This is a genomic window from Bacillus sp. M13(2017), assembly GCF_002218325.1.
Classification (GTDB): domain Bacteria; phylum Bacillota; class Bacilli; order Bacillales; family Bacillaceae_G; genus Bacillus_A; species Bacillus_A thuringiensis_K.
In genome coordinates this window covers 115,343-173,013 of sequence record NZ_KZ268509.1, presented here as the reverse complement: position 1 = coordinate 173,013, position 57,671 = coordinate 115,343, and the positions used below count along the sequence as shown (strand labels likewise).

Here is a 57,671-nt window from a genome sequence, read left to right as displayed (position 1 = left end):
GAGTCAAATTATATAAGTTGTACGCAAATTTGTAAACTAAATTTTACTAATTTATAAATATATAATGAAAATAATTATCAATGTGGAACAAAATATATTATCTATTTTATGATTTTTTGAAAAAGATATTACTGTGAAAAATAAGCAATATAGTATATAAATGAAAGAACCTACTCGTATGAGTTGACTCTTTCTCTTTTACAATATTTGATACGCTCTGCAGCAAAAAATATAATTAAATTACTTCCAAACAACACCTCGCCGCTCATATTCCATTCTATATTCAACAGCGGCTGCAATTTTAGGACTTGCGAACTTTTCGATAACCCAAAGAGCTAAATCAATTCCTGAAGTAACTCCTCTTACAGTAATAATATCGCCTTGATCTACAATTCTGTAAGGAAGAAACTCCGCTCCATATTCACTCATTTCACTCTGCGCCAAATGATGCATTGTCGCCTTTTTATCATTTAATATACCGGATGCAGCTAGTAACATACCTCCAGTACAAACTCCCACAACAATCGTTCCTTCGTTGTGCATCTCTCTAATCATTTTAGTCAAAGTACCAAACTCAGCTTCCTTTCGTGCTCCGTGCCCAGCTTTATGATTCCAGCCTCCACCAGGTACAATTAATAAATCTGGGCGATTATCCATTCGTAAAAAATCATGTAGTTTCACCGTAATTCCAAATGAAGTAGTAACTTCTTGTTTCTGTACACTTGATACGAGTTCAACCGTAAATGGAGCCCCTTCTTCTATCGCTCTTTTCAATACTTCAAAAGGTGCAAAGGAGACAAGTTCTCCAAAACCATCAAACAATACAATTTGTATTTTCATTTTTTGAACACCCCATATGCTTTCTTTTTCGCATCCAAAATTAGAATAATAAATGTTATCTACCAATTAACAATGACGACAGTCTTTCTCCTCTTCCTTTATAAACTCTCAAATGTTCTACTAATGCACTCTCGTCACCCATTAGGTTCATCGTCTTTTTAACAAAGTTCCAATTTAAACTACCTGATAACCATAGCAACGAAGAAAGTCTTTCATACTCATTTAAAGTTAAAATGTTATTAGCTCCATACCCTTCTAAAAATGCTCTAGCAACTTTCGGACATACTACATGTGACTCCATTCCTTCTGTCCGGGAATACCACTTTATTAAAAAGGCTAACCCTTCAACGCGGTCAACATAACTAATAGATTCAAAATCCACAATTCCTTTTACCTTTTGACTTGATCCCCATAAAACATTCAAAGGATTTAAATCGGTTTGTACAATAAACTCCAAATTATTCGTATATGCACATTCTATATGACACTTAGCGAGCTCTATATACCCCCGCAATTCCTTACATGTACCACCTTTATTTTCTAATAGCTTTATAAACTCACCATATCCATCTAAATGCGATTTCTTTTGAAAAGTCGAGTTTTGAAATGTACTAGAAATATCATGTATATTTCTTGCTTCCTTTCCAAAAATCTCTGCCATTGTTTCTGTACAATGAGTAATATGCTCCCCTTCAATCCAAGTAGACAATACAAACCGGTACTGTTCATCATTCCAAGTAACAAATGTAAATGACCCTCCCGCCCGATTCTCCTTAATCTGCATAAATGGGATTCCATGCTCTCGTAAATAATACGTAAATCGTACTTGCTCTTTCAATTGTTCATTTGATAATGTCCCAAAAGCTGGATTAGTTGTTCGATCGCCATTCATAAACCGTGCGGAATACCGGTCTCCATTTACGATGATTTTATAATGTAAATCTGTATGCCAACTGTTCTTATGTAATTCTGCTTCCACTATTAGTGGATGAATTTCTTTAAAATAATTTATTACTACATTTCTTATTATGCGTTTCACCCTATTCCCCTTTCATGCAAAAATTCATTCTTGTACTTCCGAATAAAAACCTTTTAAAGTGAGGATTTTTAAGATACACCTAATGTATTCAAATAAAGAATTCTATCCTACTGTGGAGTAATAATAAAGTTATGTAATTTTGCCGCCAAAATTACAATAGCCTTCTATATATGTAGATGAAAGAAGGCTACTAAATCTTTTTAAAAATCTAGTTATTTCATAGTGAATGTATTATTGATTAAATAATACATTTGTTTAATACAAGTACTAAATAAGAAAAATGAAGCGTCATAATGCAATTAACAAATTGAGGATTTTCATTTAAACTTTATAAAACTCAAATGTATTTTTTTCTAAACATATTGTTTCATCAGAGGTTTTGATAATGATATCAAAACGCTGACTATACGAATGCATAAATACTTCATATTGAATCCGGCGTTCTTCATGAGACTGCCTTAAATAATTTATATCGGCTCCCCTTTCAGCTATATCCCGGCTTGATCTTCTCATTAGTTCCGTTTCGCCATCTGTATAAAAATAAATTTTCAAATCAAATAAATCAGGATTAATAAATGCGGCGCTCATTCCTTCCACAATCGTTACTTTATTTTCCGAAGAAATCAACTTACTTTTCATATAATGCGTATCTATCGTATAAAAATCTAGCCCCGCTCTAACCATATGAATATCTCTTTCTAAAGCTGCCAAATGGTGCGCCGCTGGATGACAAGCTGTCATTTTATAACGATGATTTTCATTTTGATATGTATAGTGAATCACTGCATGCTTGCGGATATCTGAACTAACAATGTAAGGATCTGTATTAATATAATTTACTTCATTTTGATTTAGTAGCTTTACGAGTCTATTAGTAAACGTTGTTTTTCCAGCTGCACCATGTCCTGAAATACCGATAACAATTTGTTCATCTCTCATCTTTAACCAATTTATAATTTCTTGTAACAACTTATCCATCATTCTCCCCCTTGCGCTAATATACTACCCTTTATTTATATATCCAAAAATCCTTTCATTTAATTATACTTAACAAAGGAAAGTTAGTGTGATTATTCATCATACCACCTCTAATTCTAAACAACTTTATTATCTTTTATATGACTTTATTATTTATGAACACCTACATGATTAAATATATTTCTAACTTTATAAACCCAACAGAATATCCTCTGCTTTTCGGTAATTTATGCGAACCAATGCAGTCATAACTATGTACAATAAAAAAAGAGCCAATCCCTATAAAATAGAAGATTGGCTCTTTCCTTTATTTACTCCCCTGTATCAGAAAATCTCTTTATACGTTCTCCAATTTCATCGCGAACACGTTGAAATTCAGACCATTCTTTTCCTGCTGGGTCATCAAATCCCCAGTGAACACGATTCACATGTTTTGGTGTAGACGGACAAACAGAATCTGCATGACTACAAAGGGTAACGACTAAATCAGCATTATTTAAAATATTTATATCAATCATATCCGAAGTTTGATTTGTTATATCAATATTTACTTCATTCATTGCTTTAATTGCGTTTGGATTTACTCCATGTGCTTCAATTCCTGCAGAATATACATTCCACTTATCACCTAAATATTGTTTGCCCCACGCTTCTGCCATTTGGCTTCGGCATGAATTTCCTGTGCATAAGAAATAGATTGTCTTTTTGTTTTCCATGTTGTTTTCCACCTTTGTTTTTAAATTATACTGGTTGATCATTAAAATATTTACGCTTAAACCAAAAAGCGACGTTTACAAGTGCAATCATTACAGGTACTTCCACTAACGGCCCGATAACAGCTGCAAATGCTGCGCCCGAATGAATACCAAACACACCAACTGCTACAGCAATCGCTAACTCAAAGTTATTACTACCTGCTGTAAATGCTAACGTTGTCGTCACCGGATAGTTTGCACCAATTTTTCTTCCCATAAAGAAAGAAACAAAAAACATTACAATAAAATAGATTAATAACGGAATCGCTATTCTTACTACATCTAATGGTACGCTAACAATCATTTCCCCTTTTAAAGAGAACATAACGATGATTGTAAATAGTAATGCAAGTAATGTAAGTGGACTAATCTTCGGTATAAATACCTTTTCATACCACTGTCTACCTTTTAACTTAACGAGTACAAATCGCGTCAACATACCTGCTATAAAAGGAATTCCCAAATAGATAAACACGGATTTCGCTACTTCTACCATTGTAATATCGACAATAGCCCCTTCAATTCCTAACCATTCTGGAATGACTGTTACAAACACGTATGCATAAACGGAGAAGAATAGCATTTGGAGTACTGAGTTAAAAGCCACTAAACCTGCTGCATACTCTTTATCCCCATCTGCAAGATCGTTCCAAACAATGACCATCGCAATACAACGTGCTAACCCAATCATAATGAGACCAACCATATATTCTGGCTTATCAGGAAGAAAAATAATTGCTAAAACAAACATAAGTACAGGTCCGATAATCCAGTTTTGTACTAAAGATAAAACCAATACTTTTACATCTTTAAATACTCGGCCCATTTCCTCGTAACGAACCTTTGCTAATGGTGGATACATCATGACAATTAAACCAACAGCAAGCGGGATAGACGTCGTTCCAACTTGTAATGTATTTAGTCCGTCTACTACACTAGGAAATACATACCCTAAACCAATCCCAACAGCCATAGCTAGAAAAATCCATAGTGTTAAATATCGATCTAGAAAAGATAAACGTTTCATTTTATTTTCCATCTCCTATTAACAACAAGAATTTTGTTCTACTACGTTAGAAGTCGTGCAACAAGATGACTCTTCTATTTTGTGAACATCACTCTGTGCTTTTGTATAAAAGAATTCCCACTCGTTCCCATCAGGATCCGTTACCCAAAACTTATCTTGAACCGCATAGCAACAAGTTGTATCCATCTCATCACGTGCAAAGAAACCTTCTTTTTCTAATCTTTCTTTATGCAATGTAATCTCTTCAGCTGTATCCACTTGGAAACCGAAATGATTTACTTGGTTTCCCTTCACTTCATCTCTTACGTTCAGCGTGAAGTTAAGTCCTGGCGTCTCTAATAAAAATTTTGCATAATCTATTTTCACCTTAACTGGTGACTCACCAAATACTTTTTCGTAAAATTCAATAGACTTCTCTAAATCCGTAACATTTATACCAACATGAACATATCTCATAACTTATTCCTCCTCTTTATATGTTATTAATCAATTTTTTTTGATTAATACTACAAAATTTTAACAGCAACTACCTTTGCCTGTTTTTCTAAAAATGCAGCACAATTCTTCTGATAATAAATTATTTACTTCCGCATCATTTAAATCATAATAACTCCACGTACCTTTTGTTTCTTTTACAATTAAACCTGCATCTAATAAAATCTTTAAATGATAGGACAACTTAGATTGCGTCATTTCAAAAATCTCTGCTAAATCACATACACAAGTCTGGCCTCGCTGGCAAAGTTCATACATAATCTCTAAACGCTTTTGATCCGCTAATGCTTTAAATTTTTTCTCATAGAGCTGAAAATCTTGTGCCATTTTAGTCCCCTCTCCCTTCATCAAATTTTTTTGATGTTTATAGTATATATGTAGTTTAGCTCTTTATGCAACTAATTAATCAATTTTTTTTGATTAATATATTCTTCTCTTCTTTCCCTTAACAGAACTTTTAAGTTATCAAATTACAAAATGCCCTGCATAACAGGGCTATTTTGTAGAATTATGTATGTTTGTATTTGAAATCATACGAAATACTTTCACATAGAAAACTGCACTAACAAGGGTACAAAGTAATATAATTCCGAACACAACAATTGGAGATAGCCATGTAGAAAATACAATCATTATTGGTGCAATAAAACGCCCAATGGTAAATTGTAAATTAGATGCTGCCATATACTGTCCTCTAGAATTTTCAGGTGCATATTTACTGACGAAACTATGTACAACTGGCGAACGAATCAATTCCCCAATAGTTAATATTGCCATAAAGCCAAATAGTAGCCATATATTCGTTGTTAACCCTATTAAAAACATACCCATTCCAAATAATATATTAGAGACAATTAAAACGTTTCGGTCGCTCCAATTCTCAAAATATTTTGCAACTGGTAAAGAACATAAAACAAACAAAATGCCATTTAACCCCATCATCCATCCGAAAATTTCAGTATTACTCAAAGAGAATGAACCAGTACTCCATGAGAAAAGAGATTGAGTTGGTACAAATTCCTTTACATATAATGCAAGATAAAGATCTAGCTGCATGAAAGCTATCATAATCAAAACTCCCGCAAATATGTAAAGAGAGAAAATTTTATCACTAAAAATTTTCATATAATTATTCCATTGTTCTTTAAAGATTTTTGATATTGGATTGTTATCTCCATCATTTTTAGAAGCTTCGGGAAGCGTTTCTCTAATTATGAAATAGATTGCTATAAAATAAATAAATGTAACAATTGTACAAGTCCATAACAATTCACTTCGATAATGAAAGAAGAAAAATGAACCTAACACTGGTCCAAATACAGCACCAATATTATTTGCTGTAACAAAAGTGGCAAAGACCACCCTTCTATCCTTTTCTGGCACTATATCAGCTATCATTGCAGAACTTGCTGGACTGTATATTGCCCCGCTAATTCCAATACCGATATAGGCTAAATAATTAATCCAATGTGAATGAGATAAAGCAAAAACTGCAAACATTGCTACTTGTATGATTGTGCCTAATAGCATGACAGGTCGACGCCCTAATCGATCAGCTAAATATCCACCTAACAAATTACCTATTATGCCTACAAGAGGTATAATTGCCATTAAAATTCCGCCAATTGCTTTACCAAAAGCATCGCTATAGTATATTGCCATAAACGGAAAATACATCCAAAACAATGTATTGAACATAGTTTCGCCAATCAATCTAGTTTTTAAATTTCTGTCCCAAGATAACCATTTCAACGTAATACATCCCCTATTTTAACTTTTCAAATATTCACTATACATTCTATAAACTGTCAGTCCAAGGGAAATATAATAACATAAATTGAATTTATTTTACAAATTAATATAGAAATATAAATTTTAATTACAACACATTCTCTAGTTATTATCCTTTAATGCAATTCGAACTCACAGATCACCGTTACTATTAAACTAGACTAGACCAGATTCAAGATATCACTAAAGAAATAAATGATTCATAAATAGAAAAGAACATTGATTTTTCAATGTTCTTTTCTATTATTTCTGCATATGAATTAGATTTATATTCGAAAAAGCGCCTTACCCTTGATTCCTCTGCACCTCTTTAAACTCCTCCTTCACCTTATCTAACAATCCTTCTTCCGTAATTAATCGATACGCCGTATTTGCTAGTGCTTTTGCTGATGTAATTAACGCTTTGTCTCCAAGTTCTGAACGTGCTGCTTCTCTAAATTCATTCGTATGTGCAATTAAATCGTCTGGACCAATTTTAATGTACGGATGAATGGTCGGTACGACTTGACTTACGTTTCCTGCGTCTGTTGAGCCGATGCCAAATCTTTCTTTCCGATTTACGTCTTCACCTTGTAATTCTAGCTCTTCGGCTACGACTTCATTAAATGTTTTTGTTACGAGTAGTTCATCGATTTCATTTTGGAATTGATGAATTTTCACTTTCGTACCTGTTGCTAATGCTGCTCCCTCTGCGATATTTCTTACTTTCTCTGTTATTTCCGCACATCTTTTTCTCGTTGCTGCGCGGATGAAGAATCTTGCTGCAGCGTAGTCAGGAATAATGTTAGGTGCTTTTCCGCCCTCAGTAATAACGCCATGAATTTTCACATCTGACGGAAGTTGTTGGCGAAGTGCGTTAATGCTGTTATACAGCTGAATGACCGCATCTAATGCGTTAATTCCTTCTTCTGGTGAAGCTGCGGCGTGAGCTGTTTTTCCGTAAAAATGAAAATCAAGTGGATCGACTGCTAGTGATGGACTCGTTGTCGCTGTTTTTCCGCTCGGATGAATCATAAGTGCCGCATCAATATCTTTAAATAAACCAGCCTTTACATAACTCGCTTTTGCACTACCGTTTGGTCCTCCTTCTTCAGCTGGTGTTCCAAACACGACAACTTCTCCCCCAATTTCTTCAAGCGTTTCTGATAATGCGATTGCTGCCGCAACGCTAATTGTGCCAATTAAATTGTGACCACACGCATGACCAAGTCCTGGTAAAGCATCATACTCAGCTAAAAATGCGATAACTGGTCCTTGTTTTCCTGAGCTTTTTCGCGCAATAAAACCTGTTTCATGTCCAGCTATATTGTGCTGCAACTGAAACCCTGCGCTCCCTAGCAATAAACTTAACGTTCTTGATGCGTAAAACTCTTGGTTACCTATCTCCGGATTCGCATGAATATCATGACTTGTTTCTATGTACTTTTCCTTATTTCTTTCAATACTCTCTTCGATTGTTTTTCTTTGTGACGTTACTCCAGTAGCTCCCATTTTTCTTCCCCCTTATATTTTCACATAAAAAAGCCTCTTTCTAAAAGATAGAAAGAGGCTTCTGCATATACAGTCAAAATGAGCTTCTTTCTTATCTTTCAAGTTACCTTGCTGGAATTGGCACAGTATTCATAATGAATCCGCTGCCGAGGTGTCATAGGGCCAGTCCCTCAACCTCTCGTGATAAGAATTTTCATAAAATTATATTAAATTACATTCATTCTAAGTTCATTCCGATTAAAAGTCAAGGAATTCCTATCCGAATTTACCGAATATCTAAAAATCCTTTTAATACACCAATTGTTTCTGGTGCTTGCAGTCTTGCACATACGTACGGAAATTCCGTACTACCTTCAAACATCATTTGAGATGTAAGCGGTGCACCTGCCCAGAAGATTTCATCATCAATTACTAAGAATGGGAATGCTTTATTTTGTCTTTGTAACTTTACATTTTTCAGTGGAACTGGTCCATCACTATAAACTGTTATTTGCGCATTTGTACGCATTAACGCTTGCCATACTCGCTTATCCACTTGTTTTGTACTTGGAAGTGAAATAATAATTTTTCGTTTTGCGGCTAAAATATCTTTTAATAACCCTTTCGTTTCCTCAAGATTCATTTCCATAAACCAGCGTAAACGTTTCGAAATTTTCCGTTCCCACAATTGTCTTGATGTCGTGCGATCATACACATCTCCGTGACGTTCTATATGAGCTGTTAATTGTGATAATGCTTGTTTTCTCGAAAGGTTTTTACGCATATAATGGCAATCTGATAATTGAATGAACTTCCCTCTCGCCCTTGTCACTGCTACATTGACGAGGCGATGGTTTTTGTGATCAAAGAATAATACGCCAGGTCGTTCTTGCGGATAACTGTCAACCGTATCAAAGATCATCATATCTCTTTCAGAACCTTGGAACTTATGAACTGTTGCCGCTAATACTGGTATGTTTTGATATTTCGTTCTCTGCAACATTTCTCTAATACACGTCGATAAAAAGCGTGACTGCGCCCTGTAAGGTGTCACAACACCAATCGATTGAACACCATCTAACAATCCGATTAACATCATTTGCATTGCTACTAAACCAGACATAATGTTAAAACGTGAACCAGATGCAGCGTCTTTTAACGAAAAGGCTCCCATTTGGCTCGTATCGAATAAAACACTCGCCTCATTTGCGAACGGCTGCAATTGCGCAAGTTCTTTACGCTCTGAAACAGACGGATGATCGTATACTCTATTTTTATAAATAAACGAATTCGTAAACTTCGATATATCCGCATGCATACGTCTTTGTTCCTGCAACATAAATAGGTTCGGATGTGCTTCTGATTTATTAACAGACTCAACAATCCCAGCATGGTAAAACATATCTTCCCCGAGCCATTTGCGAACAAGTTCATGGTTCGCCATCGCAATTGGAGGTAATTGTAAAAAGTCGCCACAAACGACGATACGTTTTCCAAGTGAAGCAGCTAATGCGATTTGCGGAACATATGCCATACTCACTTCATCTACGACAACTAAATCAAATGTACGCTCATAAATCAGTGAATCAATGGCACATTTCGATAAAGTCGCGCCGATTACTTTCGCATTTTCAATGTATTCTTTTTCTACTTCTTTAATTTTTGCTTTTTGCTTTCGAAGATCACTTTCAATCTCTTGTATACGCTTCTTATCAGCAGAAGTCGCTTTATATGATAAAATCTTTTCTCGAAGATCTTGTCGTGTTTCCTCTAAATAGAGTCTTTCTTCTCCCCAAGATCCGTTCGTCGTTTCAACTAACTTCGACGCAAGTAACGTTTCATGATTTCGTATATGTTCATGTTGGCTATAACCGTAACGAACAATTTCGCCAGGTGTCCATTTCTTTTTCTTCTCAATTTGCTTCGTGACTTCACTCATTAATACGTCTACTGCCGCATTACTATGAGCTAATACAAGTACCGATTTTCCTTTTTGATAATGTGCCGAAATAATACGTGATAAATTGTAAGACTTCCCTGTTCCAGGCGGTCCCCACACGTACGTCGTCGGATTGTAAAATGAACGATACGCCAATTCATTTTTCGGATTTTTCATCTTCTCAATATGCTTCGGACTACTCGTCCCGTCAACAAGACGCTTTATACGATTACGTTTTAACTTATCTTTACGCGCTTCTTTCAATCGCTCTTGCAGTTGCTCTAACAATTGCCACGGTTCACTGTATAAAACAGCTTCTCGTATTTCACCTTGTATATAATCATTTAATTTCAATTCTATTTCTAATCCATGTACAGATAATACTTCTCCTGTCGCTTCCTCACCATCGAACTCAATTCGAATTGGTGAACCTTCCGGTAAACTTACTTCCGAAATAAGCTGAAATACATATACTGTACTTTCATAATCTGTATATAAAAAACGACCGTTCATGATAGAAATTTTACTACCACCTATCGTTTTCCAATGCTTAATTTCATACGCTAATGCATAATGCCACTCTTTCATCGTTTCCGATAATGAAGGAGTTTGAGTAGGTGTATTCATCGTATAATCTCCTTCCTTCTCCCCAAACATACTTTCTCACTATACCATATAACACGCTAAAATTTGTAAGGTTTTTATCTTGCTTATTTTCTTAATTTTCAATAATATATTGTATATAATTTTCAGAAAGAAGGAATCTACATGTCAGTTAGAAGAATTGAACACGTCGGACTTATGGTCGCAAACTTAGAAACATCTATTTCATTTTATGAAGAAGTAGTTGGCTTACAGCTCATTAAACGTATGGGACACCCGAATCCAGACTTAAAACTCGCTTTTTTAGGTGTGGAAGAATCAAAGGAAACGATACTAGAACTCATTGAAGGTTATAACTCTTCTCTTCCGGCAGAAGGAAAAGTACATCACATTTGCTTTAAAGTAGATTCATTAGAGAATGAAATCGAAAGAATACAGAAACATAAAGTAACCTTTTTACTAGGAGAAGAAATCGAAACATTACCAGATGGAACACGTTACATATTCTTCGCTGGTCCTGATGGAGAATGGATTGAGTTTTTTGAAACTGAGAGATAAAGCAAACCTTTATTTTGCGGAATAGAAAAAGAACCGGAATTACGGTCCTTGTTTTTAACCAGTAACAATGAAACATACCTCCAACCTAAGAATTTACCAAGATTAAAAATACAATCATTTTGTTAGGAGGAGAGAATGGGAAATACAGTCTTTATTCTTGTTTTTTGGATACTGATACTATTTCCAATCCTTTATGTCATCAAGATAAAGGATTGGAATATAAAAACAGCTGCCTTATTTGTTGGAAGGATTCTATTAAGTATTGTCTATTTTATAAATGGAATGGTATTAGGTCTGCAACGAAATTGGGTAGAACCTCCCTATGAAACAGAATGGGATTTCTTTGTAAAGTCTTTACTAAACGGAAAAACTGATGCACTTATACACTTGTTACTTCTAATTATTATCATTACTTTGGATCTATTCATTACATTTTATTATATTAATAAAAAGAAATAGGATATTCTCTCCTATTTCTTTTTTATGAGTAGCGCCATATCGCTATCAAACTAATGTTTTACGCTGCCCCTAAACAATAATTTTTAACATTTTTACTCTGGGGATGTCAATTTTACTATTTTTGGGGTATTTTTTTTTACTAGCTTGATGGACATGGGGTTAATTTATTTTCTTAGGCTGATAGGCATGTGGTGCTATCCCATTGCTATTAAGGTAAGAATTTAAGTGTAATATCATTTAAGGTAATACTTAAGATACAAATAAAATATCTTTTCCATGTCGCACTGTTTTATTGAAGTCTATCCCGAGTTGTAGCTAGTTCAATGCGACTGTAAATTCGGAGTTCGGTGCGCCAGCAAATACAACGGTTCCGTTCTCTGGTAGTTTCACTTTGTTATTATCACTAACGACGGTAAAATTGACGCATACTCCATTCTCATCATACACCGCGAATGAACTTCCTGATGACAACTCCACATTCATCGTTTTCCCTGCTGCCTCTTGCGGGACCGTAAACCATTTCGCATGCCCATTTTTTTGCAATGTAACTTTCGATAATTGACCTGTATCAAGGGGTTTTACGTTAGATTCACTGACGTATAAAAAGCTGGACATCTCCATATATTCAGTACCATCCTCTGTATAGAAATGGGCTTCCTTTGTATCCCGCCCATTCATCACAGGAATTTGAATTTGATGCGTCGCCGTATTCGGACCTGTAATTTTTTTGCCGTCCCAATATCCATCCTTGATCGTAATTTGTGTGTTAAGAGGCATTAGTTGTCCTAGATAGTTCATAGAATTAAATTTTTCGTTAACGAGATAGAACTTGCCACCCTCGCGCTTCGCCCATGCAGCAGCTGTTTTCTTCGGTAACACATTGTTTTCTAATTTCTGGGCTAAATAGTGAGTCAGCACATTTTGCCCCAATCCCGGTGATAATTCATATGTGCTCTCTCTCAAATAAACTTTTCCATTCTTCTCTGTGACGAAGTTAAGCTTGGAAGTACCCTTCTCATTTATAAAGCTCCCATCCGCCGTATATACATATTTTTCTTCCGGTTTAGTTGGTAAAAACAGTTCTCCCTTCTTCGTAATTTCTATTTTGAAATGGCTATAGCTATTTCCATAAAATCCTGCTTTTTTTACCACGTCTTGAGGCACTTTAGCCTTGTCAGGCTTGCCGAAGGATTTATCTGGCTTTATATCCTTAATTGTCCCTTTCTCTTTAAGCCTAGCTAGCAGTAATTTATTTGCCAACAGTTGATTTGTCATGCTGCCGCCGCCGGAGGACAATACAGCTGCTGCCATCTTCTGTTCTGGAAGCACGACCAATGTAGCATGTTGCAGTATCGTATCCCCACCCTTAGTCAACGCTTTTATCCCATATTCACTGAATGGGTATAGTTTCACACTATCCCAGCCAAGTCCATAGTTGAACACATTTCCGCTATCTTCCGACCACATTCCTTTTTTATATTCTTCTTGTTCCATCGCCTTGACTGCTTTATTAGAGAGAATTTCTTTCCCCTGTCCCATAAATATTTGTGAGAATCGCACCACATCTTCTGCAGTAGAAGAGATTCCTCCCGTACCAATTAGATTCACCATTTCACTTGGTAGCTGTCCCTGGTATGTCGGAGAATACAGTCCAGCCCGCTTTTCGTCTTCCCATTTGTCTTGCGATGTTATCGTATGATTCAGTTTTAATGGCTCTGTAAACTTTTGATGTAGAAATTCAGTAAAACTCATACCGCTGACTCTTTCTACCAAGATCTCAGCCAGTGTAAAACCGTCATTACAGTATACTGAGAACGCACCAGGGTCTGCCTTCAAGTTTTGGTTGGACAATTGTTGCAATAATATATCATGGGCATAAGCATCATTATCTTTAAATAAAAATGCATTATTGAACGTCGAACCTTGCAAACCCGAGGAGTGATTCAACAGCATACGCGGTGTAATACGCTTATATCGTTTATCTTTCATTTTGAAATCAGGAATATAGCGGGCAACAGGAGCATCCAAATCAACTTTTCCTTCGTCTACCAGTTTCATAACAGCCGCAGCTGTATATACTTTACTGGTTGAACCAATTCCATATAGAGTATCTTTAGTTAGTGGCTCTTTCCCTTCTATGTCGTTCTTACCTGTCTGACCCGACAAAATAAGTTTACCATTATCAATCAGCGCATACTGTACACTAGTCGTCTCATAGGACTTCGTGAGCAGTGCAGCGTTCTCTGCAGCAATCTTCTCCAAATCTTTGCTAGCAACTTCTTGGCTAGATACAACCGGAGTCTTACTGCTAGAAGACGCTATCGCTCCTGTTGGTAGACTCATCGTTAGAGCTAAGGTAGCGGCTAACACTCCAGATAATTTATTTTCCATAAGAAAAATTCCTCCTTAGATAAATGATCGATTTCATCTTTTATTTGTTCAATTACAAACATCACATAAACTACTATTCTGGCTTTATCCCTACTGTCTATATTCAACAAGTAAAATACTTTTAAAAAGCCCAGTATTCTCGGCTCTACCCATACTGTTCAAATTGCCGTCAACATATGCCCCTCCAGCAAAAGTATCAAATCCTAGAATAACATCTGTATGTTCCCATATCGGGACACCGTTAGGAAATATAATTTCATAGATTCCTAGACCATATCCATTGATTCTTCCCTTTCCTGTAGGAACTGTAGTGAGTATTCTGTTCTTTCAGTAATTGCCACCAATAGAATGCTCTTATTACTAGTTTGTTTTTCGTATAAATGTATCCTATTTACCCTCCCTCTTTTACGCTTCTCTATATTTGTATCCTACACAATAAAAATTTCTTTTTTCTTATCCATTTCTTACAATTTCCTTACGTTCAAATCACTTCTATAATTAGATAGGTTTTATTTTAAAATCTCCAGGATAATAAGTGCATATATAATCCCACGATTTTATAGAAGATGGATTAATAACCTTTCATGCACATCTCTGATATTCCCTTAGATTCCACCCTCAACCTTTACCACAGTTCCAACTGGCATCAACACTTCTTCACATTCTTATAAGTGGAAGTCATTATTTCATATTCATCATTGTAAAAAGATAAAACGAGAACTGAAACAGCCCCTAATATAATTGACGTTGTATGAGCTTAGATTGATAGCGACGGGGTACCGCCAGTATTTCGGAAAAAACCACACTAAGGGTATACAAGGTTTTATACAGTTTTTCAGTTAATCCAATAACAGACAAGAACCCTAAAACCGCACCAGGATAGGAAAGTATAAAAAATGCATAGATCCATAGAACAAAAAAAAGACGATTCCCTTGTAAAATTAGGGAACCGTCTTTTTCTTCGCTATCGATAACAAAAATCAAGTACGTAATATTTTATTTGTCGATATTTTTTCAATCTTCATTATCGATTTCTATTGTACCCGTTCTAGCACTAACCTTTAAAATATTTAACAGATTATTAGGTGTCTTAATTTCCACTTCATATTCAAATTTTGATTGTGCTAAGTTGTCATCTTCTAATTCAAATTCTTTTTTCACATTAATAATTTCTCCATTTGTATGAGCTAAAGAAATTTCACGAACTTGTTTCTCTGTGTAGTTTTCATTCTTTTTTGCATAATTGTAACCCATACCATAATATCCACCAATAATAGCAATACCACTTACTAAAATAGCAATTACACTTATAATTATTTTCTTTTTATGTTTTAACATTTTCATCCACTCCTTATTGATTAATCCTCTATTCCAAATCTTGCTTCAAGTGCCTTTTCTGCTTGTTCTAATTGATCTTCCAGTATATCGTATTCTTTTTCTTGCGCTTTATATTGTTCAATCGTTATCGTTCCAGCGTGATAATCTGCTTCTAGCCGATTATCAGATAGATCTATCTTGTCATCCAATTGGTCAATTTCTTTTTTTACTGCTAAGTACGTATTTAATTTTTCTTCTTTTGCTCCAACTGGTTTCGTGTTATTGGCCTTTTCTACAATAGATGTGACTTCGTTTTTGAAATCTTGTGTTTGCTTCGTATCATTCGTAGCGGGCCCTATTTTGTTTGGTTCTTGTTGTAGTTGAGCAACTTCTTTTTGTAATTTATCATTTTCCACTTTCAGTTGTTGCACTTCTGTATTGTTATCAGCTTGAGTAGAACAAGCTGTTAACAATACACAAGATATCGCTCCAATCAGCATCCATTTTCGCATTCTGTTTTCCTCCCTTTACATGTGCACCTTATCCTTGCCTTTATATTACTGAACAAACATTAAAGGAAGATTAATGTACAAAAAATAAAGTGAAGACTTTTACGGGTAGCCCGACTTCCCCTAACTCCCTCGCATTCGCCGAATTTTGAAGGAGGAGTCTTACTGTCCGTTAATGCTGGATAAAATGATATAATTAAATCGTTTCTAATCTTTCTTTAATGTTTTTGAATTATAGTGATACATATTAATAAGAAGAAAAGGAGAATGTTAATGCGAGTTCTTATTGTCGAAGATGAACAAGACTTACAAAATATATTGGTGAAACGATTAAATGCAGAACATTATAGTGTCGATGCATGTGGGAATGGAGAAGATGCCTTGGATTATATAAACATGGCTACCTACGATTTGATTGTCCTTGACATTATGATTCCCGGAATAGATGGTTTACGCGTATTACAAAGATTACGCGCGGACAATAATGCAACTCCTGTCTTGCTTCTTACAGCTAAAGATACAATTGATGATCGCGTAACAGGACTCGACTTAGGTGCGGATGATTATTTAGTAAAGCCGTTTGCTTTTGATGAACTGTTAGCAAGAATTCGAGTGTTAATGCGAAGAAAAACAGGAAATACATCTAATGTGTTTGAAATCGCTGACCTAGTGGTAGATTGCAATATGCATAAAGTAACAAGAGGAGACCAAGTTATCACTCTTTCCAGTAAAGAATTTGCTATTTTAGAATATATGATTCGTAATAAAGAAGTTGTGCTGACACGAGATAAAATTGAGCAACATGTGTGGAATTACGATTATGAAGGTGGCTCGAATATTATTGATGTTTACGTCCGCTATCTTCGTAAAAAAATTGATAGCCAGTTTGAAACGAAGTTAATTCATACAGTGCGAGGAACTGGTTACGTATTGCGAGTAGAATCATGAAAAGACTATCAATAAAAATGAGAGTAACCCTGTGGTATACGGGGCTAATTGTAATTATTATGGCACTCGTGTTAGCTTTTATTTTAACTTCTTCAGATAAAGTTTTGCTTTTTAATATGAAAGATAAATTGAAGAGCACAGTAAAAGAAAGCATGGAAGATATCGAATATAAGCATGGACACTTAAAGATGGACGATGATTTTGAAGCCTTAGAAGATGGCGTAAATATAAGTATTTATAATAAACAAGGTGAGCTGCTAGCAGGAAATAGTCCTACAAACTTTAATAAAAAGGTATCGCTTAAATCCGATGAAATACAAACCATTAAAGACGGTAATAAAGAATGGATTGTATATGATTTTCTCCATAATGGAGGCGACGATGAGCAAGTCTGGATTCGTGGAATAATGACCATGAGCCAATTATCTTCAACGATGAATACACTTATTGTCATAACACTCATCTCATTCCCATTACTTATTCTCATTGCGGCAGCGGGAGGATATTTTATTACGCAAAGAGCGTTTCGACCTGTGCAACAAATGAGTGATTCAGCTAGTAAAATTGGTGATGGTAAAGACCTTTCGAAAAGAATTCATTTACAAGGTTCACCAAAAGATGAAATGTATCATTTAGCCCAAACCTTTGACAAAATGTTCGAGCGATTGGAGACATCATTTGAAAGTGAAAAACAATTTACATCTGACGCATCTCATGAATTAAGAACACCAACATCTGTTATTATTTCGCAATGCGAATACGCTTTATCACAGAGGAATAATCCGAAAGAAATGGAAGAATCGTTAGAAGTCATTTTGAAGCAATCACGTAAAATGTCCGCTCTACTCTCCCAACTCTTATTATTAGCAAGAGCTGACCAAGGAAAACATAATACTTTCCAATTTGAATGTATCAATATGAGTGAATTAACGGAAATCGTCGTAGAAGAGCTCTCATTAATGGTGCAAGAGGCTTCGATTGATATAACAACTCATATAGAGGAAAACCTGTTTATAAAAGCAGATCAAACATTGATGATGCGTTTATTAATGAATTTACTAACGAATGCAATTGCATATAGCAAAGCGAGTGGAACTGTGAATATGCAACTATTCCGTGATGAAACCAACATAATAGGTAAAGTCTCTGATAATGGTATAGGCATCAGCGAGCAACATATTACTAAAATATGGGACCGCTTCTATCGAGTTGACGCAGCACGAACATCTTCAAACATCGGAAACACAGGTTTAGGATTGTCTATGGTAAAATGGATTGTCGAACTACATGGAGGAGAAATTACAGTTGAAAGTGAATTAGGAGAAGGCAGTACTTTTACATTTAAACTACCAATTGAAAAAAGAGCATAATTCATGCGCGTCTGTCGCTTCAAAATAAAGATTGATATTTAAAGGCTCTCTACAATCCTTATGTAAAAATAACTGACGCATTTTAAACATCATCGATTTTATCATTTTGGACAACCTATTCTGTTAAATTGATATACATGCGAAAAAACTATCGAAATAAAACCCCAGAAATCCAACGGTCTCTGGGGCTCCATTATATATTTAGCTCTTTTTGCTTTTTGTTTTGTTTATGTCTATACAGCAATTTTCGGCTTATTAGAGAAATCACTAATAAGGTCAGAATTAATAAGATAAGTTGCATAAATGATAGATCAAAATATTTAGCACCTGTAACGATTAAAAGTGTAGAAATTGTGCCTTTTACAACGAAAAAAATAATAACCCATAATCCGCCTTTTTTCCAGTTCATTTTATATTACCCTTTCCTACATTTAAATTCTTAAAAGATTTAATGATAGTTCTTAAATGTGACAACTTAATAGAAATCTATTATATTAACAAAAAATTCATGTCTAATTAAATGCGACGATTCTATATTAAGTGAAAATGATATTCATTGTCAATTTTATTGACTATTTGAATACTTATTCTTAACCTCTTCCTACTTTGTTTCTTATAAGCAATACACTCTTGTATTCAAACAAAAACACCTCCATTGCATTTGCACACTTAGTATGCGAATGCAAGAGGTGTTTTTTCATATACCATCAGGTAAGATTTCCTGCTTTGTTTATTTCTTGATACGTAGCTATTTTTTAGTACACGATAACTGGATCATAAGTGTTCAAACTATCATATACAGTTTTTGCAACATTAGGAAGAAGGTTCACACATCCACCTGATCCTCCTGTTAAATAAGCGTTATTTCCCCAGTCTTTTCGCCAGCCAGCATCGTGGAATCCTTGACCACTATTTGTGAATGGAACCCAGTAATCTACTTTAACCGCATAATCAGCTTTTCCTACTGCGCTACCTCTTAGCGTGTATGGTGTTCGTTTATATAGAACGTACCACACACCTGGTGATGTATCTTCACCAGTACTATGTTTACCAGTTACTACATTTGTTGTAACAACTAATTTTCCATCTTTGTAAATCCAAATTTGTTGCTCTGCAATTGAAACTTCTGCATACGTGTCTCCGATGCCATTATTCGATGTTGTTTTATAACCGATACCTTCCTTCTCCCAACCATTTCCGTGAATATTAGAAGCAGAAAGCGATTTTTCGCCTTTCTCAAAGGCTTGTTGAACTTGTTTAGTTTCTTTTTCAACATCTAGTGCCCAGCCGTATCCTTGTCCTTTTACTGATATGACTGAACCGGAATGAGCTTTAAATGAGAAATCTTTATTTAATGTTGATTTGGCATTATTAATTTCAGTAATTTTCTTCTTAATGTCACTCGCATCAATTGTAACTTTCATATCCTTTGACATAGAGGCATTTTGAATTAAATCTTTTGCTTTTAAAGGATAAACTTCATCCTGCACTTTATACTCAACAGACTGCCCAAGAAGATTCTGTAGTGCTTTCTCCTCTTTTTTGACAATCGGATCGTCTTCTTTAATAGGTTTTATGTATGCAGACTTCAGATGAATTTCGCTTTTATATTTTTGCTTATCATAATCTTTCAGTAGACTAGTAACATCATACTGTTTTCCTTCCACACTTTTCGAAATAACAATTTTCCCTTGTTCTAGCTTCGCCATAGCATCTTGAGGCGCTTTTAATTTCTCATTCATAGAGATGAGCTTTTCTTCCACAAGTTTTTTCATCGTTTCACTACGATACTGATCTGCCTTCTCTGGTAGCAATGAATAATTTTTCCCCTTTGAAGAAGGGAAAAATGTCCACTGGCTTTTTAATAGTTTCTTAATTTGAGGCAAATCTTTTTCCGTAAGTTCCGTTTTTGTATCTTTTTCATCTAAAATTTGTTGTTGATCAACATAGACTTTGTTTGCTAGTCCAGATGTCTTTAATTTTTGTATTGCTTGATCAGCGCTCAGACCACCAACTTTTGTGTCATTAATTGTAACATTCGAATTGAAGTGAGTTGCCTGATAATAACTCATTCCCCCAATAAGAAGTGCAATTACACCAATACCCACTGCGATAAACTTCCAATTTGTATAACGTTTTTTTGATCTTACTCGTTTTTGATCAATTTCTTCAACTGATTCATTTGTTGTATTGTTGTTCATCAATCTTTCCCCCGTATGCATTAACGTCAAACGATTTTCAACTAAAATCATAGACTAGTGTACCTTATTTTTCCTAAAATTTCATTATTTCCGACCACATTTTATCGCAATTTAATGATTAAATTTAGATTTTTTAATAGTACGATGCATTGCACAGCCCTTTACAAGTTATAAAATGAAATTTCAATCAACCGTTATACCAAGGGAATTAACTACATCTTCTTTGGAAAACTTTTTCTCTTTACGTAAAATACGAATTATATTATCCGTTTTATGAACATCACCTCCTAATTTTGTCAAAAAAAAAAAAAAAACGATAGTCCTTCTATCTAAAATGTAGAAGGACTATCGTTTTTTCAGTTAGAGTATTTGTATAATCGTTTAACTTTTTATTTCCTGAAGGTCAAACTTGATGAAGATGATGAAATTTCATCTCATAGCCTTTAAATGAAAACATTATGTTTTTTATGGCAACCAAGTTTATTTTCTTAGCTTGATGTCCCCCACATATCCAGCAGCCTAAGATTAAGTAAGAGTCTGTTCAACTAGATTTTTTCTAATATTTTTAGGAGCATCTTATTTCACCTTGTCATATTTCACTAATTAAATTTAAAACACATCCATATGCTATTTAGTAAAATTTACGATTCGAGACGTAATTATTGCAGTAATCAAGATAATAATAGCGGTTATCAAGCCAGATTCTCCAATCCAAATCTCAGTTTGATATCCTGCCTTGGATAATGGCATTCCAAGTGGTATGGATGATAACCGAAGGCCAAACGCTACCTGTGATAAGTCGTAAATAAGCTGTAATATAACTGAATGGCACAATACATAAATAGATGCCAAGTACTGAGAGAAAGACAGATGATCCCTCTACATACAGACCAGCGATAACAATTGGAACATGCCACGTTGCCCAAATCAATCCACTAATAAGGATGGGGCGTGAAAACTCTGCATCGATTAGCCTTATAAGCATGTAACCTCGCCACCCCATTTCTTCTCCAATAACTGGGATTAAGTTAAGCAAACTTCCTAAAATGCCGCTCAATACTACTAGATAAATGAAACTGAATGGTGCCGTTACATACTGAAGTCCAAGTATATTGTAGATTGGTTCTAACATACCACCTTCGGGATGCCGAAACCTCGCAATTCCGCTCAACCAGGCTATAGAATAAGTAATTCCACAAATAATCATAGGTATTAACAGAGCAAAACCAATCCCCTTCCATACCTTTAAGTTACCGAGACTAAAAGATACATCTTTAAACCCTTCTTTCAGTATTATGCGAGTCAAAATAGAAGAAAATGCTGGGGTAAACATATATACCACAATAAGCGGCATACTGTTAGTAACCATTACTACTACATTTAGGATAATGGAAGTAATGGTTAAGATACTTAGAAAGAGTTGAAGTCCTATTTTAGCACGTTGGATTTTATCTTTATTATGGAATGCTTCTCCGTGTAACAACATTGTAATCCGCCCTTCCCCTTTTATTCATTTGTTTATTAAATTTACTTCCTGTCATTTCAACAGCTACAACTTAGAATAAAAATATTTTGGCATACAGATTCATTCATCTTTACAATTCCTCCCAAATTCATAATCTAATCTTACTTGCGGCTCAACAATGTAATTATTATTTATAAGGTGTCATAGCCGATAGTACAAAAGTGTAATGATTAGCCTATGACTTGTGTCAATTAACCTTATGACAATATGTAACTAGAAAATATGATATGGAATAAATAAGAATTGAATTAAGGCAATTAATTCGTGTAAGTACATGAATCAATCTTGCTTTTACAAATAATTCAATTGAGGTGAGCAAAAATGAATAAGAAAAAAATGATTGCAATGGTTAGTACAGCTTTATTAGTCACAGGATGTGGGGAAGTAGGAAACGCTCAAACTGTAGCAGTCGAAAACTCAGGTCAATCAATCCAAAAAAATATAGTTAAATCAATACAATCACAGGCTAACCCATTAAAAACGATAGAACCGTCAAAACCATTTGAAGATTTAAAACCACTTAAGAAAATGATTGGGAGCGCACAATATGTAGGATTAGGAGAGAATACTCATGGAAGCTCTGAAATTTTCACTATGAAGTTTCGCCTTGTGAAATATTTGGTTACTGAGATGGGCTTTACAAATTTCACAATGGAAGAAGATTGGGGAAACGGCTTAAAGCTAAATGAATATATCCAAACAGGAAAAGGAAACCCTAAGGAATTTTTAAATTTGTTATATCCTACTGATGAAATTATAGCCATGATTGAGTGGATGAAAGATTATAATGCTGATCCATCCAATAAAAAGAAGATCCAATTTATTGGAATCGACTTAAAAACGTTGGACCAAGGTAGCTTTAATAAAGTAATTGATTATGTAAGGGTACATCGACCAAATTTGCTTGCAGAAGTAGAAGAAAATTATAAAGAATTATCGTCTTTTACTGGAAGTATACAAGAATATATGAAACTTACTCCTGAATTGAAAGAGAAGTTCAAAGCAAACGCTGAGAGAGTAGCCCGATTACTAAATGATGAGAATGAGCAAGCCAACACAGAAATAGTTTCACCTGAGTACATGTGGGTAAAAGCAACGGCAAGTGCAATAGAGAAATTTACCACAATGCTACTTCCTAACGACTATCCAAGTATAATAAAGCTACATGAGCAATACTTGGCCGATCATGCAATGTGGGCACAAGAGACATTTGGTGGTAAAACGATGGTATGGGGACACAATATTCATATTGCTAAAGGAATTATCGATGAGAAATTATACCCTTATGTTGCGGGGAAATTTTTGAAGGAACGTTTAGACAATAATTATGTCACAATTGGTAGTACAACTACGAAGGGGAATTTCACCTTATATAGCGAATATAATCCTTCCACCGGAGGTAAGATTACAACAGACGCTATTCCACAAGATGTAAAAAGTTTCAATTATACTCTCGGAAAAGTGCCCTATAAAATGTTTTTATTGGATAACCGTCACCTTAAAGGACAAGCAGAGAAATGGGTTAAAGCAAAAAGACCATTACTAAGTATAGGAGGACAAATCCTCCCGAACAGTTCGGTATACTTTGATACTTCATTGCTTGAGCAATTTGATATTATTTTTCATATTCGAAAAACAAGTCCATCTCATATTAAATAAAAGTACAAAAAAACCGTTCTTGCAGATGCAAAAACGGTTTTTTTGTGGAGGATTAATAAAGTGAAACTTTAATCAGTCGGGATTTTATTCATCCCCCACCTAACTTATTTGCTTCCACTGAATTTTGAGGTGGGGGTCTTACTGCCCGGCAAATAGCGGGATAAAAGGATCTTTTTTAACTAGAAGTAAGCTGTTCTCCCCCCTTTTCAATCTCATTTAAAACTGTCATATGACACTTTTACACTAGTGAGAATGACAAAAAAAGCAGTATGATTCGGTTATTACATAGATAGGAGCGATGAACTTTATGAAATCAAAATTCATCCAGAATGGTTATTTTTTATTGCTAACTTTCATTACAGGATTGTTTTATTTTTGTTTTTATCTAATAGCTCTGCTATTTAGTTTAACCCTTTCATTTACTGTTGTTGGGATTCCATTAATTATGCGCGTACTACAGACTACCACACCCTTTATCCAATTCGAACGCATACAGACGAAAATTTATACAGATGTTTCAACAGACTCTTACGATCGAAGTATAGCAATGGATACATCGAACTGGGCTCAGGTGAAATTAGTGCTTGCAGATCGTCGCACTTGGTGTGCTGTCTATTGGTTAATGCAGAAATTTGTGATTGGCATTTTCAGTCTCATTAGTGCAATCATTTTTTATGTAATGCCACTTATGTTCCTGTTGGCACCACTACTGTATCGATACATCGATATGAATATTATATTCATACAGATAGATACTTTTGCCAAATCACTCTTTGTAATGTTTATGGGTATAGTATTTACCGCCATAAGTATTAGAATAGTAGATGGTTTGACAAAGAAAATCGGGGGCTATACACGTAGTATGATTCGGCAACTAAATCAATAGAGGTTTACAGTCTGTGAGTAGTATCACAGTTTTAAATTAAAAAGTATAATAAGACATGAAAGATTAAATTATAATATAGGAAGTAAAAAGGCAGGCTATTTAGGAGGTAAATGACTTGTTAGATATGGTTAAGTATTGGTTTTGGTATGATTGGATTATGTTAGGGATTCGTCTACTTACTAGTGTATCTATCATCCTAGCTACATTAAATTTTCAAAATGGTTTAACATTACCACTTTGGATTATTATTCTTTGGGAAATTATTGCCTTCTCAATTCCATGGGTAGCCTTACTATTCAATTATAAATATTATTTGTTCACAGAAATACTGCTATATGGTGGACTATGTATATATTTAACCTCATTATTTCCGGAAGCTTACAACACATTTCTTATATCGGTGTTTCTAATTGCTGCAAATAGTAAGCATTTGTCCTATTATTGGACAGCTCCAATAACAGTTTTTATAACGACTGGAATTTTCTATGCGGTTGCGCCAAGTAATAGCTATTGGGTTATGGTCACCTATTATGGATTCGCATATGTAATGGGCTTCGCTTTTCATTTATTAATCGTCAATCATAAGCAAAATGAATCAATTCGTAAACAAAACGCGGTACTTGAGCAATATATGTCTCAGATTGAACGCATTACACTGGCGGAAGAACGAAACAGACTGTCGAGTGAGCTTCATGATACAGTTGGTCACGCTTATACTTCTATTATTATGGGAATGGAAACGTTGCGCACCGAACTTGCTACTGAAATGGGTATACAGAGGCTAGATTCTCTGCTTGAAATGGGACGTAAAAGCATCGAGGACGTGAGAGGTTACCTACATCAAATGGAGTCTCCGTGTCAATCGCCTTCCTTAATTCAATCTCTCCAAAATCTTGGAGCCGAATTTCAGGAGCACGCTCAAGTTAATGTAAGTTTTCGAGCATACGGAGAGGAATATGAATTGTCTCGGCAAGCGAAGATAGCGTTCATTCGTTGCTTACAAGAGTCCCTTACAAATGCAGTACGTCATGGTCAAGGAACTGCAATTATAGTTTCATTGCAGTTTGAACAACAATATACGAGATTAGAAGTTCAAGATAATGGAAAAGGAAATGTAGAATGGCAGGAAGGCTTCGGTATGAATGCGATGAAAGAACGAGCAATGAATTTGCAAGGTCAATTGTCTGTATATACAAAGCCGGATGAAGGAATGCTTGTTACATGTACCGTACCGCGACAAACTGAAATAAAAAATGGACTTATTCGTTTGTTAATTGTAGACGACCAGCCGTTTGTTCGAGAAAGTTTGAGGACACTACTCGATAGATATGAAGATTTAAATGTAGTGGGTTTGGCCGAGGATGGCAATCAAGCCATAGATTTGTGCGGGCGCCTTCAACCCCATGTTATCCTTATGGATTTAGATATGCAGCAAATGGATGGAGTTGAAGCAACCAAAAAGATTAAGCAACAATGGCCACATATCCGCATATTGATTTTTACAACGTTTCAAGATACCAAACAGGCGTTGGAATCGCTTCGCAACGGTGCGGATGGTTTTTTACTCAAATCTATTGAAACGTTGGAGCTAGCTAATACGATCCGACTTATTCACAAAGGTGGGACACTGATTGATCAGGGAATGTCTCAAAAAATATTTGAGAAGTTTGATAAGCAAAAAGAGACACCACAATCAAAAGCAACCGCTTATGAGCTAACAGCTAGAGAGATAGAAATATTACAGCTAGTAGCAAAGGGACTTCGATACACTACCATAGCATCAAGGTTATATTTGTCAAATGGTACGGTCAGAAATTATGCTTCTACAGCTTATACAAAGCTAGGAGTCCGTAACAAAGAAGAAGCTGTTCAAAAGGATCTAGAAATTGGAATTATTGAATAAGAAAAATGTTTTTTGTTTCTCTATAGCAAGGTGAAATGTAATTACAAGATACAGTAAAGGATAAAGTGAAACTTTAATCAGCCCTCACCAATCGGTTTTTTACGGGCAGCCCGCCCCCCACCTAACTTCTTTGCTTCCGCTGAATTTTGAGGTGGGGGGCTTACTGTCCGGCAAATAGCATCATTACATTAATCTTTTTTCGGGAGTACTATTCCTTTATATAATTGAACTGTAGTTAAGTACTAAATCGAGTAAATTACTACAAAAATAACAAGTGGTAACCAAATGCGAGAGTACGGATCGATTAAAAGAGGGCTAAACATGTTCATACCAACTGATATATGAGTAATCCCTATAATTGCTGGGAATAAAAATATGAAGAATAACTCTTTATAGATTGATTTTGTTAATAATTCTCGGCGGACAACAATTTTACGAAGCATTTGATAACGAGCCACATCTTTTGATGCTCCCGACAGAACTTTAAACATTAAGCAACTTGCCATTATTGCTAAAAATGCAATTCCAACGAAGAACACCATAAACATTAATCCGCTAGCAAAATCATGACTCACAATATTGTGACGAAAAACCGGGAAAATAATAATAACTAGTTACTATTATTATTTATTTGTCACTTTTAAAGCATCTAACACTATCTTGGTTGCTTCTGCAATAAGCTTATCATCGTATTTAGCATCCTCTTTATCATGATTAGAAAGTATCGCAAGAACAATTGGCTTTTTATTTGGTGGCCAAATAATTGCGATATCATTTCTGGTTCCATAAGATCCCGAGCCCGTCTTATCAGCTACTTCCCATCCTCCTGGAACTCCAGCACGAATTAAGTTGTCTCCGGTAGTATTCCTTTTCATCCAATCTATTAATAAATCCCGTTTCTCAGTTGAAAGTACATCTCCTAACGCAAAAGCCTGAAGACTAGTAGCTAATGCCTTTGGGGTACTAGTATCATGTACGTCTCCTGGATGCACTTCGTTTAACTCTGGTTCAAAACGTTCAGGATTTGTAACGGTATCTCCTATTTCTCTCAGTGATTTTTTGAATTCACTAGGTCCACCTAATTGTTTAAGAATAAGATTTTGTGCAGTATTATCACTATATCGAAGGGAAGCATCTGCAAGCTCTTTCAGAGTCATGCCCCTATCAACATACTTTTCTGTAATTGGATTGTAATTAACAAGATCTTCACGAGTATACAAAACTCTTTGATTTAGATCTTCTATTGATTTCTTTTGTAAAAGTACTCCCACAGCTAAAGCTTTGTGGGTAGATGCGTATGCAAACCGTTTATCTGATTGATACGTAACGGTTTGATTCGTATCAGTGTCCAATGCATAAATACCAAGTTTAGCATCAAATTCTTTTTCAAGTTTAGCAAAAGAATCATTACCAGTAGTTTCTTGTTTGATTTGATTTGTTTGTTTCGTTTGTTTAAGTGATTCAGATTGAGTATTACCATCGGAACAGCCTATAAGCGTTGCACATGAAAGAAATACTACAGGTACCATCTTTTTGTAATGTAAAATGTTAAAAAACTTGTTTAAGACTATCATACATTTTCAACCTCTTTCAAGAATATATAGTTTTTCTAGGTGTTATACATACCGACACAATGAAAAAGTCTATCGGATATCACTCTTCTTGCATCTCACTTTCCATAAAGTGAAACTTTAATCAGCCCTCACCAATCGGGCTTTTACGGGCAGCAGGGCCCCCACCTAACTTCTTTACTTTCACTGAATTTTGTGGTGGGGATCTTACTTCCTGGCAAATAGCGGGATAAAATGAGCGAATTATCATGAACACCTGTTTTATACGTATACTTAATAGACAACTTAAGTAACAAGTTTGTTCCATTTTTATCAGTAGTCGTATCTAGAAACCTAAAAAAGTCCATTTAGAAGATCTAAATGGACTTTTTCACTCATATAATCCTATCTATAGTTAAACGAATAAGATTAAATAAATTTAAATTTTCTTGTTTTATCTACTAAACTGTTTAGGCATTTCTTTAACGTGCTTATCATCATCACGCCAATCATAGGTTTCTTTCTGTGAAATATCTAAAGTTTGATCTCCAATTCTAACAATATTCTTATTTACCCATTCAATATATGGATCGGTATCTGGATAATTCCAATATATATTTTTCTCTGAATCTGTATCAAGGTTAACTAATTCACCCCTAACAGCATCCGCACTTAATGATCCTGCATTATGAAAATAAGTCTTGATGAGATATTTTCCATCTGGAGATTTCACTGTTCGAATTAATTCCCCTTTTGGAACACCTTGCAAACTAAAAAATTTCCAATATCCAAACCCAATTATAATTACTAACATAGTAATTATAGTTAGTAATACTTTTCTTTTTGTTTTTTTAATTTCACCTTTTGTATTTATAATACTCATTCAACTCCATTCCATAGAACTAACACCATATTATACCATTAAATAAATGGTATAATATATCAAAAATAAAAATCCTCCCGTAATAGTATTATAAAAAAGGCATGTGATGGTCTCCCTATTTATAAAGTGAAACTTTAATCACCCTCACTAATCGGGCTACCCGTTAATGCGGGATAATCATGAAAATTCCCCTTTAAGAAAAATATAAAAAATCAGACAGTATACTTGAATTGCTCTTCGCAAGAGAATATACTAATAAAGCAGGCTATGACGTTCCTTCCTTCTAACTTCTTTGGCCAAATAGGGATGTTACTTTCCTGCTAAACACATAGGCTATGACAATTCTTCCTTCTTTTTCAGAAATTTTAAATTGTTTTAGAGTTGTCAATTCCCTATGAAAAATAATTAGACTATAAAACCTCTTTCTTCTTTGGGATTGAATAAACTTTAGTTTATCAACCATTGATGTAGAGGTTTTCTTTTCTTAATTAACAAATTACCACTTAACAACTAAATGTTATACCCCTAATTTTTCACTAAAAAATAGCTATGTAACCTCTGTGTATTTTTCTACAATTAGTGTGTTTATGCATGTAAAAATAAAAATCTACCACTGAAAGGAGGACAGTCAGACTATTCCCCTCTTTTATAAGGAGTGAATAGCTGGCGTTCTCATGAAAAATTCTATTTATATAAGAAGAAGTTTGAAAGTAATTATAAAAAGAGAAGAAAATAAACTACCAAACATTTATTTAGCCACTGTTTTAAAAAACTTGGAAAGTTTAGGATTTACTTTTTCCGAGGCTTTAATAGAAGAGTTGCAAACACTTTCGATTGATGCATTCACATCGTTTTACAAAGAGTTGGTAAAACATTTAAAAGAAATGGTTGGTGCACATATTCAGTTTGCTCCTATGTATCCAAACTTTCCGCAACAAATGATGGATTTAAGTGACGCTGATTTATACATCAATGCCGTTATTCATTATGTGACGTTGCGCCTACCTGTATCAAAAATAGAAGAACGACTTCCTCTTTTAGATAGCGTTGATTTGAAAGTTATTGACTTAGGAAGTGAAGAAGATTTCAATAAAATGATTTCTCAATTGATTAGTGCAAATAGCTCTATTTCCTCAACTGATAAGACAGATATAGAATGGGCTATTACACACACTGAAGATGTTTCCTGTTTTCTGCCTAATGTAATTCCTCATAAGGAAAATATGTCTTTTATAATTGGGGTTTTATTAATAAACAGAAAAATATCAGCCGATGCTGCTGCAAAGTATTTTAAAACAGCAACTGATGTTCTTCGCCTTGCAGTTGCTTTATCTGAAGGCGATGTGAGTTTAGCATCCTCCGTCCGATTCAAGAAGTTTAACCGAGCAGAAAGACGCTTCCTTTTAGGATTGTTAGAGCAATGCGGAAACATTACCGAAGATATGCTTCGATACAAAAAACGTTGGATTCGTTTAGGTGAAATTCTTCATCCAGCAGAATATCATACTCGTTTCCCAAAAACCCACCGAGCATTTGAGATTCTTCGCAACAACATTAAAGTTGAAACATTTAATGGAAAAATAGAAGCAGCTTTGTTGAATCGTGATATCATGACAGCGAAAAATCTTTTAAAAACTCGCCCGGGGGAATTTGCCAGACGCTTGGATCATTTAATCCGTTTATGTAGTGATAAGTCAACAGATGTTTTCAATATTCTCGAAGATTTTCTAAGTATAATAGGAAACGTTTCTACTCCTGTATTACTTCAACTCACGGCTCATTTTAAGCATCGAAATGATAAAAATGAATTTCGTACCTTTTTTCCAAAGGGAAATGTAGCAAAAGCTATAGGTATTGAAAATACACTTCCATTTATCTCAGAGGATATTTGTTTAATGATTGTAAAAATGTGTGAAGATACTTTAAAAAATCGCTTCGCAGAACTTCCAAGTCTCGGAAAAGTATTTTTGGATGAACAGTTAAAAAATCACTTAGTTCCCTTCTCTCAACGTTCAGCCAGCAAAGCGCTTCGCACATTATCTCGAGGAAGTAAAGTAGATTTGCCCGAAGGAGATACGATTCGTTTTTTCCTATGGTGGAAAGAAGGCTATGTGAATGGACGACATACAGGGCGTGTTGACATTGATTTGTCTGCTGCAATGTACGACGAAGATTGGCAATACAAAGAACATGTATCCTTCACGAACTTACGTTCAAAAAATTTCAAAGCTTACCATAGCGGAGATATTACTTCTGCACCAAAGGGAGCATCTGAATTCATTGATTTCGATATTCCGTCTGTGCTGAAATATGGTGGACGCTATGTAGTCATGACTTTGCTTTCTTACACAGACCAACCATATAAAGATTTACCAGAATGCTTTACTGGTTGGATGGTTCGTCAATATCCTGGTTCAGGTGAAATATTTGAACCTTCTACTGTTCAAGATAAAGTGGATATTACTGCCGACACCCAAATCTCTATTCCAGTTATTTTAGACTTAAAGGAACGAAAATTGATTTGGACAGATTTGTCTCTTATAAGAGATCTAACTTATGATAATACCATCGAGGCTAATCAAAAAGGTATGATACTTATTGGAAAGGCTTTAACTAATTTAGTTAAACCGAATTTATATGACTTGTTCCGATTACATATTGAAGCTAGAGGTGAACTCGTTCAAGACATCGAAGAAGCAGAAAGCATTTTTTCTTTGGATAAAGGGATTACTCCTTTCGATATCGAAAAAATAATATCTGATTTTATGGCTGATCCACAAGGCTAACTACATTACAAACATTGATAATGTGTGGAAAATATCCATGTATAATGTCTATGTGAAACAGGACCTGATAGATGCATATCAGGTCCTGTTTTTTATTTAGTAGATACTAAATAGTCCGGTTAATCACTATTCATCTAAATACACTATACTAATAAATTGAAATTTATTCGAAAGAATTTCATTAGTTAATATGTATCTAATTAAGAAACATTCATATACCAGCCCAAACATCTTTTCCATATCGCCCTTCATCTTGCACACGATCCAACCAATTTCTTGCTTCTTGTTCACTGACTTCATGAATTTCTTGATATGCTTGACAAAGGGTATCTTCTACATCCGGAGCCATTTTACTTCCATCACCACATATATAAAGGTGAGCTCCATTATCTAATAACGAAATTAAATTGATTCTATCTTGTTTTATTAAATGCTGTACATATGTTTTTGGATGTCCCTCTAGACGAGAAAAAGCTGTGTGTAAAGAGATTAATCCATCTCTTTCATCATTTTCTAGTTCTGTACGATAAAGATAATCTTTTTCAGGATGACGACAACCAAAATATAGATGCGCTTGTCCTAAGTTCATACCTTTTTGCTTTTGAACACGACGCGCTTGCAAGAATCCACGGAATGGTGCAATTCCAGTACCTGGCCCAACCATAATAATTGGTGTTTCTGGATCTTTAGGTAATTCAAAGTTTGATTGTGGCGTTCGAATGAAACAGATAATCTCATCTTTATTATGACGCTGAGCTAAGTAATTAGAAGCGACTCCTTCATATGTCCCTTCCCCACTCCATGCAGGCGCATTAACAACACCGACCGTAATGCTCAGACGATTGTGTGCAACGAGTGGAGAGCTTGAAATAGAATAGTAACGCGGTTTGAGCGCAGGAAGAAGTTCTAAAAAGCGTTCAAATCGGATTTCACAAGCCTCATACTTTTCAAGAAGGTCCAACATTGAAATCCGTTTCTTTAATATTTGTTCATGGTAAACTCCTTCTTCTAACAATGCTTCCAATTCTTTTTTATGAGGAGGACATGCTGTGAATGTTACCATTTCTCGTATTTGTGCACGAGTGGCTGCTTCTTGAACTTCGACACTATAACTAAGAAGGTCCAATAAACTAACAGGACTGTCTAAAGGTATGTGATTTATACTTCGTCCACTTGCACTCAGTATAACTTGATCCTTCCCATTTAATCCAAAGCGTCTTAAAATTCGGTTGATATTTTTCTCGCTATTAACTGGCAGCACTCCAAGGTGGTCTCCTTCTTTATATGTAGCGCCTTCTGGCAAGGATACCTCGATATGTCGTGTACTTCTATCACTGCTGGATGATTGGAGTTCACGATTTTCTAGTATAGACGCATAAACTGCTTCATATGTTCGTGCAAGAGGAGATCCTCCAAGACGACTGACAAATTGCAGACTCAACGTACTGCGCTCTTTTTCCATATTTTTGTTGAGCTCCAATCCAAATGCCTTCATCGCATCAGACCACATGCTTTGTTTCCATTGCTCGAGCTGTTCCTCGAAATCACCACTTGCATCTGCTTCTCCGCGTTTAGAAAATCTTGTTGCTCCTTTTTGAGCCATCTGCTCATCAATATATCTTGGAATCCGTTGATAGGTACTAGCCCAATTATGATCTCCACAACCAAAAACTGCGTATTGAACCCCTTTTAGCTCATCCGGTTTTAGTTCCTCCAACCATTGCACAAACTGCCCTGCATTACTTGGCGGTTTTCCATTATAAGAAGAAGTCACAATAAGTACCGCTCCTTCTTTTGGCAAACTTCCAATTCGATCGTTAAGAGCTACCACTTCCGTTTGAACTCCTTCTAAACTAGCTGTATCCGCTAATTCTCTTGCAATACCTTCTGCTACCCCTGTATCCGAGCCGTACAGAACAAGAAGTGAAAGATTATCGGCCCCAATAATAGAAGGTGTCTTCTGGACGTGCTGCTTAATTTCATGGCTTTTCAGCTTGTCCTCTGTAGGTGCAAGAGCAGTAGGATGGCTTATAGTTTGTTTTCGGGGTAGAATCCTAATCTTAAAATCACCGGGCTTTAGCGTTAATGTTTGTTTTACGTCCAGCTGATAGTTTTGATAATCGATTAATTCAAAATGTTGAAGAAGCATTCCCATTACAAGAGTGGCTTCATGAAGTGCAAATTGCATACCGATACATGCTCTCTGGCCATTTCCAAATGGCTTATAAGCATGATGAGGAACCTTATCCAGCTCTTCAAATCGTTCAGGTTGGAATTCTTCCACATTGTCTCCCCATGCATCTTTATCCCTATGTAGCTGTGGAATAAGAACAGAAATACGATCTTCTCCTTTCTTAATTGGGTATTTCCCGCCAATCACTGTATCTTCTTTTGCATAGAGACTGAATGCTGGAGCGGTAGGCCATAGACGTAGCGATTCATTTAAAATCATCCGTATATACTTCAGTTTCATAACTTGTTGGTATGTTGGAGTGGGATCTGTCAAAACACGGTCTACTTCTTTATAGGCTTTTTTCAACTTATCCGGATTCTTTAATAAAAAGTAAATTGCAAACGATAACAATCCACTTGTTGTCTCATGCCCAGCTATTAAAAAAGTGATAATTTGGAAACGAATGTTTTCATCATCTAATTTTTCACCAGTTTCCGGATCCTGAACATTTAACATACGGGAAAGTAAATCATTTTCTTCCTGATTTCCACTACTTTTACGTTCAGCAATAATATTATCTACTAAAGAAAACATAGATTGGATATCATGCTGAAATTGACGTTTCGTTCTCCACATGAGTTTGTCTTCTATATCCAGCCGCTGCAATTGGTGCATTGCCTCATCTAGAGCACGGCTCATACTAGTGATAAAAGGATGAGGGGTCTCACGATAAAAGCTATTAAATCGGTAATTAAAACCACATAGACCAATTGTATCTAATGTAAGGCGAGTCATATCCTCCGGAACATCTACGTTTTCATTCGGGTTAAGCCGTGCCCATTTTTGAACGAGTTGTACAGCAAGATCGACCATCATGGCATGGTAATCTTTCATTGCCCGTTGGCTAAATGTAGGCATCAAAATATTATGAGCTTTTTTCCAGTTAGGCTCGTGAGTCTCGCTAGTAAATAATCCGTCTCCAGCAAAAGCACGAACTTTCGCTAAAGCACCCTCTATGCTTTTATCGAACCGCGTTTCGTCACAAACTTCTGCTACCAGTTCATGTCCAGAAACGACAATTATGGCATCACTTAAAGTTTGAATTCGAAAAATGGGACCATACTCTTCCGCCAGCTTAATAAACGATAGAGTCGGTTTATCTTTATTGATTAATGGGAGATTACCCAGCGGTCCATATGTTTTCGGCTGGGGAATGGCAGATACTTTTTTTTCCATTTAAAACACCCTTTCAAAAAAGCATGAAATAAAGTGAAACTTTAATCAGTGGGGGTTTTGTTCATCCCCCACTGATTATTAGTTGAACCAATCGGGCTTTTACGGGCAGTTGGTCCCCCACCTAACTTCTTTGCTTCCGCTAAATTTTGAGGTGGGGGTCTTACTGCCCGTTAATGCGGGATAGCATATCCCATTTAATAAAGAGGAAATAGCAACTAATTGCCTGGGATACAGATATGTAATTGATTACCTTATTTTATCTTTTCCCTAACTATTCATGATTATGATATTGAGTATAAGCTTGGCAATTAGATTTATAACTTGTAGAAAAATACTAAATTAAAATGAAGCGAATAAATATAATTAGAGCCTTTTAATGTTGGTGTTAAAAGATAATCTAAAATTATAATGTTTATGAGAAATTGCAAACGGATCTCATCTCTTTTATTTGTTTATAAAAACGATTATTTTGATTCATTTTCTTATAAAACACCCCAAAATAGAAAAGTTGACGAGCTTAAGATTGTAATCAGTAGTCTAGTTAAACCAATATGATAAGCAAGTATACTGTGTTACTAATGAAAGAGGACCTGATATGAACATCAGGTCCTCTTTCACTATATAATTATTTCACTGCTTCTTTCAGCTCTTTTCCAGCTTTAAATATCGGCGCCTTAGCAGCAAAAAAACTTGTAGGAATCATTATCTAGCGTTTTATTCTTCTCTATCGATTTAACTTCTCGACAGCTTCCGCACTTGTATCTACACGTTTAACGAAAAAAACTAATAGTAGTGCAACAACATTCATGCCAAGCGCTACATAGAATGAATATTGAATTCCGGATAATAAAGCCTTCTGAGTTAACATTGCCTTCGTAGCCTCTGTGAAGGTTGTTGGATCTACATCAGCCATTAGACTTTCAGCTTTTGTTTTTGTTACAGAATTCATAATTGTAACAAGAATAGCAGTACCAATCGAACCGGACACTTGTTGAGCTGTATTATTAACAGCTGTACCGTGCGGATTTAAGCGCGTTGGCAATTGATTGAGGCCATTTGTCATAAGTGGCATCATCACCATCGCCATCCCAAACATCCGCAATGTGTAAATAAGAATAATATGTGTGTGACTAGAATCGATTTGCAGGTTTGCCAGCATATAAGTTGAAACAGCTGTAATGGAAAGTCCTACTATACCAAGAATCCGAGGGCCATATTTATCAAATAGTTTACCTGTAATTGGTGACATAACCCCCATTATTACCGCACCTGGAAGCATCATCAGCCCAGAGCTCAGCGGTGAAATACCGCGGACGTTTTGTACATAAGCTGGTGTTAAAATCATCCCCGAAAACATGGCCACTGCGTTGACAATTGCAATTACAGACGCAAGCGCAAACATTGGGTACTTGTAAACACGTAAATCCAATAACGGCTCATCCATTTTTAATTGTCGAATAATGAAAGCAATTAGGGCAATAGCGCCTATGATTAAGGCTGTTAAGACAACTTTATTCGTCCAACCATCGGAGCTTGCAGAACTGAATCCATATAACAAACCGCCAAAACCGACAGAAGATAATAGTAATGAGATATAATCAAGTTTTGCATTTTCATTTTGTCTCATGACATTCTCCGATTTCCAAATCCCTAACAGTAAGCTAATGATTGCTAACGGTAAAATCATTTCAAAAAGCAAACGCCAGTCATAATACTCTACAATATAACCTGATAGTGTCGGCCCAATTGCTGGAGCTGTAATCATAACTAGTCCAAAAATCCCCATTGCTGTTCCCCTTTTTTCTCTTGGAAAGCTTACTAGCATAATATTCATTAACAAAGGTCCCATAACTGAAGAGCCTGCCGCTTGAACCATCCGACCAGTAAGTAATAAACCAAAGTTAGGTGCTACAGCCGCTAAGGCAGTACCAAGAATAAAAATCACCATAGATGTAATAAATAGGCTCCTATTGGAGAAACGCGTTATTAAAAATGCTGAGGCCGGAATTAATATACCACTTACAAGCATATACCCTGTAGAAAGCCACTGGATCGTTGAATAATCTTGAATGTTTAAATCTTTCATTATTGATGGCAAGGCTACATTTAAAAGGGAGTTATTTAGAAATGAAACAAATGCCCCAATAAAAAGGATTACAAGCATTACATATGGTGGTTTTCTTTTATGTAATGTTTCACTCATATATTTAATTGCCCCTTCATTATAAATTTCATTGATTCGTTTAAATCGTTTACATATTTGCACAAGAAAATATTACCCTTGCAGTATTTTGCCAAACTCTTCGAATGGATATTCTCTTTTTAGCAATTCCACTTGCTCAACATACCATTTTAAAATCTTTTTGTTGATTAAACCTTTATAAAAATGTTTGTTAACGGAATTTAAATTAGGCTGAAATACACAAAATAAGCAACTGAAAATCCCCTTCTAAAATAAAGTGAAGCTTTAAATCAATGAGAATTTTACAGGGAGCGAGAAAAATCAAAAAGACCACGCACCCATTCCTTTAAATACAGGCTTGTAGATCTAGTTATGTAACCATCCATAAAAAGGAATATTACATAGGCTAAGTCTAACATTACATTTTTAAAGTGAGGAGAATAAGCGTATGGACCAATATTGGTATTTGAATTCAAAGGGAAATGGGCAACAATATAATAACCAAATTTCATTATATTCACAGCCCGAAATAACTACATCTGAGGTAATGAATGATTTGAAGATTCCTGAGAATTGGAGTTACCGAGTCTATCCAGTTAGTTGGGATTCATCAGCCAATTATACGGGGTTCAATCCCCACCCCCCTCTCTTCTCTTGGGGGCAGCCAATTAATTATGCAGGGATAATGCCCCAAGGTCAGCCTGCTAATTGGACTCCATTACCAAGTCATGCAGGTTTTAATTTTCAAAAACCTCCCTTCCCCTGGGCGCAACCATTCAGTCATACAGGGATGTTCGCACAAGGTCATCTTGCAGCTTTACTATCGCCGCCAGCCAAGCCTTTTCATTTCAATACCAATAACTCGGGTGTTTTTGGAAATCCTCCAGGATGGGGTGGTCCGTGGGGCCCAATGGGATGGGGAAATAACGGAGGTAACGGTCAGCTAGGAATGCTTGGAAACTTACTTACAGCAGGAAAAGGCACCATGAGTGGAATAGGAATGATTAGTAGTCTAATCGGGATGGGGAAGTTCTTCTTTTAGTTAATTAGAACAGGAGAATGTGGCTGTAGCTTTAATCAGCCACATTTAAGGACAGTAATCTCCCACCTAACTTCCTAGCATAGCATTCGCGGAAATTTTATGTAGATATGTATTGTTACAAGTTACTGTTTTACTTTGAGTGCTCCTTTACTTTCTTATCAAGTGCCTTACTATAAGCATCTTTGTTTTCCTGTGATAACTCATAAATTGCTTTTTTCCAATGCTCTCCGTCTACACCTGATAAAAATTCAGTACCTTTCATTGTAGCTTCTTGAATCTTCTGTTTATCTTCTTTACCAGCATCCTTAATTAACTTCGTTGCTTTTCTTGCCTCTGTTACCCCTTCTTGTATGGATTTGTGAATGTCTTTGTATGTATCAGGTACTTTTATGTGTTCCATATTGTCTAAAATTTTATCTATCTCGTTTGATGTTTTTAAAACAGCTTTTGCTTTTGCTTTTTCTTTGCCCTTTAAGGATTCTCCTAAGTTTAGTAATAGTTCATCCTTCTTAAATTGGAACTCTACCACTTGCTCACATATGTAGTACGGATACTGTTGTTCAGAAATTACTGTTTTCGTTATTACTTTACTAGTTTGCTCAGTCTTATGAGTAGAATCTTTATCTCCTACCTCGCATCCGACTAACAGCATAAATGGAACTGCTAACGTTACTAGTTTCTTTGCTCTCATTATGTATTCTCCTTGTAGAAAGTATTGTAAGTAATTAACATATCAAACTATAACATACATTACATTATGGTTCACTTCCATTACGCTTTTAAAATGTAAAATAAGAATACACCCCATAAGCCACAAATAAGATTAATAGAATAGAAATGCCGAGTACCGTATATATAATCCATTTTAAATTTGAATTCATATCATCCTCCTACCTCTCGATAATTCCAGTATATAACAAAAAAAGCATTGGATACCCAATGCTTTTTACACTTACACAAATAAAGAAGTATTCGCATATAAAGCTGGTGAACCACCTGAATGTACGAATAAAATATTGTCTTCCTTATTAAATTTATCTTTTCTAATTAAGTCGATTAATCCCGCTACCGCCTTACCTGTATACACTGGATCAAGTAAAATACCTTCTGTTTTCGCAAGTAACTGAACTGCCTCTACCATTTCCGGCGTTGGTAACGCATAGCCGGGCCCTACATATTCATCAAAGCACGTAACAGCGTCGCGCGAGATAAAGTTTGGAATACCAACGTGTGCTGAAGTTTCATCTACAAGTTTTGCTACTTTCTCTTCTTGCTCAGCTTTTCCTCTACTTACGTTAATCCCGATTACAGGAATATGGCTTTGTGTTCCAGAAAAACCAGTAATTAAACCAGCATGCATACCGCCGCTACCACTTACACAAACAACTGAACTGAAATCAATTCCTTGCTCAAATGATTGCGCCATAATTTCTTGCGCACAAGCAACGTATCCCATTGCGCCCGTAGGATTTGATCCACCAACTGGAATTACATATGGTGTATTACCTTTTTCACTTACTTCTTGTGCTACTTTATGCATTTCTTCCATAAGATCTGCTCCGTTCGGTACAACAATTACATTTTCAGCACCTAATAAGTGATATAAGAAATAGTTCCCGTTAAAGTCTCTCTCCTCTTCTGTCTCAAGCCCTTCCTCTAATACAAGAATACATTTCATTTTTTCTTTTACCGCAGCTGCCAGTGTCAGGCGGCAATGATTTGACTGAATACCACCAGCTGTAATTAACGTATCTGCACCCTTTTCCTGTGCATCTGCAACTAAAAATTCTAATTTTCTCGTCTTATTGCCACCAGCTGTTAAACCAAGTAAATCATCTCGTTTAAAATAAATAGTCGGGCCACCAAGTGCTTCAGAAAAGTTGTTTAACTTTTCAATTGGTGTATATGATTCTGTATATTTTTTTCTCGGGAATTTAGCTAAATTCATTGTAACGCTCCTTTTGTACTTCTTTCACAATATATGTAACGTTACTATTATTACACGTAAAAATGGTGAAGTCATCTTTCTGGGTTAAAAATGTATTAGAATTTCGTTTTGATAAGTAAAACCGTATTAATGATTTTAACTTAATTACGGTACATGAAATTTATATCAACGATTTTTTAAATATATCGTTCATTCCTTACAATATATCAACGATTTTTCAAATATATCTATCGTAACTTGCAATATATCAACGATTTTCTTAATATATCGATCTATCGACAAAAAACGACAGACAGGCAACCCCTTTCTCATCAACAAAAAAAGAGCCTACACATTCAAATGCAGACTCCCTCCAATCACTTATTTACCGAAAAACGAAGTAACTGTGTTAATCCCGGCTCTAAATTCATTTCACCTTTATGGCGTACGTATACGACTTTATCCCCATCAAATTTCGGAGGGTTTGCTTTACTATACGTATGCCACTCATTCGTTCCTTCTATAGAATACTCCATATATTCAGTTGCACCGACAATTATATTTTCACTATCATCTGCCGTTACATTTGGTGCCATCTGCGCAATTTTTGAATCACTAATTAATAACTTCTTTATATCCTTATCACGTTTGTAATCGTAAGCTGTCACAATTACATCGTTACCATATGCTTTCACTTGTAACCCTTGTTTAAATGAATAGCCATCTGGAGCAGTTTTCTCTCCTCCATTTGGCCCTGCTGACATCCAGCCTGTTTCAATACCGCCCGTATTTACAACAGTGAAACCTTTTTCATCTCCACCTTTAATTTTCTTTTTACCAGCCCAGTCAGGTAAGTTTAAATCCCAATGCGTATGGCTCGTGAAGAAAACAACTTGCGGATAGTCTTTTAATATATCGTACAATTTATCCACGTTTAAATAATCTTGTAAATATGGTGATTGTCTTGATCCCGATACTGTATCAGGTAAAACGTGATGAGAGAAAATGAAGATTGGCTTATTTTTAGCTTTTTGACTGTACTCTTCTAAATTTTGTTTTAACCAACCTAATTGCTCATCACTCATATATACTTCATCCCACATTTTTGAATCGTGGTATTTCATATATTTTTCAGTTCCTAAAAATAGAAGCGGATAACCATCTAATTCTTTTTTATGATATACCTTTTCTTGTCCACTAAATTTCAGATAGCGGTTAAATAAAGTTTCCTCAGTTACACCATTTGGCCATGTACTTTGAGAGAGTTTCCCATCTGCTGTCCATTTACCAGCATAAAACTCATGATTCCCAACAGTAGACCATATATTTTCTGGATGCTTATTTTTATTTAACACACGCATTACATCATCATATTGTGACTGTTGTCCAGTCGGCGTTATATCCCCATTCATAATAAGCGCTCTAGAAAGTGGCGTTACTTTATTCATATCTTTTAATACGTGATCAAAATCTCCTAAATCACCTTGAATGTCACTAATAACATTAAAAGTTGTAGCTGATTTTCGAACTTTCTCTTTCCCTTCCGCATGCACTGAAAAAGTCGGTAATAATGCCGCCATAACTGCTAACGAAGCAACTGTCTTTTTCATACAAATTCTCCCCCTAATAATAGAATGTACAAACTGACATGTTCTGCTCTGTCTTAGGTGCTTGTCCAATTCACATTATAGGAGGAGATTGTAAAGATTGATGGAATGAAAAATTAAGTGTTTTTTAAGAGGTTTTGTCTTTTTTCACACTCCACAATTAGCAATTCGCGCCAATCTAGCTTTCTAGTCTTTAACATTACATAAATGTAAATGAATATGATGAATCTCTTAGTTTAATATGTTGTCTTTTTAATCTCTGTTATATAACCGCCACAAAATATGCTATCTTTTCAAGTTCTTTTTCTTTAATAAACGTTACTCCTCTTTTAATTAGCCTTAAAATTATAAAGTGGCTTAATAATATGTTTAATATCAATTGTTTCTTTTGTATTCTCAATAATTTCATCCATTGGCTTATATACCATTGGTGCTTCATCTAAAGTACTTTCTGCAACAGATGTAGTCCAAACCTCTGTCATTGTATTTTGAAAATCCTCTAAGTTAAGTACTTCTTTCGCCTTCTTACGGCTCATAATACGCCCTGCTCCATGAGGGCCAGAAAAGTTCCAATCTGGATTTCCTTTACCAAATGCAATGATTGAACCATCTCTCATATTGATTGGAATGATTACTCGTTCATCTTTCTGAGCTGAAATAGCACCTTTTCTTAGAATCATATTGTCCATATCGATGTAGTTATGGATTGTAGTGAATTGATCTGTTACTTTCCAATCCATTGTAGTGACGATTTCATCAATCATTGCTTTACGATTTAACTCCGCATATTTTTGTGCAATTTTCATATCATTCATGTAATCTTTAAATCCTTGTCCTTCTAAATAAGCTAATTCTTTACGAATCACCGGTTTCTTAATTTCACGTAAAGCTTCATGTATTTCTTGTTGTCTGCCTTCTTTCGTTAAACGCTCAATCATTTCTTCTTTAATAGATTTAACGTTTATAAGTTGCTCGTAAGCAAAGTTTTGATAATACTCTGCTACTTGTTTCCCTAAATTACGCGAACCACTATGAATAACAATGTATACATTTCCTTCATCATCCTCATTCAGTTCGACAAAATGATTCCCCCCGCCAAGTGTACCAATACTTTTTTGAGCACGTTGCAATGTAAACGGGGCTCTTACACTATCAAAATCAATCATTTTTGAAAATCTATGTTCCTTATCTCGAATACGAAAACCACTTGGGACAAATTTACGTATCGTTTCGTCTAAGTAATCGAAGTTGATTTCCTCTTTTTTCTTATTAATTATAACAACCTCCATGCCACAACCAATATCGTACTTACCTCCCAGTTTCCTGAAAGTGTGGACTATACCTTCTCTACAGTCATCGAGATATGCAGTCTCTACTGTAGGCTCACCGTATTAATTATTCCTCTTCAACTCAAAATGGATGAGGAATAATTCTGTACCTTAGTCTGCTAACATGGTACAAGTCTCTGAACCATTCGATTATGTCACCATAACCACTGGCTGCTGATTGCCCTCGCCTTTTATCGTTAGGGTTCCCAGTCAATTGAGTGAGTAGTTTAAAGTCTGAGCCGATTAGTTAACCCCGACTAAATTAGGAACAATCTTATCTTGAATTGTCATTGTTGTCCCAATCGTGCAACCTGCACCCGCATGTGTATCTGGCATAATACGAATCTTGCTATCCTTTACGAATTCTTGGTTACAAAGATCAATAATTTGACCTGCTGCCGTTTCTTCTACATTCGTAGTATATACTTTTGCTTCATTGTATTTTCCTCGTAATTTCAACATCTTCTATTTCCCCTTTCCTTTAGTTTCTACAAAACATTAATTTATATATATTTATAATTATATTTTCCACCACTACAGCTCATTTCCTTTTTTATAAAAAAAGACACAGAGATTCCTCCCCATGCCTACTAATTTCCTACCTTTTCACCGCATGCACATAATGCACTGTCTCAAAAGCTTTCAAATAATCGTTTCGTCCTTCAAAATATAATTTATTTATGTCTTCTGGCGATAAATGTTCATAAATGAGTAAGCCCGCCTTCTCTAACAGTGCTTCCATTTCGGCGTAAGAAAAACATGATTTCATCGGTTCTCCGCCTACCGCAGCCATTTTTACCATATTTTCAACTCGATTGGACAGTCCCTTTTCCGTAAATAAGTTTTCATCCGGATAATCGAAAACGATAGAACTCCCTACTGGAACTATCTCGAATAAACACTCTATTAAACAAGCAAGCTCCTTTTTCGTTAAATAGTACGTAACACCTAAAAGGCTAAAGAAAGTCTTTTTATGTTCAAATCCTTCATTGCGTAAATGTTCATAGGAAAATCCTTTCGTAAAATCCATTGAAACAAAATGAAGGTTATTTGGAACTTCAAGTTCTACTTCTTTTATTCTTTCCTTCTTAAACGCCTGCGTAGAAGGATGATCCACTTCAAATATTTCTATTTTATTTTCTAATTCTCGGTGTCTAAAACTGAACGTATCTAAGCCTGCACCGAGTATGACGTATTGTTTCGCTCCTAATGTAATTTCATGTAGTAATACTCTTTCACAATATGCGGCACGTGCTAAAGGTGTTGGTGATAACTGAACTTGCGTAATCCATTTTAATATTTCTTTCGGATTGTCTTGAAATTGCTCTGCAATGTCTGTATTGAAAAAATGTATTCCTTGAACCATGTTCGTTTCAATATCGTTACATTCTTTTTGTAAAATGAAATCTTTAGCTACATAATCATCAAAGATTTTAGGATTATCAAATTCACTATGATACGCCCTGCTAAAAGCTGATACTAACGACGTTACACTTGCTTCACCTTTTTTCACGCACATACACTCTCCTTCATTTTCACAACAAAAATAGGGTTCCCCTGGCCAGGAGAACCCTATTATACACCTTATTTTTATATTGGTAAATTATAGCATAAATAAGTTTTTTTGTCAAGTTTTCAACCTACTAACGCTCCAATAATTTGTGTAATCTCTAGCAGGAAGATTTCGATCTACACCGAATATTCCAGTTCATAACAATACAAATGGAGGGCGTCATGAAAAGATTAGTCATCATTACAGTTAGAAAAACACACAGTGGAAAAACTACATTTGCAAGAGCATTAGAAAAAGAGTTACCCCACTCTTTCGTTATGGATCAAGATAATCAAGCTGAATTTATTAACACGCATTACGAAAAATTACAGCCGGCTAAAGGCCCTAATACATTTAAGCACGGTCTTTCAAAATTCATTGTTGATTATGCGAAAGAACATTCAAATTTACACCTTATTATTAGTAACTCCAATCGCAGTAAAAATGGAAGGTTATATTTACTAAACGAATTATTTCCACAGAATGAATATGTACGCATACTCGTTCATTTTGATATTCCAGATGATGTCCTTTACGAAAGAGTAGCTCGAAGCACACGAAGTACGAATATTTTTAGAGGTGGTTATTCTAATTTCAAAGAAGTACTCGATCGACAACGGGCTGAATCGCAACATGAAGATGTGGTCGATCCGATAGAAAACGAGGCTGATTATTTGTTCGTTATTCGTAATAGTAAGGATGTAAACTCTACTATAAAAGAAATTGTTCATCTAGCTAAAGTTTTGTCCCCTACTCCAAAATAAGAGACTATAAGAATTCCATAATGATAGATTATTATGCAAATACTTCCTCTAGACATCGTACATGGTATATAATGATAAGATAATCTACTTCTATATGCTCAATTTTACACAAAACAGCTCATGCATATGAAAGAAAAGAGGTACAAAAATATGAAAACAAAACAAACAATCGCTGCGTCTACACTAGCTTTAGCAATGATTGCTGGCGCAAACTCTGCTCATGCGGAAGTAACTGATGCTACTCCTCAGCAAAGTACGGGAGATCGATTAGCTGAAATTAAGCAACATAAACAAGAGTTAGATGCGAAATTGCAGCAACACAAAGAAAACGTGGATCAAAAGTTGAATGAACTTAACCAAGTTAAGGAAAATGTTGATACGAAGGTTAATGAACTACATGAGCGTAAACAAATTGCTGATGAAAAAATTAACGAAATTAAACAACGTAAAGAAGAGCTAGATGCAAAACTTCAGCAGGACAAACAAATCGCCGAAGATAAAATCGCTGAAATAAAAGAGCATAAAAAACAAGTAGAAGATAAAGTTGCTGAAGTAAAAGAACATAAGCAAAATATCGATAATAAGGTTAATGAGATTAAAGAACATAAACAAACTGTCGATGAAAAAGTGAATGAAATGAAGCAACATAAAGAGAACATCGATCAAAAGGTTAATGAACTTAAGGAAGTAAAAAAACAAGTAGATGAAAAATTAGCTGAGTTAAAGAAAGCGAAACAAACTGCTGAGGACAAACTTGCTGAGTTAAAAGAAAACAAGCCGAATACTGGTAACACGTTAGAGGAACTTAAGAAAATTAAAGGCAATTTAGACAGTCTTTCCGCTAACTTAGAACTAGCTAAACAAGATGTGAAAAACAAACTAGCTGCATTACAAGAAGCTAGACAAGATTTAATCAATAAAATTAACGAAATTAAACAATCAAAACAAACTGTTTCAGACGATTTATCAAAGAAAAAACAAGACTTAGATATTAAAATCAACGACTTTAAACACACTGAGAAAAAAATTGATGACAAATTAGCTGAGATACATACAACGAAGCAAAATGTTGATAACAAGATTAATGAAGTATCACAGTCTAAACAAACGCAAGCAGATAATGGTACTAAAAACAATAACGCTAAAGAACTTCCTAACGCTGGTAGCGAGCAATCAAACAATATGGCTCTAGGAATGCTATCTGTATTAGGCGGTGTTTTATTACTTACTCGTAATAAAATTAAAACGTTATTCTCTAAATAAATCCATTAAAAAAAAAGGAAACCCGCACATACATGTACGGTTTTCCTTTTTTATATTAACTGTCCATCTCTTAGCGTCAATATACGATCACATACATCAAGCATTCTTTCATCGTGCGTAATCATAATGGCTGCTTTTTGGCTCTCTTTCACTTCACGTTTCATCATTTCTACAACTTCACGTGCACGTTTTGAATCTAAGCTAGCCGTTGGTTCATCCGCTAATATTAAATCCGGATTGTTCATAAACGCGCGAGCGATTGCTACCCTTTGTTTTTCTCCGCCAGACAGTTGATTTGGATAATGATTTTTTCTTTCCCCTAATCCAAATGCTGCTAATAAATGATCCGCACGCTTTTCCGATTCTCGTTTGTTTTCTTTTTTTAGCTTTGCAATGTAAAGCAATTGTTCTTTTACATTTAAATATGGAACAAGATTTGCGAACTGGAAAATGAAGCCGATTTTTTTCAAACGAATGTCTGTCATTTCCTTTTCTGATAGCTTCGTAATATTTTGCTCACGAATGTAAATATCCCCTTTTGACGGTGATAATAAAGCTCCCGCGATTGATAATAACGTACTTTTCCCCGATCCAGAAGGACCGACGATTCCGATAAATTCTCCAGCTTTCACATCAAGCGATATCGGATGAAGGGCTATTACTTCCGTATTCCCTTCTCCGTACACTTTACTTACTTTGTCTAATTTTAATAATGAAGTCATTACATCCCGCCTCCAATTGCTTCTAGCGCATCAACTTTTAATACTTGATATAATGAAATAAGTGTTCCTAAAATACTAATGACGATAAAGATTGCTGCATATTGTGTAATCATCGGTGCTGTTAATAAGAACGGCATACCTGCTGGTAAAATTTTCTCTAACCCTTGTACAAGAACGATGCTAATTATCATCGCAACGACTGATAAGAATAACGCCTGCACGACTAAGCTATTTGCTAAATACGAGTCCTTTGTACCAATCGCTTTTAATACGCCTAATTGCTGTGTTTTTTGCAATGTAATGACGTAGAAGAATACACCGATTAATAACGCAGCGATTACAAGTAAGAATGCAATGATCATCGTTAACGTTCCTTGCTCTTCTTTAAACCCTGGAATACTTTGTAGTACTTCTTTTTTATCAATAACGTGAGCATTTTTAATTTCTTTATCTGTATTCAGCGCAATTGCACTATAATCTTTTTGGTTTGGTTGTGAAATAGCACCCCATACGTCTTCATTTACATAAACGACTGGTGTATGGCTAAACATTTGGTCTTTCGTAAATCCAACGATTTTAAATTCTTTTTTTGAAACAGGATCGATAATTGTATCTCCAATATCGATTCCCTTCTCTTTAATCGATTCGTCAGCAACCATTTCGTTATTTGCTGTACCTAATTTCTTACCTTTTACAATGTTCGGCTCTAAAAATGTATCGCGTTCGCTTGAGAAAATAGCGATATCAACCTTTTTCGAACTATCTTTCTTTTCATATGTTGAAACTTTCACACGAAACGGAACAGCCTCTTTCTCGCCTACTTGATTTACTACGTTATCTACATCGTCTTTCTTAATTTGTGAACGGAGTAATTTATTTTCCGCATCATCTGCTAAAACGAACTTATTTGCCTCCATATTTTGAATCGATGAAGCATTATCATATGATAGTCCATTTGCCAATCCTGAAATAACAAGAACTAAAAATGATAATAACACCATAATAAGTCCGATTAATCCATATCTTAATTTTGATTGTTTTAATTCACGCAGAGCTAAAAACATTTCGCTCGCTCCTTCCTCTTTCTTTCTATGCACTTATCATAAAAAAGAATTATGAACGGAATATGAACAGAAGATTACAGAGGATAAGATTTAATTTTCAGAAAGTATTGAAAATAATTGAAATCCTTGATACAATTCAGTCAAATAATCTTGACCGAGTAATTTCATTTAAGGAGTTGATCATTTTGAAGCCCATGTTCACACTAACTACTTATAGCCAACTAAAAGCAATGAGCGATCCACTACGTGTCGAAATGATGATGCGTCTATGCGAACGTCCTTATACAGGACAATTACTATCTGAGAAATTCGGCATTTCAAGGGCGAAAATTCATTATCATTTAAAAGAATTAGAAAAGAACGGTTTTATAGAAATCGTTTATACAGAAGAGAAAAATGGCATCGTTCAAAAGTTTTATCAATCTGTCGCGAAAGGCTTCACCCCTGCCTCAGAACTATTACCTCATTTAGAAATATTAAGCGAATCAGGTCGCCAAATCTTTTTACAAATGACGGAAAGAACGAAAAGCCATATTCTCGCTGCACCAGAAGGAGCCTTTACATTACGAAAAGAAAGCGAAGATCCAGCTGAGTGGAATTACGTTTCATCTTGCTGGGAGTTTGATGCCACGCCAGAACAATTTCAAGTGTGGGTGAAAAAGTTTTATGAATTGATGGGTGAATTAAACGAGATCACAAAAGACGCGGATAAAGATCCAAATAGTAAATCTTACTACATTTCTACTACTGCCCTACAAATCGAAGAACGAGCAATGCAGCGATTTGTGAAAAAAGAAGAAAAATCGTAATACGATTTTTTTTATACAAACGGTCAAATTTATTTTACCGAATAAATTTATCCCGCATTAACGGGCAGTAAGACTCTCACCTCAAAATTCAGCTGGAGCACAGAAGTTAGGTGGGAGGTCAACTGCCCATAAACGCCCTATTGGTTCAACTAATAATCAGTGGGATGAACAAAACCCCACTGATTAAAGTTTCACTTTATTATAAAGGAGTAGATTAAATGGACATATTAAAAAACCGGAATTTCCTCTTATTATTTTTAGGGAGAATTTTTACAAACATAGGAGATAGCTTGTATTATGTAGCGGCGATGTGGCTCGTATATAAACTGAGTGGTAATCCTTTTTATTCTGGATTGGCTGGTTTCCTTACACTATTACCTTCTGCACTTCAATTTCTTACCGGTCCATTCGTTGATAGATGGTCAATAAAAAACACCCTCGTCATCACACAAGTTTTGCAATGCATTCTTATTTTAATCATTCCTATTACACACTACTTCGACCTATTAACAGTCCAACTACTACTCATCATCATGCCAATCGTAGCCTTTATTGAACAATTCGCCTATCCCGCACAATCAAAAGCTTTACCACTTCTACTGCATAAAACACAATTATTAAAAGGAAATTCACTCTTCTCATTTGCATATCAAGGCATTGATTTAATTTGTACGACTCTTTCTGGCATATTAGTAGCACTATTTGGCGCAATCACTTTATATGTGATCGACTCTTTTACATTTGCGATTACCGCCCTGTTGTTCTTTTCATTAAAAATGCCAAAACAAACTGAAGCAGACACACCACTTTCAACTAAGCAATATTTCTCTGATTTAAAAGAAGGCTTTTCAATCGTTTTTCGTTCATTGATGGGCGTCTTCTTAATCGGTTCCGTTGTTGCTAATTTTTCAATTGGTATGACGATGGCAATACTCCCTTCTTTCGCTGATTCTTTAGGCGGTGTGAAATTATATGGTTTCTTTTTAGCCGCTATATCCGCCGGTTGTTTAATTGGAGCACTATTCAGTTCATGGATTGGTAAATATAATGTTGGCCGTGTCTCCATTATTAGCTTTGCCACTGGTGCTTTCTTTTGGTTTCTCTCTACGGTTGTACCGTTTCAATGGTTATCTATTTTTTTATTCGGCTTAGCTTGGATACCAATTGGTGCGACCAACATATTATTTGCGACTATTGGTCAAATTGTAATTCCAAACCAATATCTTGGGCGTATCAATTCAGTCACACGGAGTATGGGCACAATTGCTATGCCGCTTGGCTCTTTAATTGGCGGATACACTGCGAATGTATATAGTAGCCAAATCATTTTTGCGCTCGCTAGCATCGGGATTTTATTCATCTCCCCCGTATGGCTGCTTCATCCAAAATTACGGGCTTTGCCGAAAGCTGATGAAATTACGGCGGATACTTTTGAGCTTCGGTTTAAGGAAGAACAGGTGAAAGGTACTGCTTTGTAACAGAAAGAAAATATTTTCTTTCTGTTACAAAGCTCAAACAAGCATAACCCTATTCGAAATTTCGAACGAAGTTATGCTTGTTTACTTTTTGATGCAAAATAGCACCCTTTAATGGAATAACTAATACGTTCCGTTAACGCTTTGCTGGCCATGCCCCCTGCATTTTCCTTAAATGAATAATTTGGCCTGTATGATAAGCATCATGAAGCATGATGTCCAGTAATTTCTCTTCAAGTGAATTTTGTTCAAGCTCTTTTTCAGAAATCACGCTCAATACCTGTCTTAAATTACGCTGAGCATTTTCAGAACGTTCAACGACTTCCTTCCATTCCGTGTCATCATTAGATTGCTTAGTAAGATAAAAAGTGTCATTACCGTCAAGGTTATGTGCCCATCCATGACCTTCCAAGTTTGCAGCAAGCCTCTCTTTGTAATAAATGAGATGATTAACGTTCTCCCAAATGGTATTCGTTTCCTCACCAGATGGTTTCCACATAGCCTGTTGTAAGTCCTTCTATAGCATGTTTAAACGGTGCATACCAACTCTCTTTATCGAATGTTGAATCTAGTGCGTTTAATAACAAGTCAGTTCGTTTCAAATTAATTTCCTCCCTACACGGTTCAAGTTTTAATACAATCCTTATAACTCTGTAGAGATTCTACATTTTTAAATAAACTTCCTGCTAATCTTATGCCACAAATCGGTCCAATTATGTAATTAAAATGACTCCCATTCTTTCACTTTACACGTATACTAGCGCCCAAAAAAAGAAGAGGCCGTTTCCAAACAGCCTCTTCCATCTATTTCGGAAGCTCCACCCGAACAGTAGTCCCTTCCCCTTTCGTACTATACACTGAAACGTCTCCGTTATGCAGTTCCACAATCTTCTGCACAATCGATAATCCTAAACCACTACCTTCTACGTTTCTCGCTCTTGCCGTATCTACTTTGTAAAAACGATCAAATATACGGTCCATCTCTTCTTTTTCCATACCAATTCCGTTATCAGATATAGAGATAATGACACTAGACTCTAACTCTTCGACGAAAAACTCAATCGTCCCACCATCGTTTGAAAACTTAATGCTATTGGTGAAAATGTTACTCCATACTTGATGAAGTAAGTTTTCATCACCTTTTATAGTGATATCTGGCACATCAAATTCAACGGCAATATCTTTTTCCCGCCATTTCCACTCAAGCATAAAAATGACGTCTTTAATTTGCTTCTGTAGATTGAATTCTCTTATTTGTAGAACCTTTTCCTCTTTATCTAATGAAGCGAGCGTAAGTAACTGTTTACATAAACTAGACATTCGCTTACTTTCACCCTCAATAATTTGTAAGTAATGATTTCTTTCTTCCTCACTCATCTTTTCTGTTTGCAACGTTTTTGAAAAACCTTGTATGGAAGAAAGTGGCGACTGAAATTCATGTGAAACGTTCGAAACGAATTCTTGTCTCATTTCATCTAGTTCTTTAATACTCTTCGTCATCTTTTGGAAGCTTGTAGATAACGTTCCTATTTCATCTTTTCGTTTTACATCTAATTCAATTTCATATTCCCCACTCGCAATTTTTTGCGTAGCCTTCGTAAATTTACGGATTGGGCGAACGATATAACCTGCTGCAATCGCTATAAAGATAATACTTAATAGTACGATAAACCCAAGTAATACCGCTAAGAAAATTCGCATCTCGCCAAATTGGTTCTGAATGTCAGGACGAATAAATAACGCGTACTGTTTATCACCGTGCTTTACCGGTACACCAACACTATTTATTAATTCATTATCGAAAAATCCTGTAATAAAAAGACGCGTTGGATACGTAGAAACACCATTAAACGTTTCTCCTTGCAATACTTTATGAACAGTAGCATCGCTAATAGACGTCTTACGAAACGCATTACCAATACGCTTCCCATTCTTTTGATCATCGACAATATAAATTTCATACCCTAACTTTGCAATAGAATGCAAATACGTCTCTTGATTTTCTTCACTTTGCTTTTCATATAACGATTTAACTTCTTCCGCATACTTTAAAATCTTTTCACTATTATACGGTTTTAACTTCACTTGATAATATACGTTCGTTAATAAAAAGCCGATAATACTACTAAGTAGCATAATGCCGACCGTCATAAATACAAATCTAGAATATAGTGATTTCATCTTATTTCAACTCCAACTTATACCCGAGGCCGCGCACTGTCGTAATTTGAAAATCATCCGTTCGTTTTGAGAAACGATCTCGGAGCCTTTTCACATGAACATCAACTGTTCGTTCATCTCCTTCAAAACCCATTCCCCATACTAATTCAATTAATTCTTCTCTTGAAAATGTTCTTCCAGGATAACTAGCTAATTGTGATAATAACTCAAATTCCTTTAAAGGAAGCAAAATTGTTTGACCGTTACACTTTACTTCTACACCTTTTCGATCAATTGTCGTTCCGTACAACGTAATAATATCTGCACTCAGCATTTGATAACGGCGTAATAAAGCTTTCATACGGAAAATCACTTCAGCTGGTTCAAATGGTTTTACGATATAATCATCTGTACCAGAAATGAATCCTTTTTCTTTATCCACTAACTGGTCTTTCGCAGTTAATAAAATAACCGGTATATCATGATACTTCCGGATTTCTTCACATAACGTATAGCCATCAACGAACGGCATCATAATGTCTACGATCGCAAGATGAATATTTTCCTTCTCTAAAACGTCTTGCGCTACCTTTCCATCTTCTGCTTCAAAAACTTTAAACCCCTCTTTTTGCAAATGGTAATGCAACAACTCTCTAATATGCTTATCATCATCAGCTAATAAAATATGTATCATCTTCATTAAACCCTCTCTTGTTCATCCTTCTACATCCTTACCTTAAGAAACAATTGAATTTTTTGCAAGAAAAAGAAAAAGAATCTATTTTGAAAAAAGATGATTCAAAATAGATTCTTACGTTTTAGTATTAAGATTATTTTAATAAAAAATAAGTTCTAAGCTTTAGAAATATCAACGAATCCTTCTCCAAATACGTCACGAACATCATGTATAGCGATGAATGCAGCCGGATCTGTAGTTTGAACAATCCTCTTTAGCTTCACTACTTCTTGCTTATTGATAACAACATAAAGAATTTCCTTCGGAGTTTTCGTGTAATAGCCATGACCTGAATACACGGTAACCCCTCTGCCCATTAACGTAGTTACCTTCCCGGCAATTTCATTCGGGTTATCAGAAATAATCGTAATGGCTTTCTTCGGATTTAAACCTTCAATTACAAACTCCATCACTTTCGTTGCTACATATAGCATAATAATTGTTATCATCAGTTTTTCTGCACCAATGATGAAATAAGATGAAAACGCAACGATTAAATCGAAGAACAGTAGACCGTAGCTAATGCTCCATCCTAAATACTTATGCGTCATCCTTGCTAAGATGGTAGTACCTGCAGTTGTTCCGCCAACGCGAATGATAAGACCAATCCCGCATCCAATAAATATTCCCCCGAAAATGGCATTTACGAGCATTTCATCCGAAGCAATCGTCCATCCTTCTGTCAAATGAAGGAATAGCGAGTTCGTAACTACAGCGATAATCGTATAAATTGTTGTTATCTTATTTAAAAATTTATAACCGGCTATTAACAAAATTGCATTTAAAATTAAGTTAACTAAGCCCGGTGACCATTCAAATAAATAGTACGTAATAATCGTGATACCTGTTACCCCACCCTCACCAAACTCGTTCGGGATAACAAACAAATTGACACCTAACGCAAAAAGAAATGCACCAATAATAATAAAAATAATGTCTGTCGTTCTTTTTTTCATACAGTACCTCACTTCTTATGTAAATATTTATTCTGCCATAAACTCTCACCATTATATCGTGGAATATTCAAATCGAACAGTGGTTTGTTTTTATTTTAATATAAGATAAAAAATCAACATTATTTATTATGTACTGCAAATAAAGTTTTGATTTCAACCGTAATTTACTCTTAAAAAGAAATGCTAAACATTGACTTGCACAAATTTCAAATAAAAAAGTACCCATCTAATTGTCATACGCAATGAGAATTAGATGGGTACTGCATGATACATTTAGTTTTTACATGTATTGTTTAGAGAAAATTGCAAATAACGACCTATACTCGCCTTATTAAGACCAAATCCATACATCATCATTATTTTCAGCGTTCGTCTTTGCTTCATGAACTTTTTCAATATGATCAACTGTGTTCCAGTTAATAGAAATACCGCCCCAGCCTACATACTTCATATCAATTTTTACTTTCTCACCCACATTAAATACTTGTCCCTTTGTTAAGAAAACATCAATAATCACTTTCTTCCCGTTTAGCGATGGATACTCCACTACGACATATTTAGTAGCACCGTCTCCCTCATCTTCCATCGTTCCTACTTTTGATACTTCCCCAATCACATAATCAGGAGAGCCATCTTCTTTCTTGTGCATGCCTAACTTGTTTGTTGTATTTTCAATTGCAGTTGCAACCATATATTCTGTAAAATTACGCATCATAGATCCAGTAGCTTTAACCTCATCTCCTACTTTCACATTTGAGAAAGTATCCATGTATACACTAACAGGCTCCTCATATTGCTTAGATTTTACGACAATTACACCGTTATCTACTTCTACTACTCGTCCTTCTAACGTCGAGAAATTCGATTCAATAGAAGCGGCACTCGCTTTTGTTAGTTCTAACCCTGGTACATTTGTTCCTGATAATGCTGCGATACCTAAAGCACCTGCTAAAATTATTTTTTTCATACCCATATGTAACATCTCCATTCATGATGATTGTATTTGTTTGATTGGTATCGACCAACCTGTAATCATTATAGTTACAAGTCATAAAAATAACAACCGTTTTCCTCATGCAATGTTGCATACTGTAATTTTCAAATGTAAATTGATTATTCCTATATTCAACACTAAGACTGAATTCTTGAATCCCAGCAGGTAAACGGATTAATGATGAAGAAACTAATTTCATACATCATGTTTTTCAATGATACAGTTTGTATAATCGTAGTCCATTACATTATGTAGCAGCGGAGTTAACATGTTAATAAAACCAAAGAGGTTACAAGCAGGAGATATCCTGGCGACAGTAAGTCCTTCATGAGGAGGCGCAGGTGATTCTGAGATAAGATAACGATATGACAGGGCTCAAATAAATAAAAACACCCCTATAAGATATGACTGTGAATTAGTACTTTTCAAATGATAAAGGGGGATTTACATGTATGGAAGTAACATTTACAGTAAGTAAATGGGATGAAAAACCAATCGATGATACTAAAAAAGATTTCCCTATTAATATTGCACATGTCGAATATGATATTGATGGTGAATTAAAAGGAAAAGCTTTTATTGAATACTTCTTATATTATTTAGACTCAAATATAAATGATGGTCACTTAGCTACTTCTAAAATTTCTGGATTTTTACACTTTGAAGGAATTTATAAGGGGCAACAAGGGACATTTACAGCTATAGAGCAAGAAATATTTGATAAAGAAAATTTAGATTCCCCAGGAACAATTATTAAAGCTACCGGTAACTTAGAAAATCTAAAAGGATCCTATAATTATCAATTTACAGGTCAAACCAGTAAACTAATTTTAGAGTTTGAATGTTAGCAAAATATCCTATAATTTAGTGGAAAGGACACTTCTTGTAATACTAGGAATGTCCTTTTTGTTGACGAGCTTATTCAAGTTAAAAATGAACAGAGTATATTATCAATATACAGCAATGCATATCATTTTCGTTATGGTGGAATTAAAAACCTAAGCCCGAGTGACGTGGCCCCCACCTATTCATTACTTTTTCTACTAACTAAAGAATAATCCCAGAAAAACTCCCCTTCATAACTTCCTTTTCAAGTTTATTCCTACATATAAACATCGCAGTAATATTTGTACGATTTTTTTCATCGGGTTCAAATTGTTCAATGGTTACGTCACAACGAATTGTGTCACCACTAAACACAGGACGTAAAAATTCAAAATCTATCTTGCGAGCTAGTACGTTATAATCACCGCCAATTTTTGTAGGTAGTGTTGATGTTAAAAGCCCTTGTACAACAAATCTCCCCTGCTCATCTGGTGTAACATGATGAACACCTTCATCTTTCGATACTTCCGTAAATAACGCAACATCTTCTTTTGTAAACGTTCGTTCAAAGGTGATTTTTTCGCCTACTTGTAATTTCATCCCATGCCCCTCCTCAAAAACTCTTTTAAAATAAGAAAAACCGAAACTATAATCATTTCGGTTTTTCAAAACTGTAGAAGTCTATATTTACTTTAAAGAATGTACAAACAACCCGCTGCGCAGTTTCGGTTCAAACCACGTTGATTTTGGCGGCATAACTTCTCCAGCGTCTGCGATTGCTAATAACGATTCCATTGATGTCGGATATAGTGAGAACGCTGCTTTATATTCACCGCTATTTACAAGGCGTTCTAGTTCTTCTAACCCGCGGATTCCTCCGACAAAATCAACGCGTGAATCAGATCGCGGATCGTGTATTTCAAGTACTTGGCTTAATAAATGATCTTGCAGAATAGATACATCCAAACCTTTCA

47 protein-coding genes, 3 pseudogenes and 1 riboswitch (1 of these 51 cut by a window edge) are annotated in these 57,671 nt (G+C 35.4%); of the genes and pseudogenes, 14 read left to right on the top strand and 36 right to left on the bottom strand.

Annotated features, from left to right (window positions below; translation table 11 throughout):
* Nucleotides 1–240: 240 nt before the first annotated feature.
* From CGQ22_RS21360 to CGQ22_RS21315, 10 genes are all read right to left on the bottom strand, one after another.
* Nucleotides 241–840: a DJ-1/PfpI family protein gene (locus CGQ22_RS21360; protein ID WP_089149284.1), complete on the bottom strand. Its 600-nt coding sequence runs from the start codon at nt 838–840 to the stop codon at nt 241–243.
* 55 nt (nt 841–895) lie between these two features.
* Nucleotides 896–1,879 carry a phosphotransferase enzyme family protein gene (locus CGQ22_RS21355; RefSeq protein ID WP_139032774.1) on the bottom strand — a complete coding sequence of 328 codons (984 nt, stop codon included), beginning with the start codon at nt 1,877–1,879 and terminating at the stop codon, nt 896–898.
* Nucleotides 1,880–2,200: 321 nt separating this feature from the next.
* Nucleotides 2,201–2,857 carry a uridine kinase family protein gene (locus tag CGQ22_RS21350; protein WP_000359528.1) on the bottom strand — a complete coding sequence of 219 codons (657 nt, stop codon included), beginning with the start codon at nt 2,855–2,857 and terminating at the stop codon, nt 2,201–2,203.
* Between the two features lie 311 nt (nt 2,858–3,168).
* Nucleotides 3,169–3,573, bottom strand: a complete 405-nt coding sequence (gene arsC / locus CGQ22_RS21345) for an arsenate reductase (thioredoxin) (RefSeq protein ID WP_000428358.1) — start codon at nt 3,571–3,573, stop codon at nt 3,169–3,171.
* Between the two features lie 25 nt (nt 3,574–3,598).
* Nucleotides 3,599–4,639, bottom strand: a complete 1,041-nt coding sequence (arsB, locus tag CGQ22_RS21340) for an ACR3 family arsenite efflux transporter (RefSeq protein WP_089149275.1) — start codon at nt 4,637–4,639, stop codon at nt 3,599–3,601.
* Nucleotides 4,640–4,657: 18 nt separating this feature from the next.
* Nucleotides 4,658–5,095, bottom strand: a complete 438-nt coding sequence (locus CGQ22_RS21335; RefSeq protein ID WP_089149274.1) for an ArsI/CadI family heavy metal resistance metalloenzyme — start codon at nt 5,093–5,095, stop codon at nt 4,658–4,660.
* 60 nt (nt 5,096–5,155) lie between these two features.
* Nucleotides 5,156–5,461, bottom strand: a complete 306-nt coding sequence (arsR, locus tag CGQ22_RS21330) for an arsenical resistance operon transcriptional regulator ArsR (RefSeq protein ID WP_000046013.1) — start codon at nt 5,459–5,461, stop codon at nt 5,156–5,158.
* 168 nt (nt 5,462–5,629) lie between these two features.
* Nucleotides 5,630–6,886 carry an MDR family MFS transporter gene (locus tag CGQ22_RS21325; RefSeq protein ID WP_131250119.1) on the bottom strand — a complete coding sequence of 419 codons (1,257 nt, stop codon included), beginning with the start codon at nt 6,884–6,886 and terminating at the stop codon, nt 5,630–5,632.
* Between the two features lie 324 nt (nt 6,887–7,210).
* Nucleotides 7,211–8,416, bottom strand: a complete 1,206-nt coding sequence (locus CGQ22_RS21320; protein ID WP_089149273.1) for a M20 family metallopeptidase — start codon at nt 8,414–8,416, stop codon at nt 7,211–7,213.
* Nucleotides 8,417–8,504: 88 nt separating this feature from the next.
* A riboswitch (SAM riboswitch) is annotated at nt 8,505–8,606 on the bottom strand.
* A 75-nt stretch (nt 8,607–8,681) separates the two neighbouring features.
* Nucleotides 8,682–10,991, bottom strand: a complete 2,310-nt coding sequence (locus CGQ22_RS21315; RefSeq protein ID WP_131250121.1) for an AAA domain-containing protein — start codon at nt 10,989–10,991, stop codon at nt 8,682–8,684.
* 111 nt (nt 10,992–11,102) lie between these two features.
* Between CGQ22_RS21315 and CGQ22_RS21310 the strand changes: the two genes are divergently transcribed.
* Nucleotides 11,103–11,495 (top strand): VOC family protein, encoded by a 393-nt coding sequence (locus tag CGQ22_RS21310; protein ID WP_000116337.1) that lies wholly within the window; start codon nt 11,103–11,105, stop codon nt 11,493–11,495.
* Between the two features lie 135 nt (nt 11,496–11,630).
* Nucleotides 11,631–11,954: a hypothetical protein gene (locus CGQ22_RS21305; protein ID WP_000528641.1), complete on the top strand. Its 324-nt coding sequence runs from the start codon at nt 11,631–11,633 to the stop codon at nt 11,952–11,954.
* Nucleotides 11,955–12,269: 315 nt separating this feature from the next.
* Here CGQ22_RS21305 and CGQ22_RS21300 read toward each other — a convergent pair whose 3' ends face one another.
* The 3 genes from CGQ22_RS21300 to CGQ22_RS21280 form a co-directional block, all read right to left on the bottom strand.
* A complete protein-coding gene (locus CGQ22_RS21300; protein ID WP_089149272.1) occupies nt 12,270–14,345 on the bottom strand; it encodes a serine hydrolase domain-containing protein in 2,076 nt (691 codons plus the stop codon).
* Nucleotides 14,346–15,359: 1,014 nt separating this feature from the next.
* Nucleotides 15,360–15,683 (bottom strand): PepSY domain-containing protein, encoded by a 324-nt coding sequence (locus tag CGQ22_RS21285; RefSeq protein ID WP_061884368.1) that lies wholly within the window; start codon nt 15,681–15,683, stop codon nt 15,360–15,362.
* Nucleotides 15,684–15,703: 20 nt separating this feature from the next.
* Nucleotides 15,704–16,174: a SadB/YajI family lipoprotein gene (locus tag CGQ22_RS21280; RefSeq protein ID WP_001233661.1), complete on the bottom strand. Its 471-nt coding sequence runs from the start codon at nt 16,172–16,174 to the stop codon at nt 15,704–15,706.
* A gap of 270 nt (nt 16,175–16,444) precedes the next feature.
* Here CGQ22_RS21280 and CGQ22_RS21275 point away from each other — a divergent pair, with 270 nt between their 5' ends.
* Both CGQ22_RS21275 and CGQ22_RS21270 read left to right on the top strand, forming a co-directional pair.
* Nucleotides 16,445–17,119: a response regulator transcription factor gene (locus CGQ22_RS21275; protein ID WP_001264528.1), complete on the top strand. Its 675-nt coding sequence runs from the start codon at nt 16,445–16,447 to the stop codon at nt 17,117–17,119.
* Complete coding sequence (locus tag CGQ22_RS21270; protein WP_089149271.1) at nt 17,116–18,489, top strand: sensor histidine kinase; 1,374 nt, start codon at nt 17,116–17,118, stop codon at nt 18,487–18,489. Before CGQ22_RS21275 ends, CGQ22_RS21270 begins: the two co-directional genes overlap by 4 nt.
* Nucleotides 18,490–18,682: 193 nt before the next feature.
* On the opposite strand, the gene CGQ22_RS21265 is transcribed toward CGQ22_RS21270, so the two are convergent.
* From CGQ22_RS21265 to CGQ22_RS21255, 3 genes and pseudogenes are all read right to left on the bottom strand, one after another.
* Nucleotides 18,683–18,898: a hypothetical protein gene (locus CGQ22_RS21265; RefSeq protein ID WP_001104104.1), complete on the bottom strand. Its 216-nt coding sequence runs from the start codon at nt 18,896–18,898 to the stop codon at nt 18,683–18,685.
* 346 nt (nt 18,899–19,244) lie between these two features.
* Nucleotides 19,245–20,690, bottom strand: a complete 1,446-nt coding sequence (locus CGQ22_RS21260) for a L,D-transpeptidase family protein (protein WP_139032775.1) — start codon at nt 20,688–20,690, stop codon at nt 19,245–19,247.
* A gap of 627 nt (nt 20,691–21,317) precedes the next feature.
* Nucleotides 21,318–22,176: pseudogene (locus CGQ22_RS21255) on the bottom strand (CPBP family glutamic-type intramembrane protease).
* A 360-nt stretch (nt 22,177–22,536) separates the two neighbouring features.
* On the opposite strand from CGQ22_RS21255, the gene CGQ22_RS21250 reads away from it, so the two are divergent.
* From CGQ22_RS21250 to CGQ22_RS21240, 3 genes are all read left to right on the top strand, one after another.
* Complete coding sequence (locus tag CGQ22_RS21250; RefSeq protein ID WP_089149269.1) at nt 22,537–23,874, top strand: erythromycin esterase family protein; 1,338 nt, start codon at nt 22,537–22,539, stop codon at nt 23,872–23,874.
* Between the two features lie 307 nt (nt 23,875–24,181).
* Nucleotides 24,182–24,760 carry a sensor domain-containing protein gene (locus CGQ22_RS21245; protein ID WP_000836847.1) on the top strand — a complete coding sequence of 193 codons (579 nt, stop codon included), beginning with the start codon at nt 24,182–24,184 and terminating at the stop codon, nt 24,758–24,760.
* 115 nt (nt 24,761–24,875) lie between these two features.
* On the top strand, nt 24,876–26,663 hold the full coding sequence (locus tag CGQ22_RS21240) for a helix-turn-helix transcriptional regulator (RefSeq protein WP_089149268.1): 1,788 nt from the start codon (nt 24,876–24,878) through the stop codon (nt 26,661–26,663).
* Nucleotides 26,664–26,905: 242 nt separating this feature from the next.
* Here the strand turns inward: CGQ22_RS21240 and CGQ22_RS21235 are convergent.
* The 3 genes and pseudogenes from CGQ22_RS21235 to CGQ22_RS21220 form a co-directional block, all read right to left on the bottom strand.
* Nucleotides 26,906–27,241, bottom strand: a pseudogene (locus tag CGQ22_RS21235) (ABC transporter permease); the annotation flags it as partial.
* 45 nt (nt 27,242–27,286) lie between these two features.
* Entirely contained in the window at nt 27,287–28,237 is a 951-nt protein-coding gene (bla, locus tag CGQ22_RS21230) for a class A beta-lactamase (protein WP_061884372.1), read from the bottom strand.
* Between the two features lie 430 nt (nt 28,238–28,667).
* Nucleotides 28,668–29,096: a DUF5412 domain-containing protein gene (locus tag CGQ22_RS21220; RefSeq protein ID WP_000022536.1), complete on the bottom strand. Its 429-nt coding sequence runs from the start codon at nt 29,094–29,096 to the stop codon at nt 28,668–28,670.
* A 674-nt stretch (nt 29,097–29,770) separates the two neighbouring features.
* Between CGQ22_RS21220 and CGQ22_RS31565 the strand changes: the two genes are divergently transcribed.
* The gene (locus CGQ22_RS31565; protein ID WP_000798024.1) at nt 29,771–31,882 is read left to right on the top strand and encodes a TerD family protein; all 2,112 of its coding nucleotides are present in this window, start codon (nt 29,771–29,773) and stop codon (nt 31,880–31,882) included.
* A gap of 211 nt (nt 31,883–32,093) precedes the next feature.
* Here CGQ22_RS31565 and cypD read toward each other — a convergent pair whose 3' ends face one another.
* Together cypD and CGQ22_RS21195 are read right to left on the bottom strand one after the other, a co-directional pair.
* Complete coding sequence (gene cypD, locus CGQ22_RS21205) at nt 32,094–35,291, bottom strand: bifunctional P-450/NADPH--P450 reductase (RefSeq protein ID WP_089149267.1); 3,198 nt, start codon at nt 35,289–35,291, stop codon at nt 32,094–32,096.
* Between the two features lie 724 nt (nt 35,292–36,015).
* Nucleotides 36,016–37,494 carry a DHA2 family efflux MFS transporter permease subunit gene (locus CGQ22_RS21195; protein ID WP_000005139.1) on the bottom strand — a complete coding sequence of 493 codons (1,479 nt, stop codon included), beginning with the start codon at nt 37,492–37,494 and terminating at the stop codon, nt 36,016–36,018.
* A 427-nt stretch (nt 37,495–37,921) separates the two neighbouring features.
* Between CGQ22_RS21195 and CGQ22_RS21190 the strand changes: the two genes are divergently transcribed.
* Nucleotides 37,922–38,515 (top strand): hypothetical protein, encoded by a 594-nt coding sequence (locus CGQ22_RS21190; RefSeq protein ID WP_089149266.1) that lies wholly within the window; start codon nt 37,922–37,924, stop codon nt 38,513–38,515.
* A gap of 130 nt (nt 38,516–38,645) precedes the next feature.
* Here CGQ22_RS21190 and CGQ22_RS21185 read toward each other — a convergent pair whose 3' ends face one another.
* From CGQ22_RS21185 to CGQ22_RS21155, 6 genes are all read right to left on the bottom strand, one after another.
* On the bottom strand, nt 38,646–39,206 hold the full coding sequence (locus CGQ22_RS21185; RefSeq protein WP_089149265.1) for a hypothetical protein: 561 nt from the start codon (nt 39,204–39,206) through the stop codon (nt 38,646–38,648).
* Between the two features lie 261 nt (nt 39,207–39,467).
* Nucleotides 39,468–40,463 carry a D-cysteate sulfo-lyase gene (gene cuyA / locus CGQ22_RS21175; RefSeq protein ID WP_089149264.1) on the bottom strand — a complete coding sequence of 332 codons (996 nt, stop codon included), beginning with the start codon at nt 40,461–40,463 and terminating at the stop codon, nt 39,468–39,470.
* Between the two features lie 356 nt (nt 40,464–40,819).
* On the bottom strand, nt 40,820–42,052 hold the full coding sequence (locus tag CGQ22_RS21170; RefSeq protein ID WP_089149263.1) for a DUF4073 domain-containing protein: 1,233 nt from the start codon (nt 42,050–42,052) through the stop codon (nt 40,820–40,822).
* A 326-nt stretch (nt 42,053–42,378) separates the two neighbouring features.
* Nucleotides 42,379–43,338: an RtcB family protein gene (locus CGQ22_RS21165; protein ID WP_061884379.1), complete on the bottom strand. Its 960-nt coding sequence runs from the start codon at nt 43,336–43,338 to the stop codon at nt 42,379–42,381.
* A 282-nt stretch (nt 43,339–43,620) separates the two neighbouring features.
* A complete protein-coding gene (locus CGQ22_RS21160) occupies nt 43,621–43,839 on the bottom strand; it encodes an RtcB family protein (RefSeq protein ID WP_000916247.1) in 219 nt (72 codons plus the stop codon).
* 136 nt (nt 43,840–43,975) lie between these two features.
* The gene (locus tag CGQ22_RS21155) at nt 43,976–44,896 is read right to left on the bottom strand and encodes a class I SAM-dependent methyltransferase (RefSeq protein WP_081113975.1); all 921 of its coding nucleotides are present in this window, start codon (nt 44,894–44,896) and stop codon (nt 43,976–43,978) included.
* Nucleotides 44,897–45,111: 215 nt separating this feature from the next.
* On the opposite strand from CGQ22_RS21155, the gene CGQ22_RS21150 reads away from it, so the two are divergent.
* Nucleotides 45,112–45,693 (top strand): ATP-binding protein, encoded by a 582-nt coding sequence (locus tag CGQ22_RS21150; RefSeq protein WP_089149262.1) that lies wholly within the window; start codon nt 45,112–45,114, stop codon nt 45,691–45,693.
* A gap of 150 nt (nt 45,694–45,843) precedes the next feature.
* The gene (locus CGQ22_RS21145; protein ID WP_089149261.1) at nt 45,844–46,956 is read left to right on the top strand and encodes an LPXTG cell wall anchor domain-containing protein; all 1,113 of its coding nucleotides are present in this window, start codon (nt 45,844–45,846) and stop codon (nt 46,954–46,956) included.
* A 50-nt stretch (nt 46,957–47,006) separates the two neighbouring features.
* Here CGQ22_RS21145 and CGQ22_RS21140 read toward each other — a convergent pair whose 3' ends face one another.
* Together CGQ22_RS21140 and CGQ22_RS21135 are read right to left on the bottom strand one after the other, a co-directional pair.
* On the bottom strand, nt 47,007–47,678 hold the full coding sequence (locus CGQ22_RS21140) for an ABC transporter ATP-binding protein (RefSeq protein WP_089149260.1): 672 nt from the start codon (nt 47,676–47,678) through the stop codon (nt 47,007–47,009).
* Nucleotides 47,678–48,742: an ABC transporter permease gene (locus CGQ22_RS21135; protein ID WP_089149259.1), complete on the bottom strand. Its 1,065-nt coding sequence runs from the start codon at nt 48,740–48,742 to the stop codon at nt 47,678–47,680. The genes CGQ22_RS21140 and CGQ22_RS21135 overlap by 1 nt, the downstream gene beginning before the upstream one ends.
* Before the next feature lie 185 nt (nt 48,743–48,927).
* Between CGQ22_RS21135 and CGQ22_RS21130 the strand changes: the two genes are divergently transcribed.
* The gene (locus CGQ22_RS21130) at nt 48,928–49,551 is read left to right on the top strand and encodes an ArsR/SmtB family transcription factor (RefSeq protein WP_089149258.1); all 624 of its coding nucleotides are present in this window, start codon (nt 48,928–48,930) and stop codon (nt 49,549–49,551) included.
* 218 nt (nt 49,552–49,769) lie between these two features.
* The gene (locus CGQ22_RS21125) at nt 49,770–51,029 is read left to right on the top strand and encodes an MFS transporter (RefSeq protein WP_089149257.1); all 1,260 of its coding nucleotides are present in this window, start codon (nt 49,770–49,772) and stop codon (nt 51,027–51,029) included.
* 133 nt (nt 51,030–51,162) lie between these two features.
* Here the strand turns inward: CGQ22_RS21125 and CGQ22_RS21120 are convergent.
* The 5 genes and pseudogenes from CGQ22_RS21120 to CGQ22_RS21095 all read right to left on the bottom strand — a co-directional run bounded on the left by CGQ22_RS21120 (nt 51,163) and on the right by CGQ22_RS21095 (nt 55,851).
* Nucleotides 51,163–51,628, bottom strand: a pseudogene (locus CGQ22_RS21120) (DinB family protein).
* A gap of 202 nt (nt 51,629–51,830) precedes the next feature.
* Entirely contained in the window at nt 51,831–53,207 is a 1,377-nt protein-coding gene (locus tag CGQ22_RS21110; RefSeq protein ID WP_089149256.1) for a sensor histidine kinase, read from the bottom strand.
* Nucleotide 53,208: 1 nt separating this feature from the next.
* Nucleotides 53,209–53,886, bottom strand: a complete 678-nt coding sequence (locus tag CGQ22_RS21105) for a response regulator transcription factor (protein ID WP_089149255.1) — start codon at nt 53,884–53,886, stop codon at nt 53,209–53,211.
* Nucleotides 53,887–54,038: 152 nt separating this feature from the next.
* Nucleotides 54,039–54,878: a YitT family protein gene (locus tag CGQ22_RS21100; protein WP_000747488.1), complete on the bottom strand. Its 840-nt coding sequence runs from the start codon at nt 54,876–54,878 to the stop codon at nt 54,039–54,041.
* Between the two features lie 331 nt (nt 54,879–55,209).
* Nucleotides 55,210–55,851: an ATP F0F1 synthase subunit alpha gene (locus CGQ22_RS21095; protein WP_074594140.1), complete on the bottom strand. Its 642-nt coding sequence runs from the start codon at nt 55,849–55,851 to the stop codon at nt 55,210–55,212.
* A 473-nt stretch (nt 55,852–56,324) separates the two neighbouring features.
* On the opposite strand from CGQ22_RS21095, the gene CGQ22_RS21090 reads away from it, so the two are divergent.
* Nucleotides 56,325–56,720, top strand: coding sequence for a DUF3224 domain-containing protein (locus CGQ22_RS21090; RefSeq protein WP_000454095.1), 396 nt, complete (start codon nt 56,325–56,327; stop codon nt 56,718–56,720).
* 199 nt (nt 56,721–56,919) lie between these two features.
* On the opposite strand, the gene CGQ22_RS21085 is transcribed toward CGQ22_RS21090, so the two are convergent.
* Together CGQ22_RS21085 and CGQ22_RS21080 are read right to left on the bottom strand one after the other, a co-directional pair.
* Complete coding sequence (locus CGQ22_RS21085) at nt 56,920–57,297, bottom strand: hotdog family protein (RefSeq protein WP_089149254.1); 378 nt, start codon at nt 57,295–57,297, stop codon at nt 56,920–56,922.
* 87 nt (nt 57,298–57,384) lie between these two features.
* Nucleotides 57,385–57,671, bottom strand: partial view of a DUF1015 domain-containing protein gene (locus CGQ22_RS21080; protein ID WP_001063061.1) — the final stretch only. 961 nt of this gene lie beyond the right edge of the window; the window shows 287 of its 1,248 coding nt (coding positions 962–1,248); its start codon lies off the right edge, out of view; it ends in the stop codon at nt 57,385–57,387.

Excerpts from the sequence above, each read along its gene's own strand:
- CGQ22_RS21360 (WP_089149284.1), bottom strand. The coding sequence starts at position 840 with ATGAAAATACAAATTGTATTGTTTGATGGTTTTGGAGAACTTGTCTCC.
- CGQ22_RS21350 (WP_000359528.1), bottom strand. The coding sequence starts at position 2,857 with ATGGATAAGTTGTTACAAGAAATTATAAATTGGTTAAAGATGAGAGAT.
- arsC (WP_000428358.1), bottom strand. The coding sequence starts at position 3,573 with ATGGAAAACAAAAAGACAATCTATTTCTTATGCACAGGAAATTCATGC.
- arsB (WP_089149275.1), bottom strand. The coding sequence starts at position 4,639 with ATGAAACGTTTATCTTTTCTAGATCGATATTTAACACTATGGATTTTT.
- CGQ22_RS21335 (WP_089149274.1), bottom strand. The coding sequence starts at position 5,095 with ATGAGATATGTTCATGTTGGTATAAATGTTACGGATTTAGAGAAGTCT.
- arsR (WP_000046013.1), bottom strand. The coding sequence starts at position 5,461 with ATGGCACAAGATTTTCAGCTCTATGAGAAAAAATTTAAAGCATTAGCG.
- CGQ22_RS21320 (WP_089149273.1), bottom strand. The coding sequence starts at position 8,416 with ATGGGAGCTACTGGAGTAACGTCACAAAGAAAAACAATCGAAGAGAGT.
- CGQ22_RS21315 (WP_131250121.1), bottom strand. The coding sequence starts at position 10,991 with ATGTTTGGGGAGAAGGAAGGAGATTATACGATGAATACACCTACTCAA.
- CGQ22_RS21310 (WP_000116337.1), top strand. The coding sequence starts at position 11,103 with ATGTCAGTTAGAAGAATTGAACACGTCGGACTTATGGTCGCAAACTTA.
- CGQ22_RS21305 (WP_000528641.1), top strand. The coding sequence starts at position 11,631 with ATGGGAAATACAGTCTTTATTCTTGTTTTTTGGATACTGATACTATTT.
- CGQ22_RS21300 (WP_089149272.1), bottom strand. The coding sequence starts at position 14,345 with ATGGAAAATAAATTATCTGGAGTGTTAGCCGCTACCTTAGCTCTAACG.
- CGQ22_RS21285 (WP_061884368.1), bottom strand. The coding sequence starts at position 15,683 with ATGTTAAAACATAAAAAGAAAATAATTATAAGTGTAATTGCTATTTTA.
- CGQ22_RS21280 (WP_001233661.1), bottom strand. The coding sequence starts at position 16,174 with ATGCGAAAATGGATGCTGATTGGAGCGATATCTTGTGTATTGTTAACA.
- CGQ22_RS21275 (WP_001264528.1), top strand. The coding sequence starts at position 16,445 with ATGCGAGTTCTTATTGTCGAAGATGAACAAGACTTACAAAATATATTG.
- CGQ22_RS21270 (WP_089149271.1), top strand. The coding sequence starts at position 17,116 with ATGAAAAGACTATCAATAAAAATGAGAGTAACCCTGTGGTATACGGGG.
- CGQ22_RS21265 (WP_001104104.1), bottom strand. The coding sequence starts at position 18,898 with ATGAACTGGAAAAAAGGCGGATTATGGGTTATTATTTTTTTCGTTGTA.
- CGQ22_RS21260 (WP_139032775.1), bottom strand. The coding sequence starts at position 20,690 with ATGAACAACAATACAACAAATGAATCAGTTGAAGAAATTGATCAAAAA.
- CGQ22_RS21250 (WP_089149269.1), top strand. The coding sequence starts at position 22,537 with ATGAATAAGAAAAAAATGATTGCAATGGTTAGTACAGCTTTATTAGTC.
- CGQ22_RS21245 (WP_000836847.1), top strand. The coding sequence starts at position 24,182 with ATGAAATCAAAATTCATCCAGAATGGTTATTTTTTATTGCTAACTTTC.
- bla (WP_061884372.1), bottom strand. The coding sequence starts at position 28,237 with ATGATAGTCTTAAACAAGTTTTTTAACATTTTACATTACAAAAAGATG.
- CGQ22_RS21220 (WP_000022536.1), bottom strand. The coding sequence starts at position 29,096 with ATGAGTATTATAAATACAAAAGGTGAAATTAAAAAAACAAAAAGAAAA.
- CGQ22_RS31565 (WP_000798024.1), top strand. The coding sequence starts at position 29,771 with ATGAAAAATTCTATTTATATAAGAAGAAGTTTGAAAGTAATTATAAAA.
- cypD (WP_089149267.1), bottom strand. The coding sequence starts at position 35,291 with ATGGAAAAAAAAGTATCTGCCATTCCCCAGCCGAAAACATATGGACCG.
- CGQ22_RS21195 (WP_000005139.1), bottom strand. The coding sequence starts at position 37,494 with ATGAGTGAAACATTACATAAAAGAAAACCACCATATGTAATGCTTGTA.
- CGQ22_RS21190 (WP_089149266.1), top strand. The coding sequence starts at position 37,922 with ATGGACCAATATTGGTATTTGAATTCAAAGGGAAATGGGCAACAATAT.
- CGQ22_RS21185 (WP_089149265.1), bottom strand. The coding sequence starts at position 39,206 with ATGAGAGCAAAGAAACTAGTAACGTTAGCAGTTCCATTTATGCTGTTA.
- cuyA (WP_089149264.1), bottom strand. The coding sequence starts at position 40,463 with ATGAATTTAGCTAAATTCCCGAGAAAAAAATATACAGAATCATATACA.
- CGQ22_RS21170 (WP_089149263.1), bottom strand. The coding sequence starts at position 42,052 with ATGAAAAAGACAGTTGCTTCGTTAGCAGTTATGGCGGCATTATTACCG.
- CGQ22_RS21165 (WP_061884379.1), bottom strand. The coding sequence starts at position 43,338 with ATGGAGGTTGTTATAATTAATAAGAAAAAAGAGGAAATCAACTTCGAT.
- CGQ22_RS21160 (WP_000916247.1), bottom strand. The coding sequence starts at position 43,839 with ATGTTGAAATTACGAGGAAAATACAATGAAGCAAAAGTATATACTACG.
- CGQ22_RS21155 (WP_081113975.1), bottom strand. The coding sequence starts at position 44,896 with ATGTGCGTGAAAAAAGGTGAAGCAAGTGTAACGTCGTTAGTATCAGCT.
- CGQ22_RS21150 (WP_089149262.1), top strand. The coding sequence starts at position 45,112 with ATGAAAAGATTAGTCATCATTACAGTTAGAAAAACACACAGTGGAAAA.
- CGQ22_RS21145 (WP_089149261.1), top strand. The coding sequence starts at position 45,844 with ATGAAAACAAAACAAACAATCGCTGCGTCTACACTAGCTTTAGCAATG.
- CGQ22_RS21140 (WP_089149260.1), bottom strand. The coding sequence starts at position 47,678 with ATGACTTCATTATTAAAATTAGACAAAGTAAGTAAAGTGTACGGAGAA.
- CGQ22_RS21135 (WP_089149259.1), bottom strand. The coding sequence starts at position 48,742 with ATGTTTTTAGCTCTGCGTGAATTAAAACAATCAAAATTAAGATATGGA.
- CGQ22_RS21125 (WP_089149257.1), top strand. The coding sequence starts at position 49,770 with ATGGACATATTAAAAAACCGGAATTTCCTCTTATTATTTTTAGGGAGA.
- CGQ22_RS21110 (WP_089149256.1), bottom strand. The coding sequence starts at position 53,207 with ATGAAATCACTATATTCTAGATTTGTATTTATGACGGTCGGCATTATG.
- CGQ22_RS21105 (WP_089149255.1), bottom strand. The coding sequence starts at position 53,886 with ATGAAGATGATACATATTTTATTAGCTGATGATGATAAGCATATTAGA.
- CGQ22_RS21100 (WP_000747488.1), bottom strand. The coding sequence starts at position 54,878 with ATGAAAAAAAGAACGACAGACATTATTTTTATTATTATTGGTGCATTT.
- CGQ22_RS21095 (WP_074594140.1), bottom strand. The coding sequence starts at position 55,851 with ATGGGTATGAAAAAAATAATTTTAGCAGGTGCTTTAGGTATCGCAGCA.
- CGQ22_RS21090 (WP_000454095.1), top strand. The coding sequence starts at position 56,325 with ATGGAAGTAACATTTACAGTAAGTAAATGGGATGAAAAACCAATCGAT.
- CGQ22_RS21085 (WP_089149254.1), bottom strand. The coding sequence starts at position 57,297 with ATGAAATTACAAGTAGGCGAAAAAATCACCTTTGAACGAACGTTTACA.